Origin of the sequence: Aliivibrio logei (assembly GCF_001691055.1) — a bacterium.
In the GTDB taxonomy this organism is placed as follows: Bacteria; Pseudomonadota; Gammaproteobacteria; order Enterobacterales; family Vibrionaceae; genus Aliivibrio; species Aliivibrio salmonicida.
Genome location: NZ_MAJU01000013.1, coordinates 1 through 57,671, shown reverse-complemented (window position 1 = coordinate 57,671; position 57,671 = coordinate 1). Strand labels below are relative to the sequence as shown.

Below are 57,671 nucleotides of genomic sequence, written 5' to 3'. Positions count from 1 at the left end.
TTGAGTTTCAGTTGCTTCATATTTGCTTCAGGATCCGCACCTGAATTCATTTGAATAATACCGACTTTACTCATCGTTAACGTCCTTATTTTTGGCTCTATTTACATTAATTATTGATTTGACTCAGGAAGCTTATATTCACCTTGGCTTCGAGATAATTCTTTAACCGTAGGGGCATCTAAAGGCCCTTCCACTTTATAGTTCACTTGAGTAATAACATCAATAACCGGTGAAATAGCGGTGGCGACCGCAAGTACAATAATAGCCGTTTGTGGCGCAACCGCAAATGCCGTGATAATAGGAATACCCGAGGTTAGATCCGGCGTAAAGTTAACTTCTGCATCAACTAAACGAGTATTCAAATCCGCTTTGCCTTTTATCTTCATTTCACCAGCAACCGCATCCATCACTAAATTATTACTAACAAAGACGCCTTTACGCATTTCTCCACTGCCAGTTATCGAGTTAAATGCCATCCCATCATCAAAAACATCTCTAAAATCGAGTTTCATTTTACGAATAATAGAATCCATACTAAATAAACCAAGAAAACGAGCAGCCCCCTTCACATCGGTAATAACACCTTCATCCAAGGTAGACGCAAGATCACCCGCTAAAGTATTTGTCTTAATTCGCCAAGGCGCACCATCCCAATTCAGGTTAGCCGACATTGTATAGGTCGCGTTTTGAATGCCAGTACTGATACCAAAGCGTGCTAATAATTCAGAGTTATCATCACCCGAGGCGTTTGCTGAAAAAGACGATTTACTGCTCTCTTTATTTAATTTCCAATCACCAGTCATTGAAAACTTATTCTTTCCACTGACAATTTTTAGCGTATCTAAATAAAAAGTATCGTTCTTTTTATGCAGCTTTGTTTCAACTTTACCCAGTTTATACCCTTGAACCCAAGTATCTTTAATTGTTAACTCTAAGTTGGGCATTAATTTAAAGAATTCACGATCAAAAGAAGAGATCAATGGATCTTTTGCTTTTGCGTAATTAAGCCCTCCTTCGCTATCAACATCATCTAAGCTGGGAATGAAAACATGTAGATTATCGAGTTGCACAGCCAGTGCTTCGTTATTCTTCCATGTTGCTTTACCATCAACTTCTTGGCTTTCAACCTGAAAATACCAACCTTGTGATTTTTTACGAATATCAGCATTTACATCATTCCAATCTATACTCGCCAAACGCAACGATTTAATATCGGTATCAATCCGTGTTGGCATTGGAATAACAGGAAAACTACTCGCTTTACTTTTTGAACCAGAGCTTGGTTTTTCTTTACTTTGAATAGGCTCTTCAATCCAAGCATCCGCATCTAAGTTCTTCGTATTTAATGACGCAGAGTGACCGACAATTGGACTGACTTTAAAGTTTCCACGCCCAACAATAAGATGACTCGCATCAATCACTGGCGTTTCTTTATCAATGCTAATCTCAGCTTGGTACTTTGCATCAGGAAAGATTAAGCGTCCAGATAACCGTTCAGCATTACCCGAGACCTGTAATACCGCTTTATCCGTTGACCCTTTCTCTAATGCAAGAGGGTATGGAAGCGTTGATTGAATATCGTTAAGAGCCGCATCCATCCCGATTTGATAAGTAAACCCAACATCCGCCATCTGTAAATTGATAGAGGTATCCCAGACTGATGTACCTTTAACTTTATCGATTAACGGCGAATCAATGTATTCCCTTAAAGGATCAATATTCCATTTTCCTTTAACATCAATGTTCACCCCATAAAAATCGGATTGAGCTTCACCATTAAATGACAATGAGATCGGTTGACCGAGTAAAGAAGCTTTGATCCCCTTTGCTTTAACGACATCATTATCAAATTCAATACGACCTTTTGCATTCGTAAGTTCGATATTAGGCGATTGCAATTCAATATGATTATTCGCTAAATCGGCATAGCCCCACGCTCTAACATCTTCACTATTAAATGGGATATCTAACCGTAATAATGCATCCACTCTATTATCAATTTGAATGCTATTAAGTGCCGCCCCCACAGAATCAACCAGTGGCGTTGCAGTCATGTATTCACGAACCGCTTTACCAGAGCCATTAGCTCTTGCTCTAATCGTTAACTTACCGTCCTCTGCTAAGTTAGCAATCTGTCCCGTCACTCGGGTTGCATGCACATCCATTAGGTCTGCAGAATGTGAACTTAAGAACATCGATGCATTTTGAAACATCAAATCCAATTGCAAATTAGTTAATGGAGGCCAAGCAGTATCAAACGAAAACTTAGCGTCTTTAAGACCTACTTTAATTTGAAAAATACCGTCATATTTTGTATATGGAAAATCACCTAACTCCCCATACCATAGTAATTGTACCGTCTTAGCACTTCCTCCTTGAACAGCAGAGGAAAGGTAATCGGTAAGGTCTTGACCTAATGCGAGTGTTGGTAGATAACGCCAAGTTTGATCTGCATTAAACGCATCAGCTTCTGCATAAAAAGACAACACTGAAGGCTTATCTTTAGGGAAGTCTAATCGGAACTCACCTTTGGCTTGAAGGTCAGGAGTTGATACATCAATATAATCAGACCATAAACGCCAGCCTTCATCATTAACCTTCCAATAAGCGGTTACCTTTGCGTTTTCAATATTCAAAGGTGCTTGAAATACATCACCATAAGGCAGCGTATCGTCAACCAAAGAAAGCTCGGCTTTGCCTTTTGTTTCATCGCCCGCAACAAGAATATCTAATTTATGAAAACCAGGCAGTAATTCCCACTGATTCATTCCGGCAGCATGTATGGATGCCGAATAATTGAGTCCCGTTGTCGCATCGTACTCAACTCGAATATCATCGATATCCCCTTTAGGGTTAAGAGTACCAAGTAAATTCGTGATTTCATCTTGAGATGCTGGCAATAATGTTTTGAGTCCAAGCGCATTTTCAAGATCAATATGACCTAAATTAAGTATCCATTTAGACGGTTGCCAAACAAAATTCCCAGTAAGCTCTGGCCATTCATCGTCTTCATGTTTAATTTGAATACCTGATGAAATGACTTTCCAACCTTCTTTTTCTGGTTGAAGCTCAAACACTCCACTTTCGATACTCAATTTATGAATCGTTTTGTCTTCTTCCCAGTTAATATAAGAAGGAGCCGCTTCAACTAACGCATCAATGGGCTGTCCATTTTTAAACGATAGCCAAGCATTAACGGATACCTCACCTTCAGTAACCCCATATTCTTGCTGAATATTGTCTTTTATCCATGGCGTAATTTGGATATTTTGGGCTTCAACATAAAAATCACCATCTAAACTTTTGAAAGTCCCTTTCTCTTTAAAGTTTGCGATCACTTTCAATTGGTTAATTTCACTGCCTAAAACACTCACAACACCTTCAGCAAGGTGTTTTCTGCTTTCATTCCGCCATTGTAACGAATCAATTAAGATCGTTTTTTCATTGCCATTTAATGCAGTGAACGTAACGTGAGAATTTTTTATCGAGAAATGGTTCAACCGGACTAAAAAGAGATCTTCTAAACGTTTAGAAAGTGAGTCTTCTGTATTTTTATCGTCAACTTCTAATTTTTTTTCTTCTGATTTATCCTTACCTAATGAGGTCAAATCTGCGGTTAATTTATCGATTCGAAGATCAGCAAATTGAGGCTGTTGGGCCCAAAGAGAGGAAAGAATATTCAGTTGAATTTCAACAGAACCAACAGAGATGATTTCATCCCCAGTATTTGGATCGGTTGCTGTTAATTTAGTCAGATTTAAGGATGGATTGGTATTTCGCCAGCGCCCTTTTACTTCACCAATTGAGATTGAGAAACCAGTAGATTGAGAAAGTAACTGTTCAATTTCTGGTTGGTATTTATTTAAGGTAGGTAATAAAAGGCGTAGGCTTGTTATGACTAATGCTGCCAGTAAAAATACCAGCAGCAATAATCCCATCAAGCAACGTTCAGTACGAATTAACTTAGTGGTCACTTATTATTCTCTTACATCATAACAACATCAAATTGCTCTTGAATATAAAGTGGTTCAGCTTGGATTTTCACTTGCTTACCAATAAATAATTCAAGCTCTGCCAATGCATGAGATTCTTCACCTTGAAGTGCATCAGCAACAGCAACAGCAGCATATACGACAAATTTATCAGAATCGTACGCTCTATTTACTCGAGTAATTTCACGTAAAATCTCGTAACAAACGCTCTCAACCGTTTTAACTGCACCGCGGCCTTCACACGTAGGACATTGACCACATAAAACATGCTCAATACTTTCACGCGTACGTTTACGAGTCATCTCAACTAAACCCAATTGGGTAAAACCATTAATGTTCGTTTTAACTCGGTCTTTATCTAACGCAGCGCCTAATACTTGCAGCACTCGGCGACGATGTTCTTCACTCATCATATCGATAAAATCAATGATGATGATCCCACCAAGATTACGTAAACGAAGCTGTCGAGCAATGGCTTGAGTTGCTTCAATATTCGTGTTGAAAATCGTTTCTTCTAAATTACGACGCCCAACAAAGGCCCCCGTATTTATATCAACCGTTGTCATCGCTTCTGTTTGATCTATGATCAAATAGCCGCCAGATTTCAACTCGACCTTACGATCTAAAGCGCGTTGAATTTCGTTCTCTGTTTCATACATATCAAAAATCGGTTTATCACCAGAGTAATATTCCAATTTTTTCGTTAATTCAGGAACAAATTCAGTTGTAAATTCTTTTAATTTTTCAAAGGCTTGCTTTGAATCGACACGAATTAAATCTAACTCGGTACCGACAAAATCACGTAAGATACGTTGATCTAATCCAAGCTCACCATAAAGCATTGATTTTGTTTTGCTCTTTTTACGACGCTCAATGACCTTATGCCACAAACGTTTTAAAAAAGCAGCATCTTGGGAAATCTCCGCTTCTTTCGCGCCTTCTGCCGCAGTACGAATAATAAAACCGCCAAACTCATCGCAGTAATCAGAAACCGTATTCTTTAAACGATTACGTTCTTTTTCACTTTCAATTCGTTGAGAGACACCAACATGACTCGCTCCTGGCATAAAGACCAAGTAACGCGAAGGAAGAGTAATATCCGTAGTTAGACGAGCACCTTTTGTTCCAAGTGGATCTTTTACCACTTGAACCACTAAATCTTGACCTTGATGTACTAACTGAGAAATATCTCGTACCTGAAACTGACGCTTTTCATTCTCAGAAACGCATTCAGTATGAGGCACAATGTCTGAAGCATGCAAAAATGCCGCTTTATCCAAGCCAATATCAATAAACGCTGCTTGCATCCCCGGTAATACTCGGCTTACTCTGCCTTTGTATATATTACCCACAATACCGCGTCTTGCTTCTCTTTCTACATGTATCTCTTGAAGCACACCGGCTTCAATCATCGCAACTCGAGTTTCACTCGGGGTTACGTTTATTAACAACTCTGTACTCATTGGAGCACCTCACTAATTTTTACAAAAATTGGTGTAAGAGCTGATCGGTTTCCATCAATGGCAATCCCATGACAGCGTGATAGCTGCCATCAATACGTGAGACAAATCGCCCACCACTACCTTGAATGCCATACGAACCTGCTTTATCACAAGGCTCTCCACTCTCCCAATACGTTTTAATTTCTTGTTCTGAGAGTGTTTTAAACCACACCTGAGTAATTACTGTTTTGGTTCTTGTTTTTTCAGGAGTCATAAGGGTGACAGCAGTCATAACTTGATGTTGACGACCAGACAGTGCCAAGAGCATTCTCTTAGCATCTTCAAAATCTGTTGGTTTTTCTAAAATAACACCATCGATTACAACAATAGTATCAGAGCCCAATACTGGGACAATTGTATTTTTATTTTGTTCGACTACACGCAAACCCGCTTGAGCTTTATCTTTAGATAATCGTTCAACATATTCTAAAGGGGATTCATGAGACTGATGCTGTTCTTCAACGTCAACGGTAACTATCTCAAATTGATACCCTAACTGTTGCAGCAATTCCTTTCTACGTGGAGAACCCGATGCTAAAAATAATTGATTCGACATTTTACTTCCTTATCGAATAGACCAATGACGGCGAACTCTACGCATCAATAAAAATAACCAAGGCCACAAAATAAAGTTTAACACGCCCGCCCATAAAAAATGTGCGTTGAATGACACATCATGAACTAAAAATTCGCCTAAAAATTCTAAGAGTTTACCCAGTAACGTTAATGCAGAGAAGATTGCAGCTTGTTGCCAAAGAGCAAGGTTTCTCAACAACTTAAAATTCGCAGCAACCAGATAGACTAAAATCGCCATCGTCATTCCACGGATACCAAGCGTTGTGCCAAGTAATAGATCCCATAAGATCCCAAGTATCATGGCTGTACCAACATTAACCCGATGAGGCAATGCTAATACCCAATAGAAAGTCACTAATATGATCCAAGAAGGTCGTAATACTTCTAATGTTCCAGGCCAAGGTGCCGCCTGTAATATTAATGCGATCAAAAAAGAGAGCCAAATAATGACTCTTCCACGCATAAGATGACTACTCGTCATTAGTCACTTCCTTTATCTTACCTTCAATTTCTGTAGGCCATACGAGTAATAAATATCTTAATTTATCAAATTCAACCGCAGTTTCTAATTCTATCGATGCAAAAGGGCGTTTATTATCATTATCTATACTAGAAATGTAACCGACAGGATACCCTTCAGGATATCGCCCACCTAAACCAGAACTCACCAATAAATCACCAATTTCAATATCAGTATTTGTTGGTATATGCTCAAGTTGCATTAAATTTAAATTGCCTTTTCCTGATGCAATAACACGAATATCATTTCGAACTACTTGTACAGGAATCGCATTATTAGGATCGGTTAACAACAGCACGCGACTATTATGTGCACCTACGTAGTTAATTTGCCCAACAATACCTTTATCACTAATAACTGGCTGCCCTTCGTAGACACCGTCAACTTGGCCTTTATCTATCATTACTTGGTGGGTATAGGGTGCAGAATCCACAGCCATTACCTCTGTCACCAACTTTTTTTCATCACGAATAAAAGGGGAACCAAGTAAATCACGTAATCGACTATTTTCTTGCTTTAATTGCTCCAACAACAATAAATTGCTGTTTTGTATAAACATATCTTGTTTGAGTTTCTGATTTTCAAACATGAGTGCATTACGGCTATTGAAACGCTCATACATGCCATCAAACATAGTACGAGGCAGATTCGCCGCATAATGAATTGGAGAAACAAAACTATTTAATAGGTAACGTATGTCAGAAAAGGCATTTAAACGACTATCGGCTAACATAAGGCTAGCCGATACCATTACAGCAATAAACAGGCGAAGCTGTAGAGAGGGACCTCTACCAAAGATTGGAGTCATATCCACTCACCCGTTATTATTATTACTCTTCACTAAAGAGATCGCCACCGTGCATGTCGATCATTTCTAATGCTTTACCGCCGCCAAGAGCAACACATGTTAATGGGTTCTCTGCAACAACCACTGGGATCCCAGTTTCTTCAGTCAAAAGACGGTCTAAATCACGAAGTAGTGCACCACCACCCGTTAATACCATACCGTGTTCTGAAACATCAGATGCTAGTTCTGGTGGACACTGTTCTAGTGCAACCATTACTGCTGAAACGATACCAGAAAGAGGCTCTTGAAGCGCTTCTAAAATTTCGTTTGAATTTAGTGTAAAGCTGCGAGGAACACCTTCTGCAAGGTTACGACCACGAACTTCAATTTCAAGGACATCATCACCAGGGTATGCAGAACCGATCTCGTGCTTAATGCGCTCAGCAGTCGCTTCACCAATAAGGCTACCGTAGTTACGACGTACGTAGTTAATGATCGCTTCATCAAAACGGTCACCACCAATACGAACAGACGATGAGTAAACCACACCGTTCAGTGAGATAACGGCAACTTCTGTTGTACCACCACCTATATCAACCACCATAGAACCGGTCGCTTCAGATACCGGTAAGCCAGCGCCGATAGCAGCAGCCATAGGCTCATCAATTAGGAAGACTTCACGGGCACCAGCGCCTTGAGCTGATTCACGGATAGCTCGACGTTCAACTTGCGTAGAACCACAAGGAACACAAACAAGAACGCGTGGGCTTGGACGTAAGAAGCTGTTGTCGTGCACTTGCTTAATGAAGTGTTGCAACATTTTTTCGGTTACGTAAAAGTCAGCGATAACGCCATCTTTCATTGGACGAATAGCAGAAATATTACCAGGAGTACGACCTAGCATTCGTTTTGCTTCGTGACCAACAGCCGCTACGCTTTTCGCTGAACCATTACGGTCTTGACGAATAGCAACAACAGAAGGTTCATCAAGAACGATGCCTTGACCTTTTACATAAATAAGTGTGTTGGCAGTACCTAGATCGATTGAAAGATCGTTTGAAAACATGCCACGAAGTTTCTTAAACATAATCTTCGTATTTCCTGAAAGCGTGATAATAAGATAAATATAACTAAATGTACCAATGCCTAGCCTAATCAGCAAGGCATTGCTACAGAATCCTGAAGCAAATCAGGATTTTTATTCATTTTTTAGTTAGAAGTACCAATAATGTTACTTTCACCGCGAAATATGATGCGGTCATTCCCACGGTAAATACCAAACGTCACCACGGTTGATGGATCTTCATCACCTTTGCCTCGCCAGTTATATTGAAGCCAAGGTTGATAATTTGCAGGTGACCTTAAAGAACAATACGGAGAAGCTTCACCATTCGTTAATTTTAGCCAAAAGCGCACCTGCTCACGCAAAGTCGCATTATTGGTATCAGCGATGGCTTTTAAATTGCGTCTATCAATGCCTGAATCAATACCACTGAGATTAGAACCAGATAAGGCAGAGTTACTTGATGGACTCGGATCTGGCCAGATCGTTTGTTTGCAATAATTAGCGCCATTAAATGTTGTCGCATTATCACTATCGCTAATCACAAAGCCAGTACCATTCCAATACTCAACACGTAATGGAATCGTCACACTCTGGCCTATCGCTGCTCCTACACTGTCTAATACCATTCGCCCATAGCGAACGTCTGGTTGTGATAATAACTCTTGATCTACTACTGTTTGGTTTTTATCAAAAGAAACGGGATCTACTCCACTTATTGCTAAGTTCAACCCAGTCGTTATCGAATTAACGCCCTCATTAAATGGACCATCAGCAGTTGTTGTTACATTACTCGCTAACATTGATGCACTTTTTCTTGACCAAATGACACTATTTGAAAGATCTGGCGTTTCCCAAGTGGCATTACTCCAATGGGTATTATCTAAGTCAGAAGGTGCAATATTCAATCGCTCATGATAATCACCAGTGAGTTCGAAACTCGCTTTTAAGTTTGTATCAAACAAGCCATAGTTAGTCGCTGTTGAACCATGAGCAGAATAGGCCGTCACTTCAAAAGTTACATCCTCAAAAGGCTGGTCCATATAGGCATAAGTTCCCTCTGAAGAACCTTGCCTTTTAGGGTAATCCCATAAAGTATCTGTGATGGTGAAATAAGCAGGATAGAAACGACCGATAGAAAGCTCACCAAATTCAATCCCTCCTTGAATCCCATCATAAAAAATAGGACTTAAAGCTTCAGATTTAAATAAAAGACTTCCAACTTCTGAATAGGTCATATTATTAAATTCGTAATAGCTATCTCTACCGACATCGACATAAACATCATTATTAATAGGAGCTAATGGAGCTAAAGTACCTTTAACTCCAGCAGTTGGAGTACTTAACTCGTATGATGGCGATATAGATGAAAAAGGAGCAGATGATTTAAAGAAATTTTGAGTCACTGGTAGCTGACATAGATCAGTTGCGGTACCAAATCTCACTGGTTTCACCTTTACAGAGAACCTTTCACCCGCAGCAATAAATGCAGAACCTCCCGAACTATCTCCATCAATAGCTTTATCACTGCATACAACTAACTTCCACGGTCTAGATTCAATATTAACCACTGCAGATAACAACAAGCCTGAATCAACAGGATAATCATTACAATCAAAACCAACAGGACAGGTAAAACTTGGATCACTCAAGGTAAAATGGACAGAACCTGCTTCCTGATAGGTTAGGCTTGTTGTGGCTACGCCTTGATTGAAAGTCAGGTCTATTTCGCTTGGGTTTATACTACCGGCTAATTCTAAATCCGTTAGGATACCTTCATTTGAGTTAGGTTCATCTAAGATATACGGTGATACATCTAATTCTTTGTTACCACTATAATCTTGAACAATATCAGGAGAGCCATCATTACAAGCAAGAACTGACACATCAAAAGACTGCGGTTTATTCGCGATTACCTTTACCGTATTAACATTAAATTTAAATGGTACAAATTCAAAATGCTCCTTAGTTGTTTCATTTAAACCATCAGATGACGCAGTTACATCAAAAACATCCAAATCAGAGCTACCTAAGTACAGTGTTTTTTCACCATTTATGAATGTTGAGCCTTTAATTGAACAATCAGCAGCAACTGATTTATTCTCAAATGTAGACCAACATGCAGTACCATTATCTTTAGCATTAATTACTGCAGAAAAAGGTTTATTGAATCCAGAAACTGGGCCGTTATCATCTTCAACGGTGAAAGTCACAGGAATACGTTCACAAGTTAAACTGTAATCAATTTGTGGAGTAACTTTTAATGTGTAGTTTTTAGGTGGATCAAAGCATTGATTAGATCCAATGATTTGAGTATTTGGATGAAGATTAATAATAGAGGCCGTAACTGCTCCTGTTAAAGTAGCATTATTACTAATCTCTACATTTTTCTCACTATACAATAACCCCTTAAAATTAGAGTTATTGGCTAAATCGACCCAATCATGAATAGTGTCAACATTATAAGAGTATGATAAGTCGTGAACCACAACCACTAATTGACCTTGGTCTATACCTCCAAAAAAGGAATTATGACTCAATGCAAACCCTTTGGTATGAATAATAACCTCGTTCCCACTAGGAATTTCAATTTTACCTAGAATATTTATACTATCAATCCAGTACGTACCGGTTTTTAAAATAGCTTTACCATTATTATTAATAGTTAAAGAGCCCATTAATTCGTTTGATTGATAGATTTCAGTTTCACCACTTTGAATAATAATCCTTTCAAACCCAGCGGTTGGCTTCCTAAAAGACTCCAATACTAACTGATTAATCATTAACCCTGGTTCAGAAAAGCATTCACTGCCGTCACAAGCTATTTTATTATTATCGTCATTAATATCCTGAGCTAAAAAACCAACAAAACGGTTTCCAGAAACCAACGGCGCCCCTAAAATTTCAGCTCCATTAGCGATCATTAAGCTCGCTTGACTATTGCCTTTCCACGTTTGAACTGGGCTTGGGAATAAATCACACACAGGGGATACTCTAGGCTCTTCGAACATAAAAAAACCTGCTTTTTCAGCAGCATGAGCCCTTTCTGAATCTTTATCCATATCCTCTTCAACGATAAAAGAAACCTTATCTTTCTGAAGATCACAACGGCGAAGCCATCCTCCATTCCCCCCATTTCGAGAGTTTTTCGTTGCGACTAAGATTGGAGGACTATCAAAATTACCTTCAGATATATCAGTATAAGCAGATGTACACCCTTTAATTACCGGGTTAACAATTTTATCAGTTTCTCCTTTAATCGTATTTTTAGTTTCCGCCTGCCCAAGCCAAAACTTTTTACCATTAACAAAACCCGCCCCTTCTCCTGCAACGAAAGCTACTTTTTCATTGTTACTTATTACATTATGATTTCTTACTTCAGATCTTTCCAAAGCTAAACGAAATTGATCCACCCCAACATCACCAGCATAACCAGTTACCCACGCCATTGAGTTATTTTCAGTTTGAGGTTCAACTAATACCCCCGGCAACTCAGTAAAATTTGATGACAATCCATATTGTGTAAAATTAATAACATCTCCAGTATTACCTTCGCTATCACCTTGAGAGATTGTCGTTGAGGTAAACAATGAATTCGCAACAATTTTTGAACCATTAGTCAGTTCTAATACACCCGGCTCAATAACAAAATAATCAATTTCAGTCATTGGAGCAGGCTTAAAAGTAACCCTTTTAGATTTTTTATTATTTGGGGCGATTACTTGCGTTATTTTCACATTTTCATGGGTAACATCGGTCACTTTAAGCGATGATGGCAACTCTGTAATCGAACTTGATTTTTCGCTATTTTCTAAATCAATAGTAGGCATAACAAAAACAAGAGGGAGTGGTTTATTCGGATCATATTCATTTTTAAATGTAAGCGTACAATTAACGTTACCATTATCATCAATTGGGCATTCAGAAGGGCTCAATCGTCCAAATTCAAACTGTGGATTATAATTAATATCAGGAATTGGATTAAAAGAAGAATTAGAGCAAGACAATGAGATTATATCCTCATCCTCCTCCGCAAATATTTTCATATTCAGTCCCAATTTAGCATGAAAATTCACCTCTTTTTTTTCAAATTCATACCAATTAATATTATCTCTACTTTTGTAATAAGTAACTATACTAGGAGCCTCTGTGTTACCGGAATATTCATAATCCAAAGCTAAATAGTAGGTTTCATCTTCTTTAATTAAGTGATCATAAATTATAGAACCTTGATGTTCCGCTGACCACAAACGCTCTACATGTCGATGACGAGCATTCTTTACATAAAGATCATCCCCATTATCATTAATGGTAAACTTAACCGAAAAATCATGTTCACTCGATACGTTACAAGAAATATAAGAATCAGCCCAAGCTGTATTTGCTATAAAAATTGAAACAACAAAAAACAAGTATTTCATACTAGTTTTCATCAATTTATCTCCTTCGCCCAAACTTCTTGAATTCGTGTTACTTGGTTTATTCCCGAGCCACAAACAGCCGTACTCGTGATTTTAAAATACGTAATCACTTCACCTAAATGGTTCACAGGCGTGGCAACACAAACCACTTCAGGTTCACTTGAACAACCACTGTTATTTAATGCCATATTAGGTCGATGTATCTCTTCATCACATAGACTAGAATCCGCACCTGAAACGCCAATAGGGAACAGTTGAACTAATCCCCACTCAGCTCCTGAGTATGCTAAAAACCACGCTTGCGTTCCTAACACTTCTTTAGAAACTGCATCGTGATTACTCGTTTCGACCTTCAACAAATTTAACGAAAGAAAACCAACAACAACCATAATAATCACTGATAATATCAATATATTACCACTCTGCTTTGCGTAGTTATGGAACATTCATCACCTGCACATCATGTTGATATTGAGTTACTTCATCGAGACCATTAGTAAAAGCTAACACCATCCGAACGGTACTGTTTCGATGCATTGAGGCACTTTCAAACTCAAATTTACCGCTACTTACCTGATTGGCAAGTTGAACCTTTGAAACACGAGCACCAGATGCGTTAATACGTGAGCGATACACGCTATTATCCTGAATACAATATTCAATCACTTCAGGCTGATAAAAAAATGCCCTCTCAGACGTTGAATTAGAGATAAAAGCAGGATTATTATTTGATGAAAAATTGATGGTTGATACACCAGCAGACATCGCGACAGAGTTAACAGAAACATACCTTAAACTGCTCGCCTCAATAAGATCCTTTTGTGTACTCGGGTTTATCGTTAATCTTGTATTATCAAGATCCAAAAAATTCGTCGACATGATGACAGTGTCAATACGGTCTTCTCCCACAAGAGGAAGAGACAGATAAAACGCACTCGCCTCTATAGAAACAAAGCTAACGCATTCGCCCCCATTTGATGCATCTATACTATTGGGCACAGCATGGCGTAATTCTCGACTGAATTTTTCAATCACAAATTTAGCCTGCATTTGAGTATCCTGACGATCGATACTGGTGCTGTAGCTTTGAAATCCAAGTAATAAGGTATTGCTTGCCGCCATAGCGACTATAGCCACTACCACGACGGTAAGTATCAGTTCAATTAAAGTAAAACCACGTTGCCGGTTCATCAATAATTACCTCTATAGGCACTAAAGGTATATTTGGCATGCTGACTCGCATAAAAGGTGATATCTATTTTTTTATATGGTGGCGAGACAGAAGATCCACCATCTACATTTGCATAATTAACCTGTATTTCAACAGTGAAATTTTTATATTCGTTAGCACTATCCGTCGCTATAAGCTTATCAAAATCATAGTTAATTAACCCATTTGAGCTACATAACTCAGCCTTTCCCCAGCAACCAATAAAATCATCGACATCATTAAAGACACTGGCATTCACAGAGACATTCTGCTCATCGCCATCACGGCCTAACGTCACTGAGCATGGAATAAGAATATTGCTTTCATTTTTTTCACCACAACGATATAGCCCACCATTAGGATCACTATGTTGATCAAACTGACGACTTAATATATCCGTCATAATTGAATGCCCTAATGCCGCCGCTTGAGCTTCATATGTGGCCTTATGTGATTTCTCTGATGAAGAAAAAACACCAGACACTAAGATAGAAAGAGCAAAACCAAGAATCACAATGCCAACGACAGATTCAATTAACGTTAACCCTTGTTGATTGTATTTATAGCCTTTCATAATCCGCAGCCTTCATCCAGAATTGAGCGATAAATAAAGCCTTCACCATTAATACATACAGAGCGACTTTCATTAGACGAAGAGGTTGTTATCGTTATTCGGCAATCCTCTCCCAAGCACAAAGAAGAGGTCGCAGAAGAAAGTGGCATAATAGGTCGTCCTAATAAATCAAATGACAATTGAGATATCGAAATAGCACCATCACTATTAGTAAACTCATAACTTAATTTAATTAATTCGAGTTGTTGTTGATTTGTCTCTTTTGAATAATCAGACAACACCGCACTGTTCATATTTTGATTTTGGCATGCTTGCGATACGCCAAATTTATCGGAAGCGAGATGTAGAATTCGACACTCATCTACCCCATCTTTACTGGTCTCATTTATCGGGATATTGGTTTGCATTGAAGCGACTTGGATCTGACGTAAAATAGACATGACTTGTTCTTGTGCGGCGGCCGACGAAAAACGGCTCACTCCCATGTATTTACTCGATGCATAAACGGCAATAATCGCTAATAGTACGATCACGACTATTAATTCAATTAATGTAAATCCATTGATTTTTATTCGTTTTATTTGTTGTAATTTAATACGTGGAGCTTTCATTACCCGTTACCTTATTCCCACCCGTTACTAGGATAATTGAATTAAGAAAGATAGCGAGTAAATGTTAGTTTTAGATACAAAAAAGCCAGCGGAGATCGCTGGCTTTAGATTAACTAGAAATGACTAATTAACACTTATTATCAACAACTGTTGAAGTAGCAGAAGATGTTGCGCTTTCTGCTTTAGTGTAACTAACAAAACATCCAGCATTATCGCTTGCTGCTGGTGAAGTCCACTTCCAGCTACTATCAACCGTTTGACCTTTAAATGTATAAGAAATACTATTTGTAGTGCTTACATTTGCACCTGAAACTACGAGCCAATCATCAGACAAACCAACAACAACAGAACCAATTCCCGCAGTATCAGCAGTTGGGTAACCAAATGCGATTGTCGTGCCATCTTTCAATGCTGTTCCTGACTGCTCAACACCCTCAATTGCCGCTTTGCCATAAACGATACCTGAAGCCCCAGCCATTGCGCCTTTTAATCCTTGTAGAGATGACTTACGTGCATCACCTTGAAGGTTTAAAAATTTAGGTGCCGCCGTTACTGCAAGAATACCTAGAATAACGATAACAACTACTAACTCAATAAGGGTGAAACCACCTTGTCTTTTCATATTACTACTACTCTCTATTTATTATAAATTTGATGGAACTTAAAAGCTGCCACCATTATTGTGAAATCGAATATATATTGATATATTTAAAACTTATTTACTTACCAACGCACAATCAATAAATAACCCTGCATTGATATTTAAATTAATTATTATTGTAAGGTAACTACAACTCGGCCACTCTCTGGCTCATAAGTAAAGAAGTGTCCTTCATTCTCTTGTTGAGTATATTTACATTGCTTACGGCTATTATCAGTAATAATTTCCGCTAAATATTTCGCTTTTTCATCCTTAGCATCATCGGTTACATAAGGGGCATTTTGTAATAACATTTCCATTAATAAAATACATTCTTTCGATGTTAATTCTGAAGGATAACCGCCTGTTGTTGCCCCATCTAAATCTTCTCTTGGTGCCATCGGGTAACCCGGACGAAAATCAGACTGATTTGCTTGAGAAGGATCCGTTAGCCAGAACTCGGTTCCGTCATAACTCACTGCATTATAATCATCAATTTTAGGTCTCGCTTCGGCTTCCCACTGCGCTCTTGCGGAGAGTACAGCAGTTGCATAACCACCTGCAACCCCTTCAACACTCGCTTTTTTCGCTTCGAGACTGACATCTAAAAATCGTGGTAACGCCACTGTCGCCAACAAACCGATAACAACAATAACGATCACTAGCTCAACCAGTGAGAAACCTTTTTGACGCTTCATAATCATGCTTCTCTCTATCTTATTTTCTTCGTGAATTGTAAGGGATTATACAAAAAAAAACACAGCGTTCGTCAAAAATCATTAACTTTATTTCGTTTCAGAAAAAATAACGTTAACTTTAAAGATGTCATTAATTAACATAACCGAAATCATTTTACCATCCGCTATACCATAGTTACAACGGTTGTAATTACTTTCTTTTATTTCATGAGTTATTGTTATGCTATCTGTGTAAATCGTTTTCTTCTCAGGTAATAACAGAGTTAACCAAGCTCGGCAATCAAGCTTCCCATCATTAAAAACAATCGGCCACCCTAATGCAGAGAATTGAACATTAATTCCCTCTTTCTGAATTGATGCGGGTTCTCCACTCACTACCCAATAATTTCTATATTCATTTGCCGATGACAATATATCTCGACTTGTCATTATCAAGGCTGCATTTTCAACTTCGGGTTCCATTTTATTCCATTGCCACATAATCGTAGCTAATAGAATAACGAATATTGTCCCCCACATAATTCGGGACGATGACACCATTATGAACCCTTCACTACATCCAACATATTCCACATTGGTAAGAAAATACCCAACGCTAAAATTAAGACCATTCCGGCCACAACAACCAAAAGTAAAGGCTCAATTCTGGCGGTTAATGTTCTTAAATCGTAATCGACTTCTCTGTCATAGAAATCGGAGACTTCCAATAAGAGATCATCTATTTGTCCAGTTTCTTCACCAACCGCAATCATCTGTTGAACAAGCGGAGTGAAAATACCGCTTTGCGCCGCAGTTGCCGACATACTGGTGCCTGATTCAATGCCGTTTTTCATTTCTAATAAACGATTTTCTAAATACTTATTTCCTAATGCTTCGGCAGAAAGCGCTAACGATTGATTCAATGGAACGCCCGATTTAAGCATCAATGCAAAGGTACGAGAAAAACGCGACATTTGTGCCCGAGTGACAATATCTCCCACAATTGGCACCTTTAAACGAAACTTATCCCACTTTTCTCTTCCGTCATCTCGACTAATCCAAGCTTGAAAAGCACAAAATGCCCCCGCCATTGCGGCGATTAGCACATGCCAATAATTAACAAAGAAACTGGATGTCGCCATTAAGATTCGAGTAGGTAAAGGCAGTTCAACCCCAAAGCGAGCAAACATACTCGTAAACTGTGGAATCACTTTAACGTTCAATACAAACATCGCCAGTAAGATAAAACTCAGAACAAAAATAGGATAACGCATGGCAGATTTGATTCGCTTACGTGTTTCCATTTCTTGTTCGTAGTAGCTCGCTAACTGCATCAGAGCCTGATCTAAACGACCCGTATTTTCTCCTACATGAATCATAGAGACAAAAAGTGAACTAAAAACATGAGGATGTTGCTGCATAGACACAGACAAACTGCGGCCATTGGTTAAGTCACTGGTTACTTCGTCCAATGCTTTTTTTAATATCTTATTGCTGCTGTTTTGTGATAATCCATTCATCGCACGTAATAGCGGCACACCCGCCTTGGTTAAGCTGTACATTTGACGACAAAAAATCACTAATACATCTAAAGGAATATTAGGTTGAAACCATTTCTTCCAATCTAACGTACTTGATGAAGAGCCAAACTTACTCGCAACAATGGAGGTTGGGATAATCCCTTCATTCATCAATTGCTCAGCAGCCGCTTCTTGAGAAACCGATTCAACACGACCAGACACTTGTATGCCACGTGCATTTCGACCACTGTATTTAAACATCGCCATTATTAACGCCTTACATCAATATTGGCTGATGAGAGGCGGCATTGTCCCCTTCACCAAGGATCATAACTTCATCAAGACTGATGATGCCATTCATTGCTAACTCCATCGCAGAAGCGAGCAATGGCTTATATTCTTTATTTTCTCTGGCCTTATGTGAGAAACCAACGGCATCATTAGCGCGTAACGCATCCATCATTGGCTGATCTAATTCTAATAATTCAAATACACCAATACGGCCACGATAACCGGTTAAATTGCAATTCTGACAACCATGCCCACGTCTAAATGGCACTGAGGCTTGATTTGGGAATCGAGCTTCTAACCATAATTTACGAGGTTCATCTACTGCATCTTCACCTGAACATTCAGTACAGATCTTTTTAACTAATCGCTGTGCCAATACCGCACGAACAGCACTGGCAACTAAATACCCTGGCGCTCCCATGTCCATCATTCGCAATGCACTGTCCACCGCATCATTTGTATGCAAGGTAGATAATACTAAGTGACCTGTTAATGCAGCTCGTAACCCGATCTCTACCGTCTCTTGATCACGCATTTCACCAATCAGAATGATATCAGGATCTTGACGTAGGAAGGTTCTTAAAATCTTCGCAAAGGTTAAATCGATTTTAGGATTAACCTGAACTTGGTTTATCCTAGGTAAGCGGTACTCGACTGGATCTTCCGCTGTAATTATTTTCTTACTTGGTTGATTTAACTCGTTTAATGCGCCATATAACGTCGTTGTTTTACCAGAACCAGTCGGTCCGGTAACCAAGATCATGCCGTGCGGACGACGAAGTTGTTTACGTAATCGAACCAAGAGATGATCAGGTAACCCTGAATATTCTAATTCACGAATACCTGTCGTTTGGTTCAATAAACGCATCACGACTGATTCACCATATTGAACAGGCATGGTTGATAAACGAATATCAACGGATTGACCACGCGTCTTGATATTAAAACGACCATCTTGAGGTAATCGCTTTTCAGAAATATCCAAATTCGCCATTAACTTCAAACGTAAAACCAGTGCAGAGGCAATATTAACTTCGTTTAATAATGTTTCGTGCAGCACACCATCAATACGTTGACGTAAACGAAGGACTTTATCATCCGGTTCAATATGAATATCCGACGCACCAACTTGAATCGCATCTTCAAATAAAGAATTGATCAGTTTTACAACGGTAACTTCGTCGTTGTCGTTATCTGAGATACCAAAATTAAAATCGTCATTTTCTTTATGTTCAGATTGAAGTTGCTCAGCAAAAGAGGCGATTTCTTTGGTTCGACGATAAAAGCGATCAAAGCTATCAACCAGTTGCCTTTCTGATGCAATAACCATTTCGATATTGTATTGCTGAAGCTGTGAAAAAAGTGCTTCTTGAGCAAATAAATCCGCGGGATCACTCATTGCAACACGGATAGTGTTACCCTGCTGACTTACCACTAACGCTCGTAATCGACGAGCATGAACTTCTGGTAATAAATGTACGGCCGCGGCATCAATATCGGCACGATTTAAATCAATTAATGGCACATCTAACTGCTGAGATAAAAACGTCAGCATTTGTTTCTCAGTTAAAAAACCAAGTTGGATTAATGTTCCGCCAAGTTTACGTCCCGTTTTTTTCTGCGCAGCCAGCGCTTGTTCTATCTGTGCTTCTGAGACAATGTTTTCTTCGACTAATAGATCACCAAGTCTTTTTCTTAACTTAAGACGCATTATTCACTTCCTTCATTGTCTCTAATAACTTAATTCGATCTCGAACAAACACTTGAGATGAGCGGGATAAGCCCGGCTTAATCAATGCTGATTGATAAGTGTCATAAGCTTTATCAATTTCTGCTTCTCTCTCATAAACAATGGCAAGACCTAACCACCAACGACCATTATCAGGGTCTTTATTGACGAGCATTTGATAGCTTTCTTTTGCTAAATCGATAAATTTTAATTGTTGAGCTAACCCACCACGCGTGGCTAAATAATCAATAGAGGCTTCTAAAGGAATGTATTCGACAACAGATAACGCCGCTTCTAGTTGCTCTTCTCTTTGTAATAAACTTGCCAACGCTAAACGCAAAGTCACGCTGTCATTATCTAGCTTTATTCCCTGCTGCAAAACGGCCGCCGCTTCTTTCACTTGATGCTTACCATAGAGTAATGCAGCTAACTTCTTACGTGAATCGTCATCTCTTGGCTGATATTTAAGTACGGTATAGTACTCAAGAATAGCTTGTTTAAAATCCGATTCATCAAGTGACTTTCTCGCTGCGGATCTACTTTTCTCGGCTAATTCAGAAGGTAACAACTCAACTTCTTCGACATAAAACGCATCACTTTCAGGCTTAACGTTCTGCTTAGTAGAAATGACAGGTACCGTATTTTCATTCTTTACTGTTGGTTTTTCTGCTGTTGATGCCGTCTTAATAATTGCAGTCGGCACTGGAGTCGTTATTTTTGCTGCCTGCTTTTCCGTTTTATGACGGCTTTCAGATAAATAAATCGAACTGACGGATTCAGGTGTGCTGTTTTTTGTCGGAGAATTGGAGGCTAACTCAACGACCGCTGCATCATTAGCGATGGGAGTCGTAACCGGTGTTGGCTCGTTATTTAACGTAGCCCAACCGAGAACTGAAATTGAACTTAATAAACCAATAGCAAAAAAGAAAGGCGCTTTAAATCTTGATTCCATATTTGGCACTATCGCAGGCGAAATCGTCGATGTATTCTCAACATCTGATTTTGCTTTAGTGATATTCAATAGAGCTTTATTGGTGACACTCACGCTTTTCTCCAACCCCAAAACTTAGGGAAATAATAGGTAGGTTTCATTGTGTCTGTTGTATCTTTAATGGCACTAAAAACAGAACGAGAAGATACGATAATTAACTGCTCAGAAAACGAAATTAACAATGATTTATGGCATACCTGATTAATCAACCGCGGAACCCCTGTTGTCGCTCGCCAAATAGCTTTCATTTGAGTCAATGAAAAAGGATTCACTTCACACCCAGATTCTGTCATTCGGAAACGAATATAAGCCACCGTTTCACTCATAGTTAATGGCCTTAATGTGGCTGAAAACGTAATTCGTTGACGAAGTTGTCTTAAATGGTATTGCTGTAATCTTTCATCTAATTCGGGCTGACCAAATAACACTATCTGTAATAATTTTTTATAGTCGGTTTCTAAATTGCCAAACAATCGTAAGGTTTCTAATGCTTCATCACTTAATGCCTGAGCTTCATCAAGAAAAACAACGGCTGTTTTTCCTAGAGCTTGTAACTCTATAATTTTCTCATGAATACGATCCGTTAAAGCGATATCGTCTCCATGCTGTTCAATCCTTAACTCTTTTGCTAACGCTTGACGTAATTCATGTCCATTCATCACAGGATTAGGCAAATAAAGTAACTCAACATTACTCGGCAGCTGATTCATTAGCATTCTGCACACTAGTGTTTTTCCAGTGCCAATTTCGCCCGTTACTTTGATGACTCCCTCTCCCATTGATATCGCAGATAACACGGTTTGAATTGCTTCATAATGAGGCAACAATCCATGGAAAAGCGATGTGTTTGGCGTAAGCGTAAATGGAAGCTGCTTCAGCCCAAAATGGGATTCATACATAATCTATCGATTACTCGTCAGGAAACCATTCTTGCAAAAGATCACGTGAGCGTTCTAACTCTTCTTGCCATGTATCAACCCCAACAACCGTTGGCTTAAGCAAGATAACTAACTCTGTTTTAGTCGTTAATTGACTGACATTTCGGAATAAATGCCCAAGAACAGGAATATCACCAAGGAACGGAACTTTTGATACTTGATCAACCGTTTGTGATTTCATCAATCCACCAATAACAACGACATCTCCGCTTTTTGCTCGGATAACAGAATCAGATTCACGGATAGAGCTTTTGGCCAGCGGTAGCTCAAGAACCCCTCCAACATCACCTAAATCGATGATTTTTGTTTCTGTTTCAACATCGATAACGGATGGGTGAACGTGAAGCATCACATTCCCTTTATCATCAATTTGGGGCGTAACATCCAATGAAATACCAGAGAAAAATGGCGTTAATGTCACTTCTGGTGATGCATTCGAATTATCACCATTGCCAGTTACACTAGAGACTTCAGTGACGAAGTATTCATCACGACCCACTTTGATCACGGCTTTCTGGTTGTTGGCAGCCGTCACTCTCGGGCTTGAAAGCACATTCAAATCCCCTTGAGTATCCATAAAACTTAATACAGCTGAAAAATTACCATCAGATACCGTGATATTGGTTTGTCCGCCCAATAATGATCCAATAGCATCCATACCAGGTAGAACTCCGGCGGTTGTTCCTGGGACTTGTCCAAAAACAATATCAGTGCCTCCAACCGCAGCCGTTAAGTTAGACCAATTAATACCTTGTTGGTAACCATCACTGAGTGTCACTTCTAATAATTTAGCTTCTAGGATTACTTGACGCTGTAAGCGCTTATGTGAAATACCTAAGAACTGTTTCACTTTACGCAATTCATCAGGAGAGGCCGTAATAGTGATCACACTTGCTTGAGGTGATACAACGACACTTCGCCCAGAACCATTACCTATCATGACTGAAACGGCTTTTTCTAGTTCTTTCCAAAAATCACTTTCACTCGTTGTTTCTATCTCAGTGCCACCGGTAGCAGAAGAAGATGACGAAGACGATGAGTTATTCGAATTAGAACTATCATTACTATTCGATGAGTTACTGTCTGAATTTGTAATCGACCCTGTAGTGATTGTCGTTAAAGAACGACCCTTACGTGTTAATTGTAAATAATCAACGGGGATAGTTTCGGTGCGGATCGTCGCAGGATAAACTTGCAATACCTTGCCTGATTTTATGATTTCATAACCATAAAGATCTTCAACAGAGCGAAGTACTTCATCCAACGTCACTTCATTTACGTTCATCGTAATTCGACCGCTGACATCAGGATGCAATATCACACTGTATTCTGTGCCTTTTACTAAGCTTGTAAAAAAGGCTTTTGCACTCACGCCATTCGCTTTGATTCTAAATCGTTTTACGGGCTCATCAATTGACACCGTTGATGAGTTTAAATCAGGCATTAAATCGGCTTGTATTGAAGCAGGTAGATCATCCAATAATTGACCACCATTATCATTAATAGATTGATCTAAGGTTTGTTTGATCTCCGTTGGATCTCGATGGCCCATTGAACAGCCAGCTAAAGAAGCGACCATTAACCCAACGATGATTTTACATGCTTTCATTTACTACAAACCTTAATGTTTAATGTCTTGTGAAAATAGAGAAAGTTCCCACCGCTTACCAGCGCGGCCAATAAATACGTTATCGTCATTAATTGATAACAGCGTATAGCCAGAGATCTTTTCACCTTGCTTCATGGATTTATCATCTAACACAGCGTAACAATCGGCATTCCCACTGCCATTACAATTAATTGCCTGTAATGATGGGAAATATTGACGTTTTTTCACTATTTTTTTCTGCTGCGGCTCAGGCTTCAACCAACTTAATGGCTCTGTAGGATCGTGTCCCGCACTGATTTCTGATGCATTAATCGACGATGCTAATAATACAAATAATAAAAGGAAATATTTCACATTAACCTCCAATGAACCCTTTACTTGAACCAAGGGTGTATACCTCAATACTTAACTCAGCATTTGGATATGTATTCACTTTATATTGAAAGTTTCTCCAATAATATTTCACGGGCAATGCTTCTAAATTTGAAAGGTATTCTTCAAAATCAAAATAACTCCCCGAAAGCACAAGCTTAATCGGGTGAATGTAATAGCCAGCGTTACTGTTCTCATCTAATAATCGCTCAGACGGTAATGTACTCATCGAACTCAATCTTAATTTTGAAGATTTTTGTAATACGGTTTCAAGTAACGGTGCCATTTGACTTGGCGAAACTAAAGCAGCAACCCGTTTAGATAAAATATCCGCTAAATCTTGGCTTTGTAACGTTAGCTCTTTATATTCTTTATTAATTTCAAGGTTTGGATCTTTTTGCAATCGAAATTGAGCTAATTCAATTTGTTGTTTTAATGATGAAATAGAATTCGTCACTCGAGACAGTTGTTGTTCCGCTTTTTGAGTTTTCGCCATTTGAGGTTCTATGACTAGCGTTAAAGAAATAAAAATAACCGCAACCCAACCCACAATAACAATGAGCATTTTTTCTCTTTGTGATAACGCTAAGAAAGCGTCTTTTGCTTTAATCCAATTATTCATTACTTTCCTTTGACACGGTTGTATTTAAAGTAAATGACACAACCCCTTTTTCATCTGTTTTTATGTCTAATTGAGCAAAAGTTCGACCGACTAAATGCAATTCACTTTCAAAGCTCTGTATCCAACTAGGTACAACATCTGGCGTTCGTGCAAAACCAGTAAAATTAACGTCATTACCAGAAATATAAATTTTTGTTAGGGAGATATTCCCTTTACCAATTTGAGTAAGGCTACTCATAAGACCGGAGTACCCCACTTGCATCCCTTCATCAAAATTATCGATCATTTTCAATGATGCTTTCTTGGCGTTAATATCGTCTTTTAATCGCTTTATTGCCGCCAATTTAGCGGCCGATGGTTTATGTCCAGCCAACTTTTTATTTACTTCAATCAGCTCTTGGTTGTAGATACTTTCTTGAGATGATGCCAGTGCGACTTTATTTTCAACGCCATAAAGTTGCCATTGATAGTAACCTGCAATAATACCTACAAGAACCATACCAACTCCCCAACTAATCAATACATTGGGTAATGTTAAATAATCCGTTTTCGGTTTTAAGGTATCATTATATAAATTAATATTTGGCTTATTAAATAACCCGAGCCAACTCAGCACTTCCCCTGCTCTAAAGACTCTTGGTTCATCCACAATCAGTGAGGCTACCTTAACCCCTAAACGATTTTGTAGCTCAGTGGATAACGTTGAATCATCTTCATCATCACAGCGAAAATAAAGATGATTAATATTGACACCTTGCGAGTGAGCACTTAAATAATCTAATGATCGTTGTAATTCTAAAGCTAAATTATCGAGTTGAAAGTGACTAGACTCATCGCCGGTTAAAGGCGCTTTAATTCCGCGCAAAGAACGATTTAAATGTAAGCGCCCTTCATTAAACGCCAATAATTTAAAGTCTGCTGATTTACTGTGGCAAAGTAGCATAAAACCATCTTGCTCTGGTTTTGCATTTGCCCACGTTAATTCATCAGGCGTAATATTAATTACTTGAATAGAGAAAGGTTGTAAAAGGTCAACAATAGACTTTATCGTGGCAATCTGAGAAATATATACCTGCAATTTACCATTACTGGTTTCAATGCCATCAGCAACAATATCAGATACGCGATCCGTAATAAGATCTTTAACAAGAAAAGGAAGCGCACCAATTAGCTCTTCTTTAGGAATATTCGGTTTTTCAATTTGAAATGACTGATAAAGATGAGAGCCTACAATTATATTGGCTCCACAGTCTGAAACACCAGCTTGTTGGCAAGCACTAACTAACGCTTCTTTCCAAGCTTGCGGATGGTTAATTTCAGTATAATGACTTTCTTTAAGTTGGTTATCATCATCGCTTTTCGCGATATATATACCACCTTGTAATAGAACAATTGATGTAGTTGTTTTAATAGAACGAGAAAGTGTCAGTTTCTTGAATGCATCCATCATATTCATTAATTACGTTATCTCTATATTGCTTTCATTACACTGAACACCCGTCTTTTTTCCGCGACGGGTTAATCATGAATGATACAACATTCTATTCTTAAGACATATGAGAATTATCTGAAAAATGAGATCAATAACGTTTTTCCCAACGATTCCTTCTTTTAGGGATCGCGATTTTCTTTTGTTGATGAAAAAGACTGGTTTCGACCTCAAAAATACGACCTTGACCGCCTTTAACACCCAACTCTTTTAATCGTTTTAATTCTTTGTCTTTCTCTATACCAACCGCAATAACCTGAGCCCCTGTCGTTTCACAAGCCCCTAATAAGCTTCGTACAAACAGTTGATTTTCATATCGTTGATGGATGTCTTTAATCAAACTTCGATGTAATTTCACGTAATCAACATGCAAATCTTTAATATAGTGAGTACTTACAATAGTGCGGCCTGCCTGCTCTACAACCAGCTTACAACCAAAACTTTTTAACATTTTTGCAATTGGTCGTACTGAATCTAAATGCGTCACAACTTGCCCTTCAGCTAATTCAAAACTTAATCGTTGTAACTCTTCTCTTGGGGTTTGTAATAATCGATCTCTTAACTGGCGAATAAATACACTATTTTGTAAGCTTTTTATATGTAAATGGACAGAAAATGAATGTTGAGACATTTCAGTATCATTTAATAATGGAAATGTTTGTTTTAAGACCGCACTATCAAGCTTTATTTGATAACCCACTTGCTCTATCGCAGGTAAAAAGCGAGACGCTTTTATTTGAATTCCATTTTCATCTTTAATTCTTGAAAATAACTCCAAGTGAAGTGGGATTATATTATTCCCTTCAAATAAAAAGGTAGTTTGCTTATAAAGCACGAGTTGCTCTTGTTCAAAAATAGCATCAAACAATGTACGCCAACGGACGCTCCCCAAACTCTCGGTTAGCTGTTGCTGTTTTTTAAATAATGACCAACTATTGTTGTTTTGTAATAGTGCACTACGATGAGCCATATCTAACTCATTCATCAGTCGCCCACGTTGCTCACCACTGACATACATGCTCACACCAATATGACACCAATTATCAGCATCTAAACTTGTTGGAGGTATAATTTTCTCTACCATTTTTAAGCATTGAGAAGACAGTAATTTCGCTTCTTTTAATGACTGTTGGGGAATAAGAAGGGCAAATTCAGATGTGTAATAACGTGAAAGTACACTATCACTATAACGTTGAATCAAATTATTTAACTGCTTCCCTAATTCGACAATTAACTCATCACCCGCTCGCTTTCCTTGTTCTTCAATCAGATCTTCCCATCCATTAATTCTCAACAGAAGTAAAACACCCTGACTTTCAGATTCTTGCAATGTGGATTCTAATTTACTGTCAAACAAGACTCTATTTGCAGAGCCCGTCAATTGATCTAAAAAGGTATGAGTTCGAATAAATGTATCAAATCGACTGCGCTCTTTACGTGCATCTTTTAATTCAGCGATCACATTATCTAACGCCAAACTTGCGGTTGCGGGCCACTCTTCTTCACTACCCACTTCATAACTATCGACCTTTCCGGCCAAAAGCATTCTCCCCCTTTCTTCTAAGAGCTCCGAGCCATAAAGTTGCTTTCTTAACCACACCACTCCCCAAAGTAGAGAAACAACAATAATGGCAATGGCTGCAGTGATAGAAAACAAAGCACCTAACGAATAAGTAAACGCACTATAAGGAGGTAAAGATTTAAAGGTAATCGAATACCCTTTATTAAGCTCGAGGGGATACGTTTTTTGATAAAGTAAATTATCATCGGGAAGGATGGCTAACGATTGAAAAGCATAAATAGGACCTGATTCTGATGACAATTCCATGCTCATTACGCTACTGGCTTTCAATAATTTTGGTAACCATTTCGCCATTGATGTCGCTTCTTCTGGTTCAAGAAGCTCTTCATCAACCACATTAACGACACCAACCAAATAATGATCTAAGTATTCGGTTCCAATTTGTTTAAAGGATATTGCTCCGCCCACGAATAAAACAAAAATAGCAGCAGAAACCATTAAAGTAACAAAGGAAATAAGGCGGTTACTTAATCGTAAATTAGGGGTTTTTCTCATTGAACTCTTCTTCCCTGAAGGTATATACCAAAATATGATGCCCTTAGTTTCAATAGGTACATCTAAACATGTATTACATATAATACAAATATTTCACTTATATCTCTATACAATGCTCACTGTTAATAACAGATACTAAATGTATTAGCCGACGATACCAAGAGAACTCCCATAATAATATAAGGCGTACGCGTGAATATTGAGCTTAACTCAAAAAAAATATTAACCTTCTTTCTTTCTTTAATTGTCATATTGGTTATTGCAAATTGCTTTGCGGTTATCTCCAAGCAATACCTAAACTACTCTCATATGGAAACTATCATTCGTTTATTTGATCTAGACAGAGAGATGAATGTTCCAACCCTTTACTCGTCATGTGCCATGATCGTTGCAAGTATTCTTCTTGGATTAATCGCTTATATCCATAAACAGAAAAAAGAACGTCACTTAGCCTGGGCTGGTCTAAGTGGAATTTTCTTATTCCTTGCTCTTGATGAAATGACTGAACTGCATGAAATGTTAGTTGGTCCTGTTCGTAACTCACTACACACAACAGGTGTACTCTACTTTGCTTGGGTTATTCCTTATGCAATTTTACTTATTATTTTTGCTTTAACTTATTTTAAATTTTTATTTCGGCTACCAAAAACAACCCGTAACTTATTAGTTATTTCAGGTATTGTTTATGTTTCGGGCGCATTAGTGATGGAGTTAATTGGTGGTGCTATTTCTCAACAACATGGTACTGACTCTCTAATTTATTCAATAAGTTACAGTATAGAAGAAACATTGGAAATGTTAGGTATTGCTTTCTTAATATACACAGCCACAACCTATATTAGTGCTCAATTCCCTAATTTAACCATGACAATTAAGGAATAATTACGTCTTCCGCCTACAAAAAAAGCCTCAATGATTGAGGCTTTTTTTTATGAAACGATTAAAGATATATTCCTAGAACGGAATATCATCATCAAAGTCCATTGGTGGCTCATTATATTGAGGCTGAGCTGCCTGCGGTGCTTGTTGTTGAGGTGCTTGTTGCTGCTGTTGTTGTGGAGCAAAGTTATTTTGCTGCGCAGGTTGTTGAGGTTGACCCCAATTGCCTTGCTGCTGCTGTTGTTGCTGTCCACCAGCTGGAGCGCCTTGACCTTGACCACGACCACCAAGCATCTGCATTACACCGTTAAAACCTTGAACTACAACTTCTGTAGTAAAACGATCTTGACCGCTCTGATCTTGCCATTTACGTGTTTGTAATTGACCTTCAACATAAACTTGAGAGCCTTTACGTAAATACTCACCAGCAACTTCCGCTAATTTACCAAACAGAGCAACACGGTGCCATTCTGTTTTTTCACGTTGTTCGCCAGTTGCTTTATCACGCCATGATTCCGACGTTGCAATTGTAATGTTTGCTACCGCACCGCCACTTGGCATGTAACGGATTTCAGGATCTTGCCCTAAGTTACCAACAAGGATAACTTTATTAATACCACGGCTGGCCATAGTTTGCTCCAGATAAATTAGAAAGGATGAAAAGTGTTCACCCGGTTATATATACAGTAGTTCGCAGTTTAACACGTTCATCACTATTTCTGATACCCCTAAACAGAGAATCCGTTCGCTCAAAAATAAAAATAGGGACGAAGTTCGAACAAAATATAAACATGGTTAGAAAAGAAAAATAATAAATGTTAGAAATTCTAGTTACTTAATAAAATAAACGATATTATTGGAATGTCATTTTTTTGACGCGACGTTAACTTAACACCTGTAATTATCGACTATACTGCTCTAATTACGTAAATCAATGCGACAAGAGGCTATATGAAACAACAAAATATAAAAATGATCACAAATAGCTATCGTAATATTAACAAAGCATTTGATTTTATACTGATAAATCTCACATTAGTTTTTTTACTTTCGCTTCAGGGCTTTTCAGAAACAGCCGTAGACTTAGCTGTAGGTTTACTGTTTTCTGTGATTTTTTTATTAATCAGCGAATATCTCAATATTTACGATATAAACAGTAAATTTGAGCTACCAAAATATCTTTCAAGGCTATTTCTTGCACTTCTGCTTTCAGGAGTAACATTACATGTTTTAAAACTCCGATTAAAAGGCATGGAAGGGGCTAGTATTAGCCATTTTAATAATCAGTTATATATGATTTGGTACTTAACGGTTTTTGTCGGACTCTCAGTACCACGTATAAGCTGTAATCTTTGTTATCGATATTTAGTGTTACCAAATACAAAAATAAAACACATTGCAATAGTCGGGTTAACCCCTGCAGGACTAGCCATTGAAAAAGCGTTATTAAAAAAATACAAACAACAAAAAATACACATTAGCTTTTATGATGATCGTTCAAATGACCGCTTTAGCTATATGGCAAAAAGTAGTCATGATGGAAAAATATGCGATCTCATTGATAAAGTAAAAAGCAATGATATTAGTGATGTTTACATCGCTTTGCCAATGGTGGCAAGAGACCGAATAAAAGACACTATACATCAGTTATCAAACTCGACAGTAAATGCTTTTATTGTTCCTGACTTATACACTTATAAATTAAATGTCTCTCAAATTACACGTATCGGAAATGTACACACGTTTAGTATTTTTAGCTCACCTTTTGAGGGATTTGGAGCGGTAATAAAACGTATTGAAGATCTTATAATCGGCTTTTTAATCACTTTATTAATTTTACCTGTTTTATGTATTGTTGCTCTTGGTGTGAAGTTAAGCTCTCCCGGCCCTATATTATTTAAACAAGATCGCTATGGCTTAGGCGGTAGGAAAATAAAAGTATGGAAATTTCGCTCAATGAAAGTTATGGAAAACTCAGGAACCGTCACTCAAGCAACAAAAAATGACCCACGAGTAACTCGTTTTGGTAACTTTATTCGCAGAACATCATTGGATGAATTACCACAATTTATCAATGTATTACAAGGTAGTATGTCTATTGTTGGTCCAAGACCTCATGCTGTAGCACACAATGAAGAATATAGAGTATTGGTCGACAACTACATGGTACGCCACAAAATAAAACCGGGTATTACCGGCCTAGCGCAAATTAGTGGTTATCGTGGTGAAACAGACACACTCGATAAAATGGAAAAACGTATTGAGTATGATATTAAATATTTACAAAACTGGTCACTTTCGATGGATATAAAAATCATTTTTCTAACCGTATTTAAAGGTTTTGTCAGTGATACCGCCTATTAATCTTGCTTGTACTCAACGGGTCTTATTGCTCATTTTTTATATGATGAGCAGCTTTTGCTATGCCGCATTAACCCCAAAACCACATATAGGGCCAGCTGGAATAGAATTTCAAAGTAACGTAGATCTTGATTATGGATATGACGACAACGTTAATTTTCAATCGGAAAAAGCCCCTCATGTAACGTCGGATTTTTTTAATCTAAAGCCTTTTTTAAAATTAGAAGGTAAACGTAACGCGGACACTTACACAGTTGAGTATCTCGGTGATTATCGTCAATATCAAAACGACGCGACTTCGGATGATTATGATGACCACACAATAAGGTTCATTGGAGCCTGGGAAAAAGGCCTTAATAATGACCTCCTATTTACGATCGAAAATGTCTTAGCTCACGAAAATAGAGGAGAAGGACTTACTGATGGTTTATCTGCTGAACAGTTTAAACAATACGGTATAGATGATGTTTTGAAAACGAATATGCTGAACACTGAACTTCGCTACAGCATTGATAAGCAAGACAGCATTGGTAAACTCAGTTTTGCGGCCCAATATAAAGAATTTAGCTATGACGACAGAGAGTCCAGTGATGTCCATAAAAATAATTTCAACCAATATATTAAAGACCAAAATTGGAACCAGACTACATTTACCATAGAGTTATTTGATCAAGCGTCAAGCCGTACTCGATTTCGATATTCGATAATCAGCAACCTAAGAGACTATGAAGAAGATAACAAAAAAAATACAAATGAAACCTTTTTGGTCGCCGGAATAAAAAGCCAACAAACAGGAAAAACCACGATAGATGCCAATATTGCATGGTTGTATAAAACCTTTCCAAACCAACCTGATTCTCAAGGCTTTAGCGGATTAAACTGGGATGTTGATATAGCTTGGAGCCCTGTGAGATATTCAACCTTTCATTTGTTTACGGATCAACGGGTAGAAGATCCAACAGAAGTTGGAGGATATGTTTTAAATACCAAATATGGTACACGTTGGGAGCATTTTTGGTGGTCTAATAGATTTTCTAGTGAATTAGGGTTTAATTATGAAACCAGTGCCGATCAACATAAAAACGATGGTAAAACAACCACAACCACAGACGCTATGGCAAAATTAACATATAAATTTAGACCATCAATTATACTAGAGCTAAGCTATCAACAAATGATTAATACTTCAGACAAAGAGTTTGATGACTTCACTATCAATAACTCGGCAGAAACCATTATCCAGACATTAGGTTATGACAAATCCATTATTATGTTTACAACTAAGGTGCAAATTTAGATGAAATCCTTCTTTATATCTTTTTGCTTATTCATCTCTGTGCTCTCTCACGCTTATGCATCAGAGACTTCACCAGTAAAGAATACAGAAATACAAAAATCAGACACAACGGTTCAGAAAGATGATCTAGGTTATGTATTAGGGGCTGGTGATAGTATTCAGATATCGGTATTTAAAGAGCCCGATATGACCTTACGTTTGAAAATTCACCGCGGTGGATTTGTTAATTTCCCTTACCTTGGTGATGTGCAGTTATTGGGAAGAACTCCAGCACAAATAGAAAAAGACATAGAAACTAAATTGGCTGACGGGTACATCGTCCAGCCAATGGTAACCGTCAGTATTGAGTCCTTTAGAAAGTTCTTTATCAGTGGTGAAGTTGCAAACCCTAATGGGTACGAATTTCAACCAGGATTAACCGTTGAACAAGCGATTGCGATGGCTGGTGGTTTTACTGATCGGTCAGATAGAGATGGCATTAACGTCCGTCTAGCCGCGACAAATGAATTAATTGAAGATGTGGGTCCAACCTATCCAGTAGGTCCGGGCGATGTAGTTATTATTGAACAGAGTTTTTTCTAAATTATGGCACTATCAATTATAGAAAATGGAAAAAAGCTAGAAAGTACAATCGATTTTTCTAATTTCCTAAAAGAATTTAAAAAATATCGTCTACGAATTCTGCTGACAGTTATGGGGGTAACCTTAATTTCATTCCCGTTAATTTACTCGATGACACCTCAATATTCTGCAACTGCAACGATGATATTAAAGGCACAATCAGATAACTCGACACCGATAGATCAAGTCGAAGATTTTGACGCAACTCAAGCAGAGTATTACCCAACTCAAGCCGAAGTTTTACAATCAAAAAAAGTCATTGAGACTGTCGTTCGTCAACTAAATTTACAAAACAACCCACTATTTAAGCTAAAAAAAACCGATAAACTAATTTCAGAAAATGAACATATTTATCAAATAGTAAAAGCGATCAATAAAAAGCTTTCTATTTCACCTGTGCGCTTTAGCCAATTAATTAAAATCTCTTATGAATCGACATCTCCAGAGATGTCCGCAACCATCACTAACGCCGTTGTTGAGGCTTATATTCACTTAGAAGAGCAACGAAAAATAGAAAAAACCAAACAAGCTCAAGAATGGAATAATGCTCGAATGACCGAGCTAAAAGAGAAGATTTTACAACAAAAAGAAAATATAGATAAATACCTCACAGAAAATGGTTTGCTAACTTATCAAGGTATTGATGGTTTTGAAACAGAGCAACTTGCACTCGTTAATGATCGTTTAGCAACCGCAAAAGAAAAACGAATCACAGCGAAGGCTAGCTATAACACAATCAGCGAAGCACTTGGCTATCCATTAGAAGATGTGGCTACCCTACCGTCGATTTCTAATCATGCACAATTACAAGATTTACGTATTGCTCTTATTCAAGAAAAACGTACATTATTTGATCTTAAAGAAAAGTATGGCCCAAAAAACCCATTGATTTTGGAAGCTAATGCTCAAATTAATGCCATTAAACTACAAACGACCTCTTTATTAAAAGAGCTTAAAACCGGATTATACAAAGAGTATCAAGCCTCAATTGAACGCGAAAATAAATATAAGTCCTTACTTAATGCACAAAAAAAGAACTTCACACAACTTGCTGCAAAAAGAGATGTTTATAATACGATGAAAGCGGATTTAGATAAGACGCAAGAGTTGTACGAAAAAATCTTCACTCGTAGCAAAGAGCAAGAATTAACGATGTTATATCGTGAGCCAGCGGCAACACTACTCGATCCCGCAATGCCACCTAGTAAACCAAGTAAACCCAATAAAGCTTTATTTATCATTATGATTTTCATCATGACATTTATCTTAAGTTTACTGTTTATCATCATTAAATCTGCCTTAAATAAATCAATTAATAATGTAACTCAAGTGAAAACCCGCTTAGGCCTAAAAGCCATCGGGGAGCTTCGCCCATTCAATTACATTGAAGAACTTACTGTATTTTCAAACGTTTTTTTTACTAATCCCTATTCAGGGGACACCGTTCACGCAATTAGAACGAGTCTCCTTTTAGATAGTAAACCCTGGCCAATTATTGGTTTAGTATCCACGGATTCTAGCGAACAAAATGAATTAAGCAGTTATCTTCTTGCTCATTCTTTATCACAAGATCGTTCGACATTATTAATAGATTTAGATTTCAGAAAGGAAATCTCTATAACTGAAGAGATATTGATGACGCAACCTGTAGAGGAAGCCTCAAGCGTATCTAAAACAGAAAATAGTACCTCTGATGTTTTTCCTACATTAACAGTAATGGGGATGGCTGAAATTCTTGAAAAAAATCATCCTATTAACGATTGTATAACTCAATTAGACAAAAATTTATTTTTCTTAGCTCGTGGGACACTAACATCAACACCACTCCTAACATTATCTCTGGAAACCCTTGAGCCAACACTTCAAGAGATGAGTAAGCAATTTGAACAAATTATCGTTCACTTGCCAGCATTATCTGAGAATAAAGACGCTCAGCTTATTGCTCGTTATCTATCTGGGGTTATTTATACTGTTCAAGCCGGCACATTAAGTGCAAACAACATCCTGTCAAACATGGAAAAAATAACTCAACTGCAAATCCCTATTATTGGTGCCATACTTAATAATGTGGTTGATGAAGAATTAGAAACAGAAGAAACACAGCAACAACTGTTCCATCAAAACGATGATTTATTAAGTTAGGTTTCTGATGAGCTTACTAAAAAGTGTCTCAACAATTGCGGGTGCATCGGTTATTTCCCAAATTATCGGTGCCGTTTCCATTTGGCTTATTTCTCACAAATACGATATGGCACAAGTGGGCGTTTATGCTCTAGTGTATAGCGTAGTATTAATTGGAGCTCAAATTTGTACTTTTGCTTCTCAATTGTTATTACCAAAACAAAGTGATGCACAAGTCACTCAGAACATTATATTTTCACTGCTTCAAAGTGTCATAATTGCGCTTCCTTATACTGTCATAATTATCCAGTTTTTTGATCTTAATGGCTATTTACTTTACCTACTAACCCTTTGTCATGCATGGGTTTTAATATCAGAAAACTTACTGCTTAGAATTGAAAATATTCGTCTATTAGCATTTCAGCGTATTTCAATTTCATTATTAGTTATTGCTGCCGTTGCTCTCACACAAACCACTGAATTATTTTATGTCTGTTGGGCCATTGGGTTGTTTATTCTTGTTTCCATTTGGATTTGTCATTCTGTTTCTTTTTCAAAGATTAGATTTTCTCATTTTTCATTATCGAATAATGTGCAATTTATGAAAGAAAATCGGGCTCATCTTTCTGGAATAGGCAGTGCCGAAGTTTTAGCGATGGCAAATAATAATCTACCCACACTGCTAATTAATTTTTGGTTCTCCCCATTAATCGCGGGTTATTTTGCTGTTGTGAATCGTTTCTGCTTAGCACCCGTTACCATTGTTGGTAATGCCGTTCGTAATTCTATCTTTTCTAAGTGGTCGATTGATTTTCGTAATAACAAATTTAATTATCAAGAATTTAAAAAAGTTCGCTTAATGTTGTTAATTCTGGGGCTTATTGCGACTGCTGGTGTCTTGCTCTTTTATCCGTTAATCATGCAACTTGGTTTTAATGATGAATGGCTTAGCTCTGTACCTACATCCCGTTATATGCTGCCTTATTTACTTCCTGCTCTTGCTGTCTGTCCCCTCACAGTAATTGAATTAGTATTTGGTTCACCAAAATATTTTCTACGTATTCAAATCGAGCAATTGTTAGTTATCACTATTGCTTTCATTATATTTCCATACTTTTACCATAACTATGCTTATTCTGTTCTTTTGTTTTCGGTTCTGTCGTTTGTTCGTTACAGCTTTATCTATTTAAAAGTAAATAAACGAGCACACCTATTAGCTCAGGAAAATAAGTAATGATGCCGTTAAATACTGGTTTTTTCCTACAAATCTATGCCGTTATCAGTCTCGTATTATGTGGCTTAACACAATATTTCACTGGTATTTCTGCCATTTTATGGCTGCCATTTTTATTAGCTTTTACGATGACAGGCTTACTCTTTTTACAGAATCGATATACGCCGCTCGATCTCGATCATAAAGAAATTATTATACTCGTTTTGTTCATTGGTTTTTTCGTTCAAGCAGTACTCAGTACCTTTTTGCAAAATGGTGTCACCACCACTATTGTTGGCTTAAAAAATGAGCTAGCACTCTCCTTAATTCTATTTTGTTTATTGTTGCGATTTTGTCGGGAATCACAAATATACCGAGTGACAAAAACACTTTATTGGATTTTTTATGCTCAATTCCCCGTCATTCTATTCCAAATTTTTGTCATTCTTCCCAAACGAGTAGCCGCTCACGGTGAGTATGAAAAATGGGATTCGGTCGTAGGTACTTTTGGGGGCGATCCCATGGGAGGGGGGAATACGGCTGCGATGGGGCTTTTTTGCTTACTGATTATGCTGTTAAAACTCTCGGAGTATAAACATGGTCTATGCTCAATAAAATCAACTATCCTACACATTGGTGCGGCATTCACTCTATGTATTTTAGGTGAAGTGAAATTTGTTATTTTATTATCCCCCATTTTACTGGCTTATGTATGGCTAGCTCCTAGCTACATAAAAGGCATGAAAAGCTACGATATTAAGATTATTCTCGCGATTATTGGTGGGATGTTGCTATTAATGAGTATCGCTATCTTATTATTATCATTATCTTATTCATCTGCTTTTGGCAGTGACCCAAGTAAAGGGCCATTAGACATTTTCATTGGTTCTTTAGAATATATATTTGATCCTAATTATATTATGCCGACCGGTGAATTAGGAAGAATGACAACCATTTTTTTCTGGTTAGATAATAATGACTTTTATGGGCTTCCAAATGCTTTATTTGGTTATGGATTAAATACAACAAATCACGGAAGTTCGGTTTCCCCTGGTTTTTTAAATGTTCTTTTTAATGTCATTCTTGATACGACAGCACTCAGTGTTCTTTTATGGGAATTGGGGATCATTGGAACATTATTTTTCATTTCAATGACACTCTATATTCTTCGAGTCTGTAAACCTACTCCTCTATTTAATCGAGATGACGTGACACAAGAAGATATTAGATTAATGAGCTATCCTCCTGCATTTAATGCCTTTGCTATTGCTTGTTTATTAAGTCTCCCATACAGCCAAATATTGATGTTGGTCCCTATGCTTCAATTTATTTTTTACTTATCACTAGGGTCAAACTTAGTGATCCGAAAGTCCTTAATTACGGCGGCAGCGAATCATGACTAGTTCTCCTTTTATTTCAGTCATTATCAAAACCTATAATGAAGAATCTGGCATCGCGAATACGATAACAAGCATTCAAGAGCACATGGGTAAATATCCCCATAAAATTATTGTCGCGGATAGCTTATCAACAGATAAAACTCAAAAAATAGCAACCCAAATGGGTGTTACGGTTGTATCTCTAACAAATGAAGAAGATCGTTGCTGTGGGGTTGGCCATCAATTAGGTTATCTTCATAGCGAAGGTGATTTTTTACTTTTACTTGATGGCGATATGAAGTTAGAGGCGGGCTTTATTGATCATGGTATTTCATTTCTATTAGAACACCCTGAATATGCCGCGGTGGCGGGTGCAGTAGAAATGGATGATGTTGATAGCTATGAGTTTAAGTCACGTAAACAACGCATACACCAAATTTACCCTATTGGTGATTGCAGTCATTTAGGTGGCGGGGGGTTATACAGAAAGAGCGTCATTGATGAGATTGGATATTTAACGAATCGTAATTTACATGCTTACGAAGAATCAGAACTCGGTATGCGCTTAGGCTTAGCGGGTTACAAACTTCACCGCTTAGATGTGCCTTATTTTTCTCACACCTCTTATACCATGTCATCTTTCGAGCTAATAAAGCATCGCTGGAAGGGCGGTTATCTGTTTGCTTCTGGTGAGCTTTTAAAAGGCTCTTTTGGTACTCCTTTGTTTAAGAAAGCATTAAGCACAGTGAAAAACGAAGCTATTTTCACTCTTTATTTATTGCTCTTAATAAGTACTCTCTTTACGTTTAACTCTCTCATAATTATGCTCACAGCATTGCCTTTATTCGCATTTATTACATTAAAAACCATTAAGAATCGCTCGATTAAAGACGCCTTACACAGCGTTATCAACCTCTCCGTTTTTTCTGCTGGTTTACTCCGAGGTTTATTTCTGCCGCTAAAAAGTCCAACTCAGCCACCACAACACAAAATTATTAACGAGGGTAAAAAATGAAAGTTCTATTAGTTAATAAATTTTTCTTTATGAAAGGTGGTGCCGAAACCGTTTACTTTCAAGAGCGGGATATGTTGCTTTCTGAAGGCATCGATATTATTGAATTTTCAATGAATCATGAGAAAAACCTTGAATCAAACTATTCTGACTTCTTTGTTAATAACGTGGATTACTATCAAGAGCAAACACTAAAAAACAAAATAACCACTGCAGTTAATTTTATTCATAACAGCGAAGCTTGCATTAAATTCAAACAATTATTAGAGCAAGAAAAACCAGACTTAGTGCATTTTCATAATATCTACCACCAACTCACCCCTTCAATTATAAAAGTGGCAAAACAATTTGGTTGTAAAACGGTATTAACAGCTCACGATACTAAAATAGCGTGCCCAAGCTATACGATGTATCGCGATGGTCATACATGTGAAGACTGCGTTCATGGTTCGGTCTTTAACGCCACAATACATCGATGCCAAGAAGGTTCATTGATAAAAAGTTTTCTTTTGTCCGCAGAAGCTATCTATCAAAAAGTCAGCGGTAACTACCAGCAGCTTGATGCTATCGTCTCACCGAGCCGCTTTCTTGGACGCTTTATACAACAAAAACTGCCTCATAATCGTGTAGACATTATCGTAAATGGTATTGATGAGCACGTCTCTAATGAGGGCATCAGTGATCAAGGTTACTTTCTGTATCTCGGTAGACTAAGTACAGAAAAAGGCGTTCCTACCCTTGCGAAAGCACATCAATTAATGAAAGAAAACACAGCCTTAAAAATTGTGGGGGATGGACCCGTTTTTAACGAGTTAAAAGAGACGTACCCAAGCGCTGAATTACTCGGTTTTAAAAGCGGAGATGAATTACTCACTCTAATTAAACAAGCAAAAGCCGTAATTGTGCCATCTGAATGCTATGAAAACTGTTCCATGTCGGTTCTCGAAGCCATGTCATACAGCAAACCAGTTATCGCCTCTAGAATCGGTGGATTACCAGAACAAATTCGAGATGGCGTTGATGGCTATTTATTTGAGGCGGGTAACGCTCAAGCACTTGCTGACAAATTAGATGTATTGGCTGCGAGCCTTTCAGCATCCGCAGAAATGGGGAAGAATGCAAGACAGCGCTTTTTAAGTAAGTACACACTAACAAAACACAAAACAGATTTACTCAATCTTTATAATGAATTACTAAAGGGATAATACATGACCACTAGCATTACCGTCATCGGCACTCGTGGGATCCCTGATGTTTTAGGCGGAGTAGAAACTCACTGTCAGAATTTATACCCTGAAATTAAGACACAATTCGATACTGAGATTTGTGTCATTGCTCGTTCGCCTTATGTCGATTATAAAAAATCCACTTACCGAGGTGTCAATACAAAGGCTATTTGGGCGCCAAAGAAGAAATCATTAGAAGCGATAGTTCATTCGACCTTATCTTCGTTTTCGACCTTATTTGATCGTTCTAACATTGTCCATGTTCACGCGATTGGACCAGGGCTTGTCGTACCTCTATTACGAGTTTTAGGTAAAAAAGTGGTTTTCACTCATCATGGTCCTGATTATGACCGTCAAAAATGGGGGGGATTTGCAAAAAGAATGTTACAATTAGGTGAAAGGTTAGCCGTCACTTACGCAACGGAAGTCATTGTCATTTCAGAAGTAATTAACGACATCATTAAATCAAAATATAATCGCCACGATGCCCATTTAGTTTACAATGGGGTAAACCTACCCACTCCACTCCCTCAAGAAAAAATAGACGCTGTGTTAGCTCAATTTACTCTTACTGAAAACAACTACTTGGTTGCGGTTGGGCGTTTAGTCGAAGAAAAAGGATTCCACGATCTTATCAGTGCTTATGAAAAAGCAAACATTGATATACCACTGGTAATTATGGGAGACACCGATCATCCGACGCCCTACAGTGAACAGCTAAAAGCACAAGCAAAACATGTTGATGGTGTAATAATGACGGGATTTTTAAAAGGTGAGCAATTACAATCTATTTTCTCAAAAGCGAAAGCCTTTGTGATGCCCTCTTACCATGAAGGTTTACCGATTGCTCTATTAGAAGCAATGTCTTATTCATTACCCGCCATTGTCAGTAATATTCCAGCAAATCTCGAAGTTAAACTAAGCCCTGAAAGTTATTTTCCCGTTGGCGATATCGATAGCCTAACGACGGCATTGATTAACCATTCAATAGGCTCTGAGAGCAATGTTAATTATAGTCAGTATTTAGCGCATTATGATTGGCATAAAATTGCAGGTAAAACGATGGCCATCTATGACACTATTGAGAAAAAGAGAACTCAACATGATGGATAAAAAACAACAGAGACTCATCGCTAATTTTTATTCAGCATTAGATGAAAACATTTCAAATGAGCTGTCTTTTGAACAAAAAAAATCCATCGAACGAGCCGTAATTGCAACGGGTCTTGGTTCAAATAATAATGTTGATATTCGAAAAAGTGTCTCATTTTTTAATAAACGTTATTTTTTCGTTTTTTTACTCGGTAGAGATTATAGAAATAAGATGAGAAGCGAGTCACCACTTGCATTATTCTTCATGACACTATTAACGTGCTTCGGTGTGGTTGCTCTTTTCGGACTCGCGGTGGTTATTCTTTATCTTATAAAATCAGCGCTCGGTATCGATATATTTCATAATTTTTCATTTGGGATTTGGGATTGGTTTAAAGAAGTCATGCATATTTCATAATTAAAAATGATACTCCACCATGTTTCAACTTAAAGCGCTTCATTTACCCGTTATTAGTCGTTAAACTGACCATATAACGATGATGCTCAAGTAAGAGCGCTTCCAATAATTTAAATTTCGTCTTTTAGGACTCAGTTATGATCAAGAAATGTCTTTTTCCTGCCGCTGGCTACGGTACTCGTTTTCTTCCTGCTACTAAATCTATGCCAAAAGAAATGATGCCAATCGTAAATAAACCGCTTATAGAATATGGCGTAGAAGAAGCTATCAATGCAGGCATGGACGGAATATGCATCGTCACTGGCCGTGGTAAGCATTCTTTAATGGATCACTTTGATAAAAACTACGAGCTAGAACACCAAATCAGTGGCACAAATAAAGAAGAACTTCTTGAAGACGTTCGTGAATTAATTGACGCTGCACATTTTACTTATATTCGTCAAAGAGAAATGAAAGGTTTAGGTCATGCCATTCTTACTGGACGTGAACTCATCGGCGATGAACCATTCGCTGTCGTACTTGCTGATGATTTATGTGTCAATGAAGAACAAGGCGTACTGTCTCAAATGGTTGCTTTGTATAAGCAATTCCGTTGTTCTATCGTTGCAGTAGAAGAAGTACCTGATAACGAAACGCATAAATACGGCGTTATTGCGGGTGAAATGATCAAAGACGATCTATACCGCGTAGATAACATGGTTGAAAAACCAGAACCAGGCACTGCACCAAGTAACCTTGCGATCATTGGTCGTTACATTCTAACACCAGATATCTTTGAGATTATTGAGCAAACAGAACCAGGTAAAGGTGGCGAAATCCAAATTACCGATGCGTTATTAAAGCAAGCTCAATCAGGTTGTGTTCTTGCTTATAAATTTAAAGGTAAGCGTTTTGACTGTGGTAGCGTTGAAGGTTATATCCAAGCAACAAACTACTGCTACGAAAATGTATATTTAAAAGATAAAAAATCAGCTGAATTAGCAAAACAAACAACAGGCAAAAAGTAAGCTCGTTTGTTTTAATTATTATTACGTCTTATGAAATATCATAAGGCGTTTTTTTTCATTCTGAATCTCTCCTACCCTATCATTACTGTTTTTTTATCCAGTACCTCTTTGTTGTTCTAATAGTCTGTGCAATACTTAGTCTTCAGTCATTATTTATGCAGTGAGATCCCAATGGATAAAATTGAAGTTAGAGGGGCCAGAACCCACAACCTAAAAAATATTAGCTTAACACTCCCACGTGATAAATTAATTGTGATAACTGGGTTATCTGGGTCAGGTAAATCTTCTTTGGCATTTGATACATTATATGCAGAAGGTCAACGACGTTATGTTGAGTCATTATCTGCTTATGCCCGTCAATTTTTATCTCTTATGGAAAAACCCGATGTAGACCATATCGAAGGGCTGTCTCCTGCTATCTCTATCGAACAAAAATCCACATCTCATAACCCAAGATCTACTGTGGGTACCATTACTGAAATCTACGATTACTTGCGTTTACTATATGCTCGTATTGGTGAACCCCGCTGCCCTGAGCATCATGTCGAACTTACTGCTCAAACCGTTAGTCAAATGGTAGATAAAGCCTTAGAGCTGCCGGAAGGCACTAAGCTTATGTTACTTGCTCCTATTATTAAGGAGCGCAAAGGCGAGCATGTTAAAACATTAGAAAATCTAGCAGCACAAGGCTTTATTCGAGCCCGTATTGATGGTGAAGTATGTGATCTTTCCGATCCACCCACATTAGAGTTACACAAAAAACACACCATTGAAGTTGTCGTTGATCGGTTTAAAGTCCGTTCAGATCTTCAACAACGTTTAGCAGAGTCGTTTGAAACGGCATTAGAACTAACCGGTGGCATTGCCGTTATCGACTATATGGATAAGACCGATAATGAACCACTGATCTTTTCGGCTAATTTTGCTTGCCCACATTGTGGTTATAGTATGCAAGAACTCGAACCTCGCTTATTCTCTTTCAATAATCCAGCAGGGGCTTGTGGTACCTGTGATGGCTTAGGTGTACAACAATATTTCGATGCCGATAGAATCGTTTTAGATAACAAACTTAGTATTGCTGAAGGAGCGATCAAAGGATGGGATCAAAAGAACTATTACTACTTCCAAATGCTAACTTCCCTCGCTGAACATTATGCTTTTGACCTTTTCTCACCCTTTAAATCATTGTCAAAAAAAATTCAACAAATCATCCTTAATGGCTCTGGTAGTGAAGAAGTTGAATTTCATTACAGTAATGACCGGGGTGATTTACGTGTAAAACGTCACCCATTTGAAGGTATTTTAAATACTTTAGATCGCCGCTATAAAGAAACAGAATCAAACTCCGTTCGTGATGATTTATCCAAATACATTTCTACACAATCTTGCTCTAGTTGCCATGGGACTCGCCTACGCTTAGAAGCAAGAAGCGTTTTTGTCGCTGATACCACGTTATCTGAAATCTGTGAAATGAGCATTCAAGATTCAATGGCATTTTTCAGCTCATTAACCTTAACAGGGCAAAAAGCACAAATTGCCGATAAGATAATGAAAGAAATAAACGAGCGCTTAAATTTTCTTATTAATGTTGGTCTAAATTACCTTAATTTATCGCGCGGGGCAGACACTCTTTCTGGCGGAGAAGCTCAACGAATACGTCTTGCTAGTCAAATTGGTGCCGGGCTTGTAGGTGTTATGTATGTGCTTGATGAACCATCAATTGGGCTCCATCAACGCGACAATGAACGATTATTAAAAACGTTAAATCATTTACGCGATCTCGGAAATACGGTGATTGTCGTTGAGCATGATGAAGATGCAATTCGAAGTGCCGATCATATTATTGATATAGGCCCTGGAGCCGGTGTGCATGGTGGATATATTGTTGCTGAAGGCGATTATGCAGCAATAATTAATAATCCAGATTCTTTAACAGGCCAATACTTAAGTGGCGCAAAAAAAATTCCGGTACCAAAAGAACGAGTTAAGGCGGACCCTAAAAAACAAGTAGAACTGATTGGTGCGACTGGCAATAATTTAAAAAATGTTACATTAAAATTACCGGTTGGTCTCTTTACTTGTATCACAGGTGTTTCTGGTTCTGGTAAATCGACACTCATTAACGATACTTTTTTCAAGATTGCACATACTCAACTCAATGGAGCAACAACTTCAGAGCCCGCGCCTTATAAAAAAATTAAAGGCATCGAACACTTTGATAAAGTCATCGATATAGATCAAAGTCCAATAGGCCGAACCCCTCGTTCGAACCCCGCGACTTATACTGGTATTTTTACTCCAATACGAGAATTATTCTCTGGAACACCGGAATCCCGCTCTCGTGGCTATAAACCTGGACGCTTTAGTTTTAATGTTCGAGGCGGCCGTTGTGAAGCTTGCCAAGGTGATGGGGTTATAAAAGTAGAAATGCATTTCTTACCTGATGTTTATGTGCCATGTGATGTTTGTAAGAGTAAACGCTACAACCGTGAAACGCTTGAAGTAAAATATAAAGGTAAGAGTATTGATGAAGTTCTTCAAATGACCATTGAAGATGCTCATACTTTCTTTGCTCCTGTTCCCGTGATTGCTCGCAAATTAAAAACACTCATGGATGTTGGACTCTCTTACATTCGTTTAGGTCAAGCGGCAACGACCTTGTCTGGAGGGGAGGCTCAGCGTGTCAAACTAGCTCGAGAATTATCGAAAAGAGATACTGGAAAAACACTCTATATTTTAGATGAACCAACTACTGGTTTGCATTTTCATGATATTCAACAACTATTGACGGTTCTTCATCACTTACGTGAACGAGGAAATACCATTGTGGTTATTGAGCATAATCTAGATGTAGTAAAAACAGCTGACTGGGTGGTAGATTTAGGGCCAGAAGGTGGTAATGGTGGTGGAGAGATCATTGCAGAAGGAACCCCCGAAGAAGTTGCACTTATTGAAGGATCACATACGGCACGCTTCTTAAAACCAATGCTTTCCTTATAAAATTCCATACTTATTAAGTATTATCGGATAGAATAAAGCCAGCACTTTGCTGGCTTTATTACAGGGATTAATTGAAAAAATGGCAATCTTACTTACTCAGGGAACTCAACTCGAAGCAAGAAAAATAAAAAAACCACTTACTAAATCTTTTCTCGTTAGCCTCAGTATTCTATTTTTTGTTTGTGCTCACTTTTTCCAACCAAATCCAGGTGGTTCAGGTCTCCATTTAGCCTTTAATGCTGCCTCTTGGATCCCTGCAAGTATTGCCATTGCCATTGCCTTCTATCATATAGCGAAACAAGGGGTAATTAAGTATTCCACATTAACAATCGTTTTATTTTTCTCAGCAGTTCTACTTTCTGTACCTTTAATCTATCAAGACTCCTCTCCATTATTAGCCGCTGGAAAATTTTTTGGATTATGGGCTGGCTGGCTTTTCTTTCTCACCTTACAACAATTTGCATTTTCTAATAAACAAAAGCAATGGCTTCTATGGTGCATCATTGGTTCTGTATTGATTGAAGCTATTTTTGGCTATATTCAATATCTATTTCTAGAACCAGGGAATTCGTTTGGTTATAACGTAATTTCAAACCGCCCTTATGGTATTTTTCAGCAGCCAAATGTAATGGCAAGTTTTTTAGTTACAGGGCTTGCCATAGCCTCGTATTTTCTGGCAAGACAACCAATTAAATACCGAGAGAACCCTGTCGCACTTACACTTTTATATATAACAATAATCCTAACCTTACCGCTAATTATTGTTTTAGCTTCACGAACGGGTTGGATTGCTGCTGTATTTAGCCTTCTATTGTTAATCCCATACATGTGGAAATATTGCACAAAAAAACGATTTTCATCGTGGATTCTTGCTTTAATTATGGGCGTTAGTGGCAGTTTTGTTATCTTACATTTTTCACAAAATGATGATTTCAATAATATTTCGTTATTAAGTAAAAAAGCAGATTTAGAAAGCCCAAGAAGATACACATTCCCCCAAGCACTGGATATGTTTTTAGAGAAACCAATTACTGGTTATGGCTATGGGAATTTTGAAGCCGCTTACATTCTTTATACGGCCAAACAACACCAAATATCTGCCGATTATAAATCGGGATTACCATCAATGGACCATCCTCATAATGAGGTCCTCTACTGGGGAGTAGAAGGTGGTATTCTTGCTATATTTGGATTATTACTAGCTGCTGGTGGGGTGTTACTAAAAATTAGAAAAAGTAAATTAGATACGCAATTTGCATTGCTTGCTCTAATCAGTCCTATCTTTATTCACAGCCAATTAGAATACCCTTTTTACCATTCTATGCTTCACTGGTTTACCTTCATTATCCTTCTCTTTTGGATAGATCAGCTTAGCTGTAAGTATAAAAAATACCGCATTACTGGAGTCAGCAAAATATCGTTACGAGTAAGTTCTCTTGTTCTTCCAATTATCACTGCCTTTTATATGCTTTCAGCATTACACACAAACTGGATTTTAACCAAATTTGAAACAACAAAACCAATGAATCCAGAAATATTAAATCAAGTCAGTAATCCTGTCGTGTGGGAAGATAGATTTAATTGGGATGTATTATCAGCACAATTATCCATTGGCATCATCAATAAAAGGCCAGATTTAATCATACCTTACATTACTTGGTCCAAAGAGCTTATAAAAAATAAACCTAGACCAGCATTTTATCAAAACCTAATCATCGCTTATCAAGCTTTAGGGCAAGAAGCAAACGCGGAAGACATAAGAAGAGAAGCCGTATTCTTATTTCCGAATAACAATTTCGAAACCGTTCAACTTGACCAAAAGTTACGTCAAATCAGAAAGTAATGATAAAACGCCGTTGAATTTATCAACGGCGTTTTATCATCATGTTATTTATAATACGTCAGATAACGCTTTTAAACAAAGAGACACGTTTTCTTTACGTGCCGCATACCCCATCAATCCAATGCGCCAAGCTTTACCCGCTAAATCCCCTAATCCTGCGCCAATTTCTAAATTATATTCTTCTAATAATACTTTTCGAACTAAAGCATCATTAGTACCATCAGGAATATAGACCGCATTTAGCTGTGGTAATCGGTATTTCTCATCAACAATAAATGAAACACCTAAACTTTCTAGTCCACGCTTAAGTTCTTGGTGAAAATAATCATGTCTCTTCCATGCATTCTCTAGCCCCTCATTTTTAAGCATTAATAATGATTCATGCAATGCATATAGACTGTTTACTGGTGCGGTATGATGATAGCTTCTTTTGCCTTCTCCACTCCAGTAACCCAATACTAGGCTTTGGTCTAAAAACCAACTTTGTACCGGTTCTTTTCTTGACTTCATTTTCTCAACCGCTTTATTTGAAAACGTCACAGGAGAAAGACCAGGTATACAAGATAAGCATTTTTGAGATCCTGAATAAACCGCATCTAATAACCATTCATCTACGAATAAAGGAACCCCACCCAACGATGTTACTGCGTCTACAATAGTTAAACAGTTGTATTTCTGTGCCAATTCAGAGATAGACTTCGCATCACTTAATACACCTGTTGATGTCTCTGCGTGCACAAATGCGATAACATTAATCTCAGGATCTTTAATCAATGCTTCTTCTACTTTTGCTAACGATACAGGAGTTCCCCATTCATCATCAATAACGATCGCAATTCCACCGCAACGCTCTACATTCTGTCGCATTCGCTCACCAAAAACACCATTACGGCAAACAAGTACTTTTTCGCCTCTCTCTACAAGATTAACAAAACACGTTTCCATTCCTGCACTGCCTGGCGCTGACACCGCGATAGTAAATTCATTTTTTGTTTGAAATGCGTATTTTAATAGCTCTTTTACTTCATCCATCATTTTAATAAACAATGGGTCTAAATGACCAATAGTAGGGCGACTCAATGCTTGTAATACCTGGGGAGAAACATCAGATGGACCAGGTCCCATAAGGGTTCTTTGTGGTGGAATAAAACTTTGCATGACTCGCTCCTTGAATAGTAAGTGTTCAAATAATAAACATAAAAATAATTAAACTCAATTAGACAAACTAATTAGAGTGACTTAACTGCCTAAAACAACACTAAATAGTTAAATTTTACTTAGAAGGTAAGAAAGACAAAAAAAACGTTACTATCAATTGACATTTGATTCATAAAAAAGCACATTAATGAAACGTATTTCGTACTTTTAGAAATATAAAGAAGAGGAGCATTACCTAGGTAGCTTAATTTGTGGAGCCCAAACTCCAAAACAAATAAGTGAGGGAGAGTTATGCCGAGATAAACTACCCTTGGGAGTCGTTTATCGATCGTATTGGCTGAATCCTTACGATTGTCACTTAAATATTAAGTGAAGAGCTTCTAGCAATAACCTTTTATATTGCTGTCGTTTCTTCATATTTATTTCCACATTGGATGTAGTCGGGAGACAGGATAGTGAACCCTATAAATGTTGCTAAATTTGGTGGCACTAGCGTTGCTAATTTTGAAGCAATGAGCCGTAGTGCCCATGTAATAGAACAAAACAAAAATACTCACTTAGTTGTTATTAGCGCCTGCTCAGGGGTCACAAACCTGTTAGTTGAATTAGCTAATGGTGTTGAAAATACTCAACGGAAAAAAAATATTCTTAATGAATTAAAAGATATTCACTTCTCTGTATTAGATCAATTAGCTGATCCTGTTTATCCAGAACAAGCTATCCTTGAAATCTTAGATGATATAGAAAAAGCCGCTGATTCAGCCTCATTCCAAATAAGTGATAAATTAACCGATCACCTTGTTTCTTGCGGTGAGCTAATGTCTACTCACCTATTTACTCAATTGTTAATTGAGCGAGGCAATTCAGCCGTTCGTTTTGATATAAGAACCGTTCTTCGTACTGACTCAACATTTGGTAAAGGCGAACCTCAATTAGACTATATTTCTCATCTAGCTCAAGAAAAACTAGCTCCTTTATGCCAAAAACACATCGTCGTTACTCAAGGATTTATTGGTGCGGATTGTGACGGAAATACAACAACATTAGGCAGAGGCGGTAGTGATTATAGTGCAGCCTTGATCGCAGAATCAGTAAGAGCTTGCGGTTTAGAAATTTGGACTGATGTCCCTGGCATTTATACGACAGATCCTCGCATCGCTCCCAAAGCTTCCCCTATTCCAGAAATCAGCTTTAGTGAAGCATCAGAAATGGCAAACTATGGTGCGAAAATTCTACATCCTTCAACTTTACTTCCTGCATTGCGTCATCAAATCCCAGTGTTTGTTGGCTCATCTAAAGAGCCAGAAAAAGGCGGTACATGGATCAAACAAAAGGTAAATAGCTCTCCATTATTTCGAGCATTAACATTACGTTGCAATCAAACCATGGTGACGTTACATAGCCCAAGTATGTTCCATGCTTATGGATTTTTAGCTGAAGTATTTAAAATTTTAGCTAAATACCAAATATCGGTAGATTTAATTACCACATCAGAAGTCAGTGTTGCATTAACTTTAGATCAAACGAACACTAACGGTAAAGCTCCTGAACTACCGTTAGAGGCACAAAGAGAGCTCGAAGAACTTTGCACTGTAGAAGTTGAAAATAATCTATGCTTAGTCGCTTTAATTGGTAATAAGATGAGTAACTCTAAAGGCTCTGCAAAGCAAGTTTTTGGTACATTAGAAGAATTTAATTTACGTATGATTTGTTACGGTGCTAGCCCGCATAATTTATGCTTTTTATTAAGTGACGCTGAAGCAAAAAAAGCAGTTGAAGTACTTCATAAAGAACTCTTCGAATAAATATTAACGTAATAAAAATGCCCATTAACATTCGCTAACGGGCATTTATTTTAAGTCATAATTAAGGTTTAATTTAAGTTAGGTCCTAACCATTTCTCTGCTTCTAACATATCCCAGCCTTTTCGTTCAGCGTAACTTTCAGCTTGATCTTTCTGTATTTGTGCAATAGCAAAATAACGAGAATCAGGATGAGAAAAATACATTCCAGATACTGAAGCGCCAGGCCACATTGCATAGCTCGATGTTAATGACATGCCAATTGATTCTTCAATCTTCATTAATTCCCAAAGAGCCCCTTTTTCAGTATGTTCAGGACATGCAGGATATCCAGGAGCAGGCCTAATGCCTTGGTATTTTTCTCGGATCAACTCATCATTAGACAGGTTTTCGTCCGTAGCATAACCCCAAATTTCTTTACGTACTTTTTCATGTAAATATTCAGCAAAACCTTCCGCTAAACGATCAGCAATAGCTTGGATCATAATTGCGTTATAATCATCACCATTCGCTTTATATGCATCCGCTAAATCACGTTCACCGATTCCACCAGTAACCGCAAAACCACCAATCCAATCTTTCTTACCACTTTCTTTTGGTGCTATATAATCAGATAGGCAGTAATTAAACCCTTTTGGTTTTGCCGTTTGTTGACGCAAATTATGCAGTACTTTTACGACTGTTGTTCGAGATTCATCGCTATACACTTCGATATCATCACCAATACTTGCCGCAGGAAATAATGCACACATACCACGGGCTTTTAATAACCCTTCAGTGTCTACACGGTCTAAAAGATCATTAGCGTCTTTATATAAGCGTTTCGCTTCTTCGCCAACTTCATCATGCTCTAAAATCGCAGGGTATTTCCCCATTAAAGACCAAGTCATAAAGAATGGTGTCCAATCGATATATTTACGTAATGTTGCTATATCAACATCATCTACAATATGTACGCCTGGTTTCATTGGCGTTGGTGGAGTATAACTAACCCAATCAATATCAACTTTATTAGCTCGTGCCCTTTCTAATGTAATAGGTTTTGTACGTGGTGTTTTTCTATTATGCTGATCTCGCACTCGGTCATAATCTAAATCTAACTTTTCAATAAATGCAGGTTTTAATTCATTAGAAAGAAGTGATGTACATACGCCTACGGCACGTGAGGCATTATTCACATAAACAACCGGCTGTGAGTAATTTTGTTCTATTTTAACGGCAGTGTGCGCTTTCGATGTCGTTGCCCCACCGATCAAAAGAGGCACCGTAAATCCTTGTCGTTCCATCTCTTTAGCAACATGCACCATCTCATCAAGAGAAGGGGTGATCAAACCAGATAAACCAATAATATCGACGTTTTCTTCTTTAGCTACTTTAAGAATTTTTTCACATGACACCATGACACCAAGGTCAATAATTTCATAATTATTACATTGAAGTACGACACCTACGATATTCTTTCCAATATCATGAACGTCACCTTTAACTGTCGCTAATAAGATTTTCCCATTTGTAGAACCTACGTCTTTTGTTGCATTTATAAAGGGTTCTAAATGAGCAACCGCTTGCTTCATTACACGAGCTGATTTTACTACTTGTGGAAGGAACATCTTTCCTTCACCAAACAAATCACCAACCACGTTCATCCCATCCATTAATGGACCTTCAATCACATGAATTGGGCGTTCAGAATTAACACGAGCTTCTTCTGTATCATCGACAATAAAGTCAGTAATACCTTTAACTAAAGAATGCTCTAAACGCTTTTCTACTGGCCAAGTACGCCATTCTAGTGCTGATTTATCGTCAACTTTACCCACCGCTTTTTCTAAATAAGCAGTAGCAATATCCAGCAAACGTTCTGTGGAATCATCTCTGCGATTTAAGACTACATCTTCAACCGCCTCACGTAATTCTTCAGGTACGTTATCGTAAATTTCCAGCTGACCAGCATTTACTATTCCCATATCCATACCATGTTTAAAACAGTGGTATAAAAATACAGCGTGAATTGCCTCTCTAACGTAATTATTTCCACGGAATGAGAATGACACATTAGAAACACCACCTGAGATCATCGCATGAGGTAATGTTCTTTTAATATCGGCAACGGCTTCAATGAAATCGACAGCATAATTGTTGTGCTCATCAATACCAGTCGCAATAGCAAAGATATTTGGATCAAAAATGATATCTTCAGGTGGGAAACCAACTTCATTAACTAAAATATTATAAGCGTTGGTGCATATCTCGATCTTTCGTTCACGAGTATCCGCTTGCCCTTTCTCATCAAAGGCCATCACAATAACTGCCGCACCGTAACGACGAACCAACTTAGCTTGTTCTACAAATTTTTCTTTACCTTCTTTCAGTGAAATAGAGTTAACGATACCTTTACCCTGAATACACTTTAAGCCAGCCTCGATAACTTCCCATTTAGAGGAATCGACCATCACTGGAACTTTCGATATTTCAGGCTCAGATGCACATAGATTAAGGAAGCGAACCATACAGGCTTCTGATTCCAACATTCCTTCATCCATATTTATATCGATAATTTGTGCGCCATTTTCCACTTGTTCACGGGCAACACTTAACGCTTCATCGTATAACTCTTCTTTAATCAAACGTTTAAAACGAGCAGAACCCGTTACGTTAGTTCTTTCTCCAACATTTACAAACAAAGACTCTTTAGAAATAGTTAGAGGCTCTAAACCAGACAAACGACAAGCAACTGGAATATCAGGTAAAACGCGAGGCTTCACACCTTCAACTGCTGCTGCCATTTGACGAATATGTTCTGGCGTTGTACCACAACAACCCCCGATTAAATTTAAGAAGCCGCTTCGAGCCCATTCAGCTACGTGCTCTGCCATCTCTTCAGGAGAAAGATCATATTCACCAAACGCATTAGGTAAGCCTGCATTTGGGTGAGCAGAAACACTGCATTCAGAAATTCGAGATAATTCTCCAACATATTCACGCAACTCGTCAGGGCCTAAAGCACAATTAAGACCAAATGAGATTGGTTTTACATGGCGAAGTGCATTATAGAAAGCTTCTGTAGTTTGACCTGATAATGTACGGCCAGAGGCGTCCGTAATTGTTCCCGAAATCATAACGGGTAATGTAATACCCATTTCTTCAAAAACAGATTCAACAGCAAATGAACAGGCCTTCGCATTCAAGGTATCAAAAATAGTTTCGATAAGAATTAAATCAGATCCACCTTTAATAAGAGCGCGAGTAGATTCAGAATATGCTTTAACTAATCCATCAAATGTGACATTACGAAAACCCGGGTCATTAACATCAGGTGAAAGCGTACAGGTTCTATTTGTTGGTCCTAGAACACCCGCAACATAACGGGGTTTATGAGGTGTTTTGAGAGTCCATTCATCGGCTGCTTTTCTAGCTAATTTTGCAGCTTCAAAGTTAATTTCTGCACTTAGGCTTTCCATATCATAGTCAGCCATTGCAATCGTCGTTGCATTGAAAGTGTTTGTTTCAAGAATATCGGCCCCTGCTTCTAAATAGGCCAAATGAATATCACGAATTACACTAGGGTTTGACAAGACTAATAGATCATTATTTCCTTTTAGATCACAATGCCAATCAATGAATCTTTCTCCACGGTAATCATTTTCTTCAAATTTATATTCTTGAATCATGGTACCCATACCACCATCAATCAATAAAATTCGTTCTAAAAGCTGTTTTTCGATTTGATTTTTTATCATGCTTCCTGCCACGGTACTGCCTCATCCATAAACTTTCTTTTTACAATCCTATCACACATCGAATAGAAATCTAGACGTCTAAAATGGATTTATTTTAACAAAATAGAAATAATATTTGATATTTATCAAATTACGCGGAAAATGATATAAGTCATAGTTTGTTACATAAAATACATAATTAGAGGTTTAGTAATGTCCGTCTACAATACGCTCTGTTTTCTTGCTGCTGGAGCAATGTTAATTGCATTCTTCAATAGTAAAATAGGAAAAATGCAAACCACGATTGCCATTACCGCAGGATCAATAATGTTATCTCTTGCGATAATAATTGCGGGCCACAATGGCTGGTTCCACTTAAGAGAAATAGCAACTGAAACATTAACTGAAATAAATTTTGAAGATTTCTTGTTAAAAGGAATATTAGGCTTCTTGCTGTTTGCCGGTGGTTTAGGGATTAAACTCCCACATATGAAAGATCAAAAATGGGAAATAACTGTGTTAGCTCTCGGGGCTACATTATTCTCAACTTTCTTTATAGGTTTTGCTCTGTGGTTTATTTGCGGATTCATAGGTATTAATTTTGACCTTATCTATTGTTTGTTATTTGGCGCTCTTATATCACCAACAGATCCAATAGCTGTTTTAGCTATTGTAAAAAAAATGAATGCTCCACAACGTATTTCAACCCAAATCGAAGGAGAGTCTCTTTTTAATGACGGCTTCGGATTAGTTATATTCGTAACTTTATTTACAATTGCTTTCGGTAATGAAACTCCTACGGTAGGGAGTGTTACTTCGTTATTTTTCCAAGAAGCTATTGGTGGCATAATTTATGGTTTTGTTTTAGGTCTAGTATTCCATTACCTAATAAGCTCCACGAACGACCATTCGATGGAATTATTATTAACCATTGGTATTCCGACTGCTGGCTACGCTTTAGCTGATGTGATACATGTATCAGGCCCATTATCAATGGTTGTTGCCGGGATAATGATCGGAAACTGGACTCGTTTCATTGGTTTTTCAAAAGAAAGTGAAGAACACTTAGACCATTTTTGGGAATTAGTAGACGAATTTTTAAATGGCGTTTTATTCTTATTAATAGGTATGTCTATGCTGTTATTCAAATTCCACCAAGAAGATTGGATTTTAATGGCTATATCTATACCGTTAGTATTAACTAGCCGATATTTAAGTGTTTATGTTTCTTATATCGGATTTAAGAGATTTAGAACTTACAATCCATTATCCGTTAAGATCTTAACTTGGGGAGGTTTACGTGGTGGTTTAGCCTTAGCGATGGCACTTGCTATTCCATCTGGAATTATGGTTATTCCCGACAAAAACATTGATGTAAGAGAGATTATTCTTGTAATGACTTACTCTGTCGTTGTTTTCTCTATTCTAGTTCAAGGGTCAACTATTACTAACATGATCGAAAAAGCAAAATTATTAGAAAAAAATAAATAATAACATTCGAAGCATAGGCTATCCTATGCTTCGAAATTTATGACACATCCTACGATATGCATATCAAAAAACAATTCAAACACCTTCTTTTAATACATTTAACAATAGATATCACACTCAATACTAGTCTATTCTCAAGGACTTAATATGAGGATTGAACTATATCCACGATATTAAAATTCAGTTAACAACCGATTTAAACTATAGATAATAGTCTTAATTAAGGTTGTATCTGGAAAGATAAAACCGACTAGATAAATATTAAGGTTTCTCTTAGTAAAAATACTTATATATTAAAAATAAAAGATCATATTAACCTCTAATGCCGATCATTTAAGGTAAATATAATCGGTTGACTGACCCTTCTGAGCGGTCAAAATCCAAGTGAATTTAATGCACTTGGATTTTTTTATGGATGTATCTCAAGCTCTAAACGTGATTAATAACTGGAAGCCTAATAACATTGAAACCTTAAGTAATTTACTCCCTATCGAACTTATCGATGAAGCTTATTCTCTTAAGGAAACTGTTACGATGAGAAAGCGTAAGCTTTCTCTTGAATCAATGGTGTGGCTATCTATAACAACAAATCAATGAAAGACCTCGTTAATCAACTCGATATTGTTGATAGAACAGGTAAAGCCTATGTTGCTCCAAGTGCTCTTATTCAGCGTAGAAAAACACTTGGCGAAGCAGTCATGAAATCCGTCTTTGAGCGAATGACGACTTAAGAGTGCCAATCTCTCTCAATGGAATGAACTCACCTTATTAGCTATTGATGGTATCGTATGGAGAACTCCTGATAACCAGAAAAATGAAGAGGCTTTCTCTCGTCAAATAAGGAACACAATATCCACAGGTAAGAATGGTTTGCCAAATGGAACTAAGCAGTCATCTTATTACAGCAAGCGCTTTCGATAATTACAATACAAATGAAATGATATTGGCAGAGAAATTAATAGACAGTAATCCCGACCATAGCGTAACCATGTTAATTAAGGGGTTCTATTCACTAGGATTACTACATAAATGGCAGACGACAGGCTCGGAGTGCCACTAACTTATTCCCCTGAAAAAGAATACTCAATATGAAATAATTCGATCGTTAGGTCGTAATGACAAACTTGTTCTTCTTCGAAGTAACCCAAGAGCAAGAAAACTGTTTTCTGATTTACCAAAAACGATGACAGCTCGTCTTGTAACTCTAAAAATTAAAGGTAAAGATTATCAAGTTCTGACTTCAATGACTGACCTATTACGTTACCCATTGAAAGATATAGTCGGTCTTTATGAGCATCGCTGGGAAATAGAATTGGGTTATCGAGAGATACATGTTAGGAAATCGCTTAACACTACGAAGCCGTCTACCTGAATTAGTGAAACAAGAACTTGGGGTATCTTGTTGACTTATAATTTAATTAGGTGCCAAATGGTAGAGCTTTGTTTTAATTTAAAAGGAAATTATCTACCTTATCAGTTAAGTTTTAATGGGACACTTGCTAATGTATCTGCGTTATTGTTGGTTTACCATACTCAACGCCAGGAGCAATTCCTCAACAATTAAAAGGCTTCATCTAATGGCTGGAAGCTTAATACTTGAGAGGCAGAGGGAAAGAACATTCCCTCGAATGGTCAAGCCAAGACAACAACGATATGCTAGAAATAAGAATGCCGCTCACCCTTAAGTGAACGGCATTACATATTAACCTCTGTTTTTATTTAAATAAGTCAAACCATGTCAACAAATCAAGAACTAATCTATAGATTGAATACATCAATAATATTAAACCGTCTTATTATAGACGTAAAAAAGCCCTAATC

At 37.7% G+C, this 57,671-nt stretch carries 43 protein-coding genes, 1 pseudogene and 1 riboswitch (1 of these 45 running past the window's edge); of the genes and pseudogenes, 17 read left to right on the top strand and 27 right to left on the bottom strand.

All coding sequences use genetic code 11. The features are described 5' to 3' along the window. The 24 genes from A6E04_RS13340 to csrD all read right to left on the bottom strand — a co-directional run. On the bottom strand, positions 1-74 hold the beginning of the coding sequence (locus tag A6E04_RS13340; RefSeq protein ID WP_023604069.1) for a carbon-nitrogen hydrolase family protein. Its footprint begins 745 nt before the window's first position; 74 of the gene's 819 nt are visible here — the first part of the coding sequence; it begins with the start codon at positions 72-74; its stop codon lies off the left edge, out of view. Positions 75-110: 36 nt separating this feature from the next. Then, positions 111-3,974 carry a YhdP family protein gene (locus A6E04_RS13335; RefSeq protein ID WP_065611625.1) on the bottom strand — a complete coding sequence of 1,288 codons (3,864 nt, stop codon included), beginning with the start codon at positions 3,972-3,974 and terminating at the stop codon, positions 111-113. Positions 3,975-3,985: 11 nt separating this feature from the next. Then, the gene (gene rng, locus A6E04_RS13330; protein ID WP_012549299.1) at positions 3,986-5,455 is read right to left on the bottom strand and encodes a ribonuclease G; all 1,470 of its coding nucleotides are present in this window, start codon (positions 5,453-5,455) and stop codon (positions 3,986-3,988) included. A 19-nt stretch (positions 5,456-5,474) separates the two neighbouring features. Beyond that, positions 5,475-6,050 carry a Maf family protein gene (locus A6E04_RS13325; protein ID WP_012549298.1) on the bottom strand — a complete coding sequence of 192 codons (576 nt, stop codon included), beginning with the start codon at positions 6,048-6,050 and terminating at the stop codon, positions 5,475-5,477. Positions 6,051-6,059: 9 nt separating this feature from the next. After that, positions 6,060-6,551 (bottom strand): rod shape-determining protein MreD, encoded by a 492-nt coding sequence (gene mreD, locus A6E04_RS13320; protein WP_017022377.1) that lies wholly within the window; start codon positions 6,549-6,551, stop codon positions 6,060-6,062. Then, complete coding sequence (mreC, locus tag A6E04_RS13315) at positions 6,541-7,398, bottom strand: rod shape-determining protein MreC (protein WP_017022376.1); 858 nt, start codon at positions 7,396-7,398, stop codon at positions 6,541-6,543. The genes mreD and mreC overlap by 11 nt, the downstream gene beginning before the upstream one ends. 22 nt (positions 7,399-7,420) lie before the next feature. Beyond that, entirely contained in the window at positions 7,421-8,464 is a 1,044-nt protein-coding gene (locus A6E04_RS13310) for a rod shape-determining protein (RefSeq protein ID WP_017022375.1), read from the bottom strand. 122 nt (positions 8,465-8,586) lie between these two features. Then, positions 8,587-12,873 carry a DUF6701 domain-containing protein gene (locus A6E04_RS13305; RefSeq protein WP_065611624.1) on the bottom strand — a complete coding sequence of 1,429 codons (4,287 nt, stop codon included), beginning with the start codon at positions 12,871-12,873 and terminating at the stop codon, positions 8,587-8,589. Then, the gene (locus A6E04_RS13300; protein ID WP_065611623.1) at positions 12,873-13,307 is read right to left on the bottom strand and encodes an MSHA biogenesis protein MshP; all 435 of its coding nucleotides are present in this window, start codon (positions 13,305-13,307) and stop codon (positions 12,873-12,875) included. Before A6E04_RS13300 ends, A6E04_RS13305 begins: the two co-directional genes overlap by 1 nt. Next, the gene (locus tag A6E04_RS13295) at positions 13,297-14,052 is read right to left on the bottom strand and encodes a PilW family protein (protein ID WP_065611622.1); all 756 of its coding nucleotides are present in this window, start codon (positions 14,050-14,052) and stop codon (positions 13,297-13,299) included. Before A6E04_RS13295 ends, A6E04_RS13300 begins: the two co-directional genes overlap by 11 nt. After that, entirely contained in the window at positions 14,052-14,645 is a 594-nt protein-coding gene (locus A6E04_RS13290; protein ID WP_065611621.1) for a type IV pilus modification PilV family protein, read from the bottom strand. Before A6E04_RS13290 ends, A6E04_RS13295 begins: the two co-directional genes overlap by 1 nt. After that, on the bottom strand, positions 14,642-15,256 hold the full coding sequence (locus A6E04_RS13285) for a type II secretion system protein (protein WP_065611620.1): 615 nt from the start codon (positions 15,254-15,256) through the stop codon (positions 14,642-14,644). The genes A6E04_RS13290 and A6E04_RS13285 overlap by 4 nt, the downstream gene beginning before the upstream one ends. A 127-nt stretch (positions 15,257-15,383) precedes the next feature. Next, positions 15,384-15,878 carry a prepilin-type N-terminal cleavage/methylation domain-containing protein gene (locus A6E04_RS13280; RefSeq protein ID WP_023604062.1) on the bottom strand — a complete coding sequence of 165 codons (495 nt, stop codon included), beginning with the start codon at positions 15,876-15,878 and terminating at the stop codon, positions 15,384-15,386. A 152-nt stretch (positions 15,879-16,030) separates the two neighbouring features. After that, positions 16,031-16,594 (bottom strand): prepilin-type N-terminal cleavage/methylation domain-containing protein, encoded by a 564-nt coding sequence (locus tag A6E04_RS13275; RefSeq protein WP_096325322.1) that lies wholly within the window; start codon positions 16,592-16,594, stop codon positions 16,031-16,033. A gap of 87 nt (positions 16,595-16,681) precedes the next feature. After that, positions 16,682-17,134 (bottom strand): hypothetical protein, encoded by a 453-nt coding sequence (locus tag A6E04_RS13270; protein ID WP_012549287.1) that lies wholly within the window; start codon positions 17,132-17,134, stop codon positions 16,682-16,684. Continuing rightward, a complete protein-coding gene (locus A6E04_RS13265; RefSeq protein ID WP_023604059.1) occupies positions 17,134-18,360 on the bottom strand; it encodes a type II secretion system F family protein in 1,227 nt (408 codons plus the stop codon). The genes A6E04_RS13270 and A6E04_RS13265 overlap by 1 nt, the downstream gene beginning before the upstream one ends. Positions 18,361-18,370: 10 nt before the next feature. Beyond that, positions 18,371-20,095, bottom strand: a complete 1,725-nt coding sequence (locus A6E04_RS13260; RefSeq protein WP_017022366.1) for a GspE/PulE family protein — start codon at positions 20,093-20,095, stop codon at positions 18,371-18,373. Then, on the bottom strand, positions 20,085-21,158 hold the full coding sequence (locus tag A6E04_RS13255; protein ID WP_065611619.1) for a tetratricopeptide repeat protein: 1,074 nt from the start codon (positions 21,156-21,158) through the stop codon (positions 20,085-20,087). Before A6E04_RS13255 ends, A6E04_RS13260 begins: the two co-directional genes overlap by 11 nt. Continuing rightward, complete coding sequence (locus tag A6E04_RS13250) at positions 21,155-22,003, bottom strand: ExeA family protein (RefSeq protein WP_012549284.1); 849 nt, start codon at positions 22,001-22,003, stop codon at positions 21,155-21,157. Before A6E04_RS13250 ends, A6E04_RS13255 begins: the two co-directional genes overlap by 4 nt. A 10-nt stretch (positions 22,004-22,013) precedes the next feature. Then, positions 22,014-23,651, bottom strand: coding sequence for a pilus (MSHA type) biogenesis protein MshL (gene mshL, locus A6E04_RS13245; RefSeq protein ID WP_023604057.1), 1,638 nt, complete (start codon positions 23,649-23,651; stop codon positions 22,014-22,016). A 12-nt stretch (positions 23,652-23,663) separates the two neighbouring features. Further along, positions 23,664-24,005 (bottom strand): type IV pilus, mannose-sensitive hemagglutinin D (MSHK), encoded by a 342-nt coding sequence (locus A6E04_RS13240; protein WP_065611618.1) that lies wholly within the window; start codon positions 24,003-24,005, stop codon positions 23,664-23,666. Position 24,006: 1 nt separating this feature from the next. Next, a complete protein-coding gene (gene pilO / locus A6E04_RS13235) occupies positions 24,007-24,645 on the bottom strand; it encodes a type 4a pilus biogenesis protein PilO (RefSeq protein WP_023604056.1) in 639 nt (212 codons plus the stop codon). Further along, a complete protein-coding gene (locus tag A6E04_RS13230; protein WP_065611617.1) occupies positions 24,638-26,101 on the bottom strand; it encodes an MSHA biogenesis protein MshI in 1,464 nt (487 codons plus the stop codon). Before A6E04_RS13230 ends, pilO begins: the two co-directional genes overlap by 8 nt. 124 nt (positions 26,102-26,225) lie before the next feature. After that, positions 26,226-28,211, bottom strand: a complete 1,986-nt coding sequence (csrD, locus tag A6E04_RS13225; RefSeq protein ID WP_023604054.1) for an RNase E specificity factor CsrD — start codon at positions 28,209-28,211, stop codon at positions 26,226-26,228. A 192-nt stretch (positions 28,212-28,403) separates the two neighbouring features. Here csrD and A6E04_RS13220 point away from each other — a divergent pair, with 192 nt between their 5' ends. After that, on the top strand, positions 28,404-29,093 hold the full coding sequence (locus A6E04_RS13220) for a hypothetical protein (RefSeq protein WP_065611616.1): 690 nt from the start codon (positions 28,404-28,406) through the stop codon (positions 29,091-29,093). A gap of 72 nt (positions 29,094-29,165) precedes the next feature. Here A6E04_RS13220 and A6E04_RS13215 read toward each other — a convergent pair whose 3' ends face one another. Next, a complete protein-coding gene (locus A6E04_RS13215) occupies positions 29,166-29,720 on the bottom strand; it encodes a single-stranded DNA-binding protein (protein WP_017022357.1) in 555 nt (184 codons plus the stop codon). A gap of 321 nt (positions 29,721-30,041) precedes the next feature. On the opposite strand from A6E04_RS13215, the gene A6E04_RS13210 reads away from it, so the two are divergent. The 13 genes from A6E04_RS13210 to A6E04_RS13150 all read left to right on the top strand — a co-directional run bounded on the left by A6E04_RS13210 (position 30,042) and on the right by A6E04_RS13150 (position 47,680). Further along, on the top strand, positions 30,042-31,454 hold the full coding sequence (locus A6E04_RS13210; RefSeq protein WP_065611615.1) for an undecaprenyl-phosphate glucose phosphotransferase: 1,413 nt from the start codon (positions 30,042-30,044) through the stop codon (positions 31,452-31,454). Further along, positions 31,438-32,748, top strand: coding sequence for an outer membrane beta-barrel protein (locus A6E04_RS13205; RefSeq protein WP_244886276.1), 1,311 nt, complete (start codon positions 31,438-31,440; stop codon positions 32,746-32,748). The genes A6E04_RS13210 and A6E04_RS13205 overlap by 17 nt, the downstream gene beginning before the upstream one ends. Further along, entirely contained in the window at positions 32,749-33,330 is a 582-nt protein-coding gene (locus A6E04_RS13200) for a polysaccharide biosynthesis/export family protein (RefSeq protein WP_017022354.1), read from the top strand. It begins immediately after the preceding gene. 3 nt (positions 33,331-33,333) lie between these two features. Next, positions 33,334-35,511, top strand: a complete 2,178-nt coding sequence (locus A6E04_RS13195; RefSeq protein ID WP_065611613.1) for an exopolysaccharide transport family protein — start codon at positions 33,334-33,336, stop codon at positions 35,509-35,511. Between the two features lie 7 nt (positions 35,512-35,518). Then, entirely contained in the window at positions 35,519-36,724 is a 1,206-nt protein-coding gene (locus tag A6E04_RS13190; protein ID WP_017022352.1) for a lipopolysaccharide biosynthesis protein, read from the top strand. A gap of 2 nt (positions 36,725-36,726) precedes the next feature. Further along, positions 36,727-38,106, top strand: a complete 1,380-nt coding sequence (locus A6E04_RS13185) for a hypothetical protein (RefSeq protein WP_026025508.1) — start codon at positions 36,727-36,729, stop codon at positions 38,104-38,106. Then, on the top strand, positions 38,099-39,097 hold the full coding sequence (locus A6E04_RS13180) for a glycosyltransferase family 2 protein (protein ID WP_065611612.1): 999 nt from the start codon (positions 38,099-38,101) through the stop codon (positions 39,095-39,097). The genes A6E04_RS13185 and A6E04_RS13180 overlap by 8 nt, the downstream gene beginning before the upstream one ends. Then, complete coding sequence (locus A6E04_RS13175) at positions 39,094-40,299, top strand: glycosyltransferase family 4 protein (RefSeq protein WP_017022349.1); 1,206 nt, start codon at positions 39,094-39,096, stop codon at positions 40,297-40,299. Before A6E04_RS13180 ends, A6E04_RS13175 begins: the two co-directional genes overlap by 4 nt. Positions 40,300-40,302: 3 nt before the next feature. Further along, entirely contained in the window at positions 40,303-41,433 is a 1,131-nt protein-coding gene (locus A6E04_RS13170; protein WP_065611611.1) for a glycosyltransferase family 4 protein, read from the top strand. Beyond that, positions 41,423-41,830 (top strand): hypothetical protein, encoded by a 408-nt coding sequence (locus tag A6E04_RS13165; RefSeq protein WP_017022347.1) that lies wholly within the window; start codon positions 41,423-41,425, stop codon positions 41,828-41,830. Before A6E04_RS13170 ends, A6E04_RS13165 begins: the two co-directional genes overlap by 11 nt. Positions 41,831-41,967: 137 nt before the next feature. Continuing rightward, positions 41,968-42,837, top strand: coding sequence for a UTP--glucose-1-phosphate uridylyltransferase GalU (gene galU, locus A6E04_RS13160; protein ID WP_017022346.1), 870 nt, complete (start codon positions 41,968-41,970; stop codon positions 42,835-42,837). A 171-nt stretch (positions 42,838-43,008) separates the two neighbouring features. After that, positions 43,009-45,837, top strand: coding sequence for an excinuclease ABC subunit UvrA (gene uvrA / locus A6E04_RS13155; protein WP_017022345.1), 2,829 nt, complete (start codon positions 43,009-43,011; stop codon positions 45,835-45,837). A gap of 79 nt (positions 45,838-45,916) precedes the next feature. Further along, the gene (locus A6E04_RS13150; RefSeq protein WP_065611610.1) at positions 45,917-47,680 is read left to right on the top strand and encodes a PglL family O-oligosaccharyltransferase; all 1,764 of its coding nucleotides are present in this window, start codon (positions 45,917-45,919) and stop codon (positions 47,678-47,680) included. 48 nt (positions 47,681-47,728) lie between these two features. Here the strand turns inward: A6E04_RS13150 and A6E04_RS13145 are convergent, their stop codons facing one another. Further along, complete coding sequence (locus A6E04_RS13145; protein WP_065611609.1) at positions 47,729-48,838, bottom strand: pyridoxal-phosphate-dependent aminotransferase family protein; 1,110 nt, start codon at positions 48,836-48,838, stop codon at positions 47,729-47,731. A gap of 213 nt (positions 48,839-49,051) precedes the next feature. After that, positions 49,052-49,226: riboswitch (Lysine riboswitch) on the top strand. 67 nt (positions 49,227-49,293) lie between these two features. Between A6E04_RS13145 and lysC the strand changes: the two genes are divergently transcribed. Continuing rightward, positions 49,294-50,643, top strand: a complete 1,350-nt coding sequence (lysC, locus tag A6E04_RS13140; protein ID WP_017022342.1) for a lysine-sensitive aspartokinase 3 — start codon at positions 49,294-49,296, stop codon at positions 50,641-50,643. 68 nt (positions 50,644-50,711) lie between these two features. Here lysC and metH read toward each other — a convergent pair whose 3' ends face one another. Further along, positions 50,712-54,380, bottom strand: a complete 3,669-nt coding sequence (gene metH / locus A6E04_RS13135) for a methionine synthase (RefSeq protein WP_065611608.1) — start codon at positions 54,378-54,380, stop codon at positions 50,712-50,714. Positions 54,381-54,572: 192 nt separating this feature from the next. Here metH and A6E04_RS13130 point away from each other — a divergent pair, with 192 nt between their 5' ends. Continuing rightward, positions 54,573-55,850, top strand: a complete 1,278-nt coding sequence (locus A6E04_RS13130; RefSeq protein WP_017022340.1) for a cation:proton antiporter — start codon at positions 54,573-54,575, stop codon at positions 55,848-55,850. Positions 55,851-56,261: 411 nt separating this feature from the next. Beyond that, positions 56,262-57,535: pseudogene (locus A6E04_RS13125) on the top strand (IS4 family transposase). The last annotated feature ends 136 nt before the right edge of the window (positions 57,536-57,671 follow it).

Excerpts from the sequence above, each read along its gene's own strand:
- A6E04_RS13295 (WP_065611622.1), bottom strand. The coding sequence starts at position 14,052 with ATGAACCGGCAACGTGGTTTTACTTTAATTGAACTGATACTTACCGTC.
- mshL (WP_023604057.1), bottom strand. The coding sequence starts at position 23,651 with ATGAAAGCATGTAAAATCATCGTTGGGTTAATGGTCGCTTCTTTAGCT.
- A6E04_RS13260 (WP_017022366.1), bottom strand. The coding sequence starts at position 20,095 with ATGCGTCTTAAGTTAAGAAAAAGACTTGGTGATCTATTAGTCGAAGAA.
- A6E04_RS13150 (WP_065611610.1), top strand. The coding sequence starts at position 45,917 with ATGGCAATCTTACTTACTCAGGGAACTCAACTCGAAGCAAGAAAAATA.
- A6E04_RS13250 (WP_012549284.1), bottom strand. The coding sequence starts at position 22,003 with ATGTATGAATCCCATTTTGGGCTGAAGCAGCTTCCATTTACGCTTACG.
- A6E04_RS13185 (WP_026025508.1), top strand. The coding sequence starts at position 36,727 with ATGCCGTTAAATACTGGTTTTTTCCTACAAATCTATGCCGTTATCAGT.
- galU (WP_017022346.1), top strand. The coding sequence starts at position 41,968 with ATGATCAAGAAATGTCTTTTTCCTGCCGCTGGCTACGGTACTCGTTTT.
- A6E04_RS13130 (WP_017022340.1), top strand. The coding sequence starts at position 54,573 with ATGTCCGTCTACAATACGCTCTGTTTTCTTGCTGCTGGAGCAATGTTA.
- A6E04_RS13265 (WP_023604059.1), bottom strand. The coding sequence starts at position 18,360 with ATGGCGATGTTTAAATACAGTGGTCGAAATGCACGTGGCATACAAGTG.
- A6E04_RS13195 (WP_065611613.1), top strand. The coding sequence starts at position 33,334 with ATGGCACTATCAATTATAGAAAATGGAAAAAAGCTAGAAAGTACAATC.
- A6E04_RS13145 (WP_065611609.1), bottom strand. The coding sequence starts at position 48,838 with ATGCAAAGTTTTATTCCACCACAAAGAACCCTTATGGGACCTGGTCCA.
- A6E04_RS13300 (WP_065611623.1), bottom strand. The coding sequence starts at position 13,307 with ATGTTCCATAACTACGCAAAGCAGAGTGGTAATATATTGATATTATCA.
- A6E04_RS13230 (WP_065611617.1), bottom strand. The coding sequence starts at position 26,101 with ATGAATATGATGGATGCATTCAAGAAACTGACACTTTCTCGTTCTATT.
- uvrA (WP_017022345.1), top strand. The coding sequence starts at position 43,009 with ATGGATAAAATTGAAGTTAGAGGGGCCAGAACCCACAACCTAAAAAAT.
- A6E04_RS13210 (WP_065611615.1), top strand. The coding sequence starts at position 30,042 with ATGAAACAACAAAATATAAAAATGATCACAAATAGCTATCGTAATATT.
- A6E04_RS13200 (WP_017022354.1), top strand. The coding sequence starts at position 32,749 with ATGAAATCCTTCTTTATATCTTTTTGCTTATTCATCTCTGTGCTCTCT.
- pilO (WP_023604056.1), bottom strand. The coding sequence starts at position 24,645 with ATGAATAATTGGATTAAAGCAAAAGACGCTTTCTTAGCGTTATCACAA.
- A6E04_RS13305 (WP_065611624.1), bottom strand. The coding sequence starts at position 12,873 with ATGAAAACTAGTATGAAATACTTGTTTTTTGTTGTTTCAATTTTTATA.
- mreD (WP_017022377.1), bottom strand. The coding sequence starts at position 6,551 with ATGACGAGTAGTCATCTTATGCGTGGAAGAGTCATTATTTGGCTCTCT.
- A6E04_RS13290 (WP_065611621.1), bottom strand. The coding sequence starts at position 14,645 with ATGAAAGGCTATAAATACAATCAACAAGGGTTAACGTTAATTGAATCT.
- A6E04_RS13325 (WP_012549298.1), bottom strand. The coding sequence starts at position 6,050 with ATGTCGAATCAATTATTTTTAGCATCGGGTTCTCCACGTAGAAAGGAA.
- A6E04_RS13275 (WP_096325322.1), bottom strand. The coding sequence starts at position 16,594 with ATGAAGCGTCAAAAAGGTTTCTCACTGGTTGAGCTAGTGATCGTTATT.
- A6E04_RS13170 (WP_065611611.1), top strand. The coding sequence starts at position 40,303 with ATGACCACTAGCATTACCGTCATCGGCACTCGTGGGATCCCTGATGTT.
- metH (WP_065611608.1), bottom strand. The coding sequence starts at position 54,380 with ATGATAAAAAATCAAATCGAAAAACAGCTTTTAGAACGAATTTTATTG.
- rng (WP_012549299.1), bottom strand. The coding sequence starts at position 5,455 with ATGAGTACAGAGTTGTTAATAAACGTAACCCCGAGTGAAACTCGAGTT.
- A6E04_RS13175 (WP_017022349.1), top strand. The coding sequence starts at position 39,094 with ATGAAAGTTCTATTAGTTAATAAATTTTTCTTTATGAAAGGTGGTGCC.
- A6E04_RS13180 (WP_065611612.1), top strand. The coding sequence starts at position 38,099 with ATGACTAGTTCTCCTTTTATTTCAGTCATTATCAAAACCTATAATGAA.
- A6E04_RS13280 (WP_023604062.1), bottom strand. The coding sequence starts at position 15,878 with ATGAAAAGACAAGGTGGTTTCACCCTTATTGAGTTAGTAGTTGTTATC.
- mreC (WP_017022376.1), bottom strand. The coding sequence starts at position 7,398 with ATGACTCCAATCTTTGGTAGAGGTCCCTCTCTACAGCTTCGCCTGTTT.
- A6E04_RS13215 (WP_017022357.1), bottom strand. The coding sequence starts at position 29,720 with ATGGCCAGCCGTGGTATTAATAAAGTTATCCTTGTTGGTAACTTAGGG.
- csrD (WP_023604054.1), bottom strand. The coding sequence starts at position 28,211 with ATGAGAAAAACCCCTAATTTACGATTAAGTAACCGCCTTATTTCCTTT.
- A6E04_RS13270 (WP_012549287.1), bottom strand. The coding sequence starts at position 17,134 with ATGGTGTCATCGTCCCGAATTATGTGGGGGACAATATTCGTTATTCTA.
- A6E04_RS13310 (WP_017022375.1), bottom strand. The coding sequence starts at position 8,464 with ATGTTTAAGAAACTTCGTGGCATGTTTTCAAACGATCTTTCAATCGAT.
- A6E04_RS13285 (WP_065611620.1), bottom strand. The coding sequence starts at position 15,256 with ATGAAAGCTCCACGTATTAAATTACAACAAATAAAACGAATAAAAATC.
- A6E04_RS13165 (WP_017022347.1), top strand. The coding sequence starts at position 41,423 with ATGATGGATAAAAAACAACAGAGACTCATCGCTAATTTTTATTCAGCA.
- A6E04_RS13190 (WP_017022352.1), top strand. The coding sequence starts at position 35,519 with ATGAGCTTACTAAAAAGTGTCTCAACAATTGCGGGTGCATCGGTTATT.